This window comes from Bradyrhizobium sp. USDA 4474 (genome assembly GCF_054057515.1).
The window spans coordinates 5,279,493-5,337,163 of sequence record NZ_JBSRZJ010000002.1; the positions used below are offsets into that span (position 1 = coordinate 5,279,493).

General features: G+C 59.6%; 45 protein-coding genes and 1 pseudogene (2 of these 46 cut by a window edge). 29 read left to right on the plus strand and 17 right to left on the minus strand.

The window, feature by feature from the left end; translation table 11 throughout:
• Nucleotides 1-235 carry the 5' end (the start) of an NAD-dependent epimerase/dehydratase family protein gene (locus tag ACVW16_RS26455; protein ID WP_456802499.1) on the minus strand. The gene continues 749 nt to the left of window position 1, outside the view, so only the first 235 of its 984 coding nucleotides appear in the window; it begins with the start codon at nucleotides 233-235; the stop codon falls past the left edge of the window.
• Nucleotides 232-1,449: a glycosyltransferase family 4 protein gene (locus ACVW16_RS26460; RefSeq protein WP_456802500.1), complete on the minus strand. Its 1,218-nt coding sequence runs from the start codon at nucleotides 1,447-1,449 to the stop codon at nucleotides 232-234. The genes ACVW16_RS26455 and ACVW16_RS26460 overlap by 4 nt, the downstream gene beginning before the upstream one ends.
• A 330-nt stretch (nucleotides 1,450-1,779) precedes the next feature.
• On the opposite strand from ACVW16_RS26460, the gene ACVW16_RS26465 reads away from it, so the two are divergent.
• Nucleotides 1,780-2,193, plus strand: coding sequence for a hypothetical protein (locus tag ACVW16_RS26465; protein WP_456802501.1), 414 nt, complete (start codon nucleotides 1,780-1,782; stop codon nucleotides 2,191-2,193).
• A gap of 46 nt (nucleotides 2,194-2,239) precedes the next feature.
• Here ACVW16_RS26465 and ACVW16_RS26470 read toward each other — a convergent pair whose 3' ends face one another.
• Nucleotides 2,240-3,244 (minus strand): glycosyltransferase family 2 protein, encoded by a 1,005-nt coding sequence (locus ACVW16_RS26470; protein ID WP_456802502.1) that lies wholly within the window; start codon nucleotides 3,242-3,244, stop codon nucleotides 2,240-2,242.
• 152 nt (nucleotides 3,245-3,396) lie between these two features.
• Here ACVW16_RS26470 and ACVW16_RS26475 point away from each other — a divergent pair, with 152 nt between their 5' ends.
• The 9 genes from ACVW16_RS26475 to ACVW16_RS26515 all read left to right on the plus strand — a co-directional run bounded on the left by ACVW16_RS26475 (nucleotide 3,397) and on the right by ACVW16_RS26515 (nucleotide 19,790).
• Nucleotides 3,397-4,365 (plus strand): UDP-glucuronic acid decarboxylase family protein, encoded by a 969-nt coding sequence (locus tag ACVW16_RS26475; protein WP_456802503.1) that lies wholly within the window; start codon nucleotides 3,397-3,399, stop codon nucleotides 4,363-4,365.
• Nucleotides 4,362-5,345 carry a UDP-glucose 4-epimerase GalE gene (gene galE, locus ACVW16_RS26480; RefSeq protein WP_456802504.1) on the plus strand — a complete coding sequence of 328 codons (984 nt, stop codon included), beginning with the start codon at nucleotides 4,362-4,364 and terminating at the stop codon, nucleotides 5,343-5,345. Before ACVW16_RS26475 ends, galE begins: the two co-directional genes overlap by 4 nt.
• Nucleotides 5,346-5,357: 12 nt before the next feature.
• Entirely contained in the window at nucleotides 5,358-6,521 is a 1,164-nt protein-coding gene (locus ACVW16_RS26485; RefSeq protein WP_456802505.1) for a glycosyltransferase family 2 protein, read from the plus strand.
• Nucleotides 6,518-9,418 (plus strand): glycosyltransferase, encoded by a 2,901-nt coding sequence (locus tag ACVW16_RS26490; protein WP_456802506.1) that lies wholly within the window; start codon nucleotides 6,518-6,520, stop codon nucleotides 9,416-9,418. Before ACVW16_RS26485 ends, ACVW16_RS26490 begins: the two co-directional genes overlap by 4 nt.
• Nucleotides 9,397-10,401, plus strand: a complete 1,005-nt coding sequence (locus ACVW16_RS26495) for a glycosyltransferase family 2 protein (RefSeq protein WP_456802507.1) — start codon at nucleotides 9,397-9,399, stop codon at nucleotides 10,399-10,401. Before ACVW16_RS26490 ends, ACVW16_RS26495 begins: the two co-directional genes overlap by 22 nt.
• A complete protein-coding gene (locus tag ACVW16_RS26500; protein ID WP_456802508.1) occupies nucleotides 10,401-12,272 on the plus strand; it encodes an ABC transporter ATP-binding protein in 1,872 nt (623 codons plus the stop codon). The genes ACVW16_RS26495 and ACVW16_RS26500 overlap by 1 nt, the downstream gene beginning before the upstream one ends.
• Before the next feature lie 115 nt (nucleotides 12,273-12,387).
• On the plus strand, nucleotides 12,388-13,347 hold the full coding sequence (locus ACVW16_RS26505) for an acyltransferase family protein (protein ID WP_456802509.1): 960 nt from the start codon (nucleotides 12,388-12,390) through the stop codon (nucleotides 13,345-13,347).
• Between the two features lie 247 nt (nucleotides 13,348-13,594).
• Complete coding sequence (locus tag ACVW16_RS26510) at nucleotides 13,595-19,150, plus strand: Ig-like domain-containing protein (protein WP_456802510.1); 5,556 nt, start codon at nucleotides 13,595-13,597, stop codon at nucleotides 19,148-19,150.
• A 397-nt stretch (nucleotides 19,151-19,547) separates the two neighbouring features.
• Entirely contained in the window at nucleotides 19,548-19,790 is a 243-nt protein-coding gene (locus ACVW16_RS26515) for a hypothetical protein (RefSeq protein WP_456802511.1), read from the plus strand.
• Between the two features lie 374 nt (nucleotides 19,791-20,164).
• Here ACVW16_RS26515 and ACVW16_RS26520 read toward each other — a convergent pair whose 3' ends face one another.
• Nucleotides 20,165-21,274, minus strand: a complete 1,110-nt coding sequence (locus tag ACVW16_RS26520; protein ID WP_456802512.1) for a hypothetical protein — start codon at nucleotides 21,272-21,274, stop codon at nucleotides 20,165-20,167.
• A gap of 124 nt (nucleotides 21,275-21,398) precedes the next feature.
• Here ACVW16_RS26520 and ACVW16_RS26525 point away from each other — a divergent pair, with 124 nt between their 5' ends.
• From ACVW16_RS26525 to ACVW16_RS26535, 3 genes are all read left to right on the plus strand, one after another.
• Nucleotides 21,399-21,659 (plus strand): hypothetical protein, encoded by a 261-nt coding sequence (locus ACVW16_RS26525; RefSeq protein WP_456802513.1) that lies wholly within the window; start codon nucleotides 21,399-21,401, stop codon nucleotides 21,657-21,659.
• 1,838 nt (nucleotides 21,660-23,497) lie between these two features.
• Nucleotides 23,498-23,914, plus strand: coding sequence for a hypothetical protein (locus tag ACVW16_RS26530; RefSeq protein WP_456802514.1), 417 nt, complete (start codon nucleotides 23,498-23,500; stop codon nucleotides 23,912-23,914).
• A 161-nt stretch (nucleotides 23,915-24,075) separates the two neighbouring features.
• Nucleotides 24,076-25,488, plus strand: coding sequence for a mannose-1-phosphate guanylyltransferase/mannose-6-phosphate isomerase (locus ACVW16_RS26535; RefSeq protein ID WP_456802515.1), 1,413 nt, complete (start codon nucleotides 24,076-24,078; stop codon nucleotides 25,486-25,488).
• Nucleotides 25,489-26,036: 548 nt separating this feature from the next.
• On the opposite strand, the gene ACVW16_RS26540 is transcribed toward ACVW16_RS26535, so the two are convergent.
• On the minus strand, nucleotides 26,037-27,287 hold the full coding sequence (locus ACVW16_RS26540; protein ID WP_456802516.1) for an NAD(P)-binding domain-containing protein: 1,251 nt from the start codon (nucleotides 27,285-27,287) through the stop codon (nucleotides 26,037-26,039).
• Nucleotides 27,284-28,600 (minus strand): ATP-grasp domain-containing protein, encoded by a 1,317-nt coding sequence (locus tag ACVW16_RS26545; protein WP_456802517.1) that lies wholly within the window; start codon nucleotides 28,598-28,600, stop codon nucleotides 27,284-27,286. Before ACVW16_RS26545 ends, ACVW16_RS26540 begins: the two co-directional genes overlap by 4 nt.
• Before the next feature lie 252 nt (nucleotides 28,601-28,852).
• Between ACVW16_RS26545 and ACVW16_RS26550 the strand changes: the two are divergent.
• Nucleotides 28,853-29,207, plus strand: a pseudogene (locus ACVW16_RS26550) (UDP binding domain-containing protein); the annotation flags it as partial.
• Between the two features lie 281 nt (nucleotides 29,208-29,488).
• On the opposite strand, the gene ACVW16_RS26555 reads toward ACVW16_RS26550, so the two are convergent.
• The 4 genes from ACVW16_RS26555 to ACVW16_RS26570 form a co-directional block, all read right to left on the minus strand.
• Nucleotides 29,489-30,001 carry a hypothetical protein gene (locus ACVW16_RS26555; protein WP_456802518.1) on the minus strand — a complete coding sequence of 171 codons (513 nt, stop codon included), beginning with the start codon at nucleotides 29,999-30,001 and terminating at the stop codon, nucleotides 29,489-29,491.
• Complete coding sequence (locus ACVW16_RS26560; protein WP_456802519.1) at nucleotides 29,988-30,854, minus strand: helix-turn-helix transcriptional regulator; 867 nt, start codon at nucleotides 30,852-30,854, stop codon at nucleotides 29,988-29,990. The genes ACVW16_RS26555 and ACVW16_RS26560 overlap by 14 nt, the downstream gene beginning before the upstream one ends.
• Entirely contained in the window at nucleotides 30,767-31,600 is an 834-nt protein-coding gene (locus ACVW16_RS26565) for a DUF968 domain-containing protein (protein ID WP_456802520.1), read from the minus strand. Before ACVW16_RS26565 ends, ACVW16_RS26560 begins: the two co-directional genes overlap by 88 nt.
• A gap of 95 nt (nucleotides 31,601-31,695) precedes the next feature.
• Complete coding sequence (locus ACVW16_RS26570; protein WP_456802521.1) at nucleotides 31,696-32,406, minus strand: YqaJ viral recombinase family protein; 711 nt, start codon at nucleotides 32,404-32,406, stop codon at nucleotides 31,696-31,698.
• A 1,389-nt stretch (nucleotides 32,407-33,795) separates the two neighbouring features.
• Here ACVW16_RS26570 and ACVW16_RS26575 point away from each other — a divergent pair.
• From ACVW16_RS26575 to ACVW16_RS26585, 3 genes are all read left to right on the plus strand, one after another.
• Entirely contained in the window at nucleotides 33,796-34,668 is an 873-nt protein-coding gene (locus tag ACVW16_RS26575; protein WP_456802522.1) for a hypothetical protein, read from the plus strand.
• Complete coding sequence (locus ACVW16_RS26580; protein WP_456802523.1) at nucleotides 34,658-35,074, plus strand: hypothetical protein; 417 nt, start codon at nucleotides 34,658-34,660, stop codon at nucleotides 35,072-35,074. Before ACVW16_RS26575 ends, ACVW16_RS26580 begins: the two co-directional genes overlap by 11 nt.
• Nucleotides 35,075-35,202: 128 nt before the next feature.
• Complete coding sequence (locus ACVW16_RS26585; protein WP_456737805.1) at nucleotides 35,203-36,087, plus strand: aldose 1-epimerase family protein; 885 nt, start codon at nucleotides 35,203-35,205, stop codon at nucleotides 36,085-36,087.
• 69 nt (nucleotides 36,088-36,156) lie between these two features.
• Here ACVW16_RS26585 and ACVW16_RS26590 read toward each other — a convergent pair whose 3' ends face one another.
• Both ACVW16_RS26590 and ACVW16_RS26595 read right to left on the minus strand, forming a co-directional pair.
• Nucleotides 36,157-37,311 carry an acyltransferase family protein gene (locus ACVW16_RS26590; RefSeq protein ID WP_456701973.1) on the minus strand — a complete coding sequence of 385 codons (1,155 nt, stop codon included), beginning with the start codon at nucleotides 37,309-37,311 and terminating at the stop codon, nucleotides 36,157-36,159.
• A gap of 355 nt (nucleotides 37,312-37,666) precedes the next feature.
• The gene (locus ACVW16_RS26595; protein ID WP_456738453.1) at nucleotides 37,667-38,386 is read right to left on the minus strand and encodes a transglycosylase SLT domain-containing protein; all 720 of its coding nucleotides are present in this window, start codon (nucleotides 38,384-38,386) and stop codon (nucleotides 37,667-37,669) included.
• Between the two features lie 354 nt (nucleotides 38,387-38,740).
• Here ACVW16_RS26595 and pgm point away from each other — a divergent pair, with 354 nt between their 5' ends.
• The 4 genes from pgm (at nucleotide 38,741) to ACVW16_RS26615 (ending at nucleotide 43,384) form a co-directional block, all read left to right on the plus strand.
• Nucleotides 38,741-40,387 carry a phosphoglucomutase (alpha-D-glucose-1,6-bisphosphate-dependent) gene (pgm, locus tag ACVW16_RS26600; RefSeq protein WP_456737807.1) on the plus strand — a complete coding sequence of 549 codons (1,647 nt, stop codon included), beginning with the start codon at nucleotides 38,741-38,743 and terminating at the stop codon, nucleotides 40,385-40,387.
• Nucleotides 40,388-40,596: 209 nt separating this feature from the next.
• On the plus strand, nucleotides 40,597-41,646 hold the full coding sequence (locus ACVW16_RS26605; protein WP_456802524.1) for an aromatic ring-hydroxylating dioxygenase subunit alpha: 1,050 nt from the start codon (nucleotides 40,597-40,599) through the stop codon (nucleotides 41,644-41,646).
• A 3-nt stretch (nucleotides 41,647-41,649) separates the two neighbouring features.
• Nucleotides 41,650-42,396 (plus strand): GntR family transcriptional regulator, encoded by a 747-nt coding sequence (locus ACVW16_RS26610; RefSeq protein ID WP_456701976.1) that lies wholly within the window; start codon nucleotides 41,650-41,652, stop codon nucleotides 42,394-42,396.
• A gap of 7 nt (nucleotides 42,397-42,403) precedes the next feature.
• A complete protein-coding gene (locus tag ACVW16_RS26615) occupies nucleotides 42,404-43,384 on the plus strand; it encodes a PDR/VanB family oxidoreductase (RefSeq protein WP_456701977.1) in 981 nt (326 codons plus the stop codon).
• A gap of 160 nt (nucleotides 43,385-43,544) precedes the next feature.
• On the opposite strand, the gene ACVW16_RS26620 is transcribed toward ACVW16_RS26615, so the two are convergent.
• The gene (locus ACVW16_RS26620) at nucleotides 43,545-45,506 is read right to left on the minus strand and encodes a putative bifunctional diguanylate cyclase/phosphodiesterase (RefSeq protein ID WP_456737809.1); all 1,962 of its coding nucleotides are present in this window, start codon (nucleotides 45,504-45,506) and stop codon (nucleotides 43,545-43,547) included.
• Between the two features lie 314 nt (nucleotides 45,507-45,820).
• Complete coding sequence (locus ACVW16_RS26625; protein WP_456701979.1) at nucleotides 45,821-46,186, minus strand: YybH family protein; 366 nt, start codon at nucleotides 46,184-46,186, stop codon at nucleotides 45,821-45,823.
• A 201-nt stretch (nucleotides 46,187-46,387) separates the two neighbouring features.
• On the opposite strand from ACVW16_RS26625, the gene ACVW16_RS26630 reads away from it, so the two are divergent.
• Genes ACVW16_RS26630 through hemC form a run of 3 tightly spaced genes read left to right on the plus strand, consistent with a single transcriptional unit; the run spans nucleotide 46,388 to nucleotide 49,663 of the window.
• Nucleotides 46,388-46,978: a TetR/AcrR family transcriptional regulator gene (locus ACVW16_RS26630; RefSeq protein ID WP_456737810.1), complete on the plus strand. Its 591-nt coding sequence runs from the start codon at nucleotides 46,388-46,390 to the stop codon at nucleotides 46,976-46,978.
• Nucleotides 46,979-47,031: 53 nt separating this feature from the next.
• A complete protein-coding gene (locus ACVW16_RS26635) occupies nucleotides 47,032-48,657 on the plus strand; it encodes a GMC family oxidoreductase (RefSeq protein WP_456737811.1) in 1,626 nt (541 codons plus the stop codon).
• Nucleotides 48,658-48,682: 25 nt separating this feature from the next.
• On the plus strand, nucleotides 48,683-49,663 hold the full coding sequence (gene hemC / locus ACVW16_RS26640) for a hydroxymethylbilane synthase (protein WP_456737812.1): 981 nt from the start codon (nucleotides 48,683-48,685) through the stop codon (nucleotides 49,661-49,663).
• A 167-nt stretch (nucleotides 49,664-49,830) separates the two neighbouring features.
• Here the strand turns inward: hemC and hemE are convergent, their stop codons facing one another.
• The gene (gene hemE / locus ACVW16_RS26645) at nucleotides 49,831-50,865 is read right to left on the minus strand and encodes a uroporphyrinogen decarboxylase (RefSeq protein ID WP_456738454.1); all 1,035 of its coding nucleotides are present in this window, start codon (nucleotides 50,863-50,865) and stop codon (nucleotides 49,831-49,833) included.
• A gap of 112 nt (nucleotides 50,866-50,977) precedes the next feature.
• Between hemE and ACVW16_RS26650 the strand changes: the two genes are divergently transcribed.
• Complete coding sequence (locus ACVW16_RS26650; RefSeq protein ID WP_456701984.1) at nucleotides 50,978-51,193, plus strand: hypothetical protein; 216 nt, start codon at nucleotides 50,978-50,980, stop codon at nucleotides 51,191-51,193.
• Nucleotides 51,194-51,358: 165 nt separating this feature from the next.
• Entirely contained in the window at nucleotides 51,359-53,263 is a 1,905-nt protein-coding gene (locus ACVW16_RS26655) for a diguanylate cyclase (protein ID WP_456701985.1), read from the plus strand.
• A gap of 24 nt (nucleotides 53,264-53,287) precedes the next feature.
• Here the strand turns inward: ACVW16_RS26655 and ACVW16_RS26660 are convergent, their stop codons facing one another.
• The gene (locus ACVW16_RS26660) at nucleotides 53,288-53,506 is read right to left on the minus strand and encodes a SlyX family protein (protein ID WP_456701986.1); all 219 of its coding nucleotides are present in this window, start codon (nucleotides 53,504-53,506) and stop codon (nucleotides 53,288-53,290) included.
• Nucleotides 53,496-54,263, minus strand: a complete 768-nt coding sequence (gene trhO / locus ACVW16_RS26665) for an oxygen-dependent tRNA uridine(34) hydroxylase TrhO (protein WP_456737814.1) — start codon at nucleotides 54,261-54,263, stop codon at nucleotides 53,496-53,498. The genes ACVW16_RS26660 and trhO overlap by 11 nt, the downstream gene beginning before the upstream one ends.
• 184 nt (nucleotides 54,264-54,447) lie before the next feature.
• Between trhO and ggt the strand changes: the two genes are divergently transcribed.
• The 3 genes from ggt to ACVW16_RS26680 all read left to right on the plus strand — a co-directional run.
• Entirely contained in the window at nucleotides 54,448-56,034 is a 1,587-nt protein-coding gene (ggt, locus tag ACVW16_RS26670; RefSeq protein ID WP_456701988.1) for a gamma-glutamyltransferase, read from the plus strand.
• A gap of 216 nt (nucleotides 56,035-56,250) precedes the next feature.
• Nucleotides 56,251-56,814, plus strand: a complete 564-nt coding sequence (locus ACVW16_RS26675) for a (2Fe-2S)-binding protein (RefSeq protein WP_456701989.1) — start codon at nucleotides 56,251-56,253, stop codon at nucleotides 56,812-56,814.
• Between the two features lie 3 nt (nucleotides 56,815-56,817).
• Nucleotides 56,818-57,671, plus strand: partial view of an FAD binding domain-containing protein gene (locus tag ACVW16_RS26680; RefSeq protein WP_456737815.1) — the 5' portion only. Its footprint extends 163 nt past the window's final position; 854 of the gene's 1,017 nt are visible here — the first part of the coding sequence; the start codon lies at nucleotides 56,818-56,820; its stop codon lies off the right edge, out of view.

Genomic DNA, 57,671 nt, shown 5'->3' on the forward strand with positions numbered 1-57,671 from the left:
CACCGCCCATATCCGCGGCGAGCTGATACACCTCGTCGAAGCGCCGATCTGCAATTTGGCGACAGAAATATTGATCGCGGAGATCGCCAACGGCGAAATCATCGGCTTCGGTTTCGGCAAAGGGCGGAAATTTCAGGTCGACGCCGCGGACCCAAAAACCTTCCCGCTTTAGCCGTTTCACAAGGTGTCCGCCGATAAACCCACCGGCACCGCACACCAGGGCAGTCTTAGTCATGAAGTTCCCTTTCTCGCATCTCTCGCGTCGATAGCATATTGAAACACGGTCTCAAAACGATCGGTCACCCGCTTTATGTCGTAATTGTTCAACGCAAAATTCCGACCACTTTCGGCCGCTGAGGTGCGCAAGGCATCGTCCTTCATCAATTGAATTGCGGAACGCAAGAAACCTCCCTTGTCCGTCGGATCGACGACAAGGCCCGCTCCGTTCTTGCGGACCACTTGGGAAGCAAGATTTTCAGCTGGTGCCGCCAGCAATACCGGGCGTTGAGCGCAGAAATATGACTGCACCTTGGAGGGAACAGAAAACATGCCGGCATCCGGTTCGATCGTGGCAACCGTCACGTCGGACGTTGCAAGAACTTTGGGCAGATCAGCGAACGGTTGCAGCGGCAATAGGATCAGATTATCGATCGATTGCTCGTTCTTTGCCCGCTCGAGCTCGGAGACGCCCACGCCTTGGCTGACGACAACAACATTTGCCCGCCCCTTTACCTGCTTGGCAAGTTCGACCAGCAACTGCGGATTATGTTTCAGAGCGAGCGTACCTGAATAGAGGAAGTTGAATGTGCCGGCGAGCCCGTGACGTTGTGCCCAGTCATTGTCCTTTGGGAGGGGGGAAATCTCGTTCAGCGCGCCCCAGTTCTCGATGGTGAAGACGTTGTCTTTGGCGCTGCCCCATTTCTTTGCAATGTCGGCGAAGGAGTCGGTGATCACCACGATGGCGTCCGAATTGGCAAACTGCCCGCGCTCGAGAAACGAATAATACCCGCCGATCGCGGCGCCGACGGCGCCCATCTTTTTTCGCAGCAACTTTGACGCGGCGATGCTGTAGAAATCCTGAACCCAGAACACGAAGGATGCGCCGCTTTTGCGGGATGTCTTCACAATCGTCGATTGAGCTTCGGTGGGCGTATTTCCCGAGATGACGAGGTCAGGCCGGAGCGACAGAATAAGTTCTGCAACGGCCTTGCCGTAGGCGACGTCGTCAAATCGCCGTTTAACGAAGGAAGCCTTGTCGTATGGACGCGGCAGGCTCACTCCCTTGAAGGACAGGCCGACGGGGTCAGAGGGGGAACGATGAAGACGCCCCTTGGGGCCATGATCGCCGTGGAAATAAGCGTGAGTAACCTGGTGTCCTCGCGAGGCAAGCTCGCGGCTCAGATCGACCTGGAAGGGGTGGCCGGCATAGTCATGGACTAGAATCTTCAATGGACACCTACCGGACATGCGAATTCGTTGTTTGCCAATTGGAGGTACATGGCCCGTCACCCTTTGATTGTCTACGGGAGACTCGCTTAACCGTTAATAGCGGCAGAAATTTTGCATCCCCACGTACTTTATTGGTTCCGACCCCCCAGCGGAGCGATCGATCCCAGGGTGGCAAAACCATTTCGTGAGTTGTTTCAGTGCATTTGATCCTTGCTCTTTTGTCTTGCCCGCGACTACCGTCACTTGTTCGCGATCAACGTCGCCCAATTCCTCACCTGAAACGGGATACTGGCCAGCATCTCTGACCGGGATTCCTCTTTAGAGGCCATCATGCTTTTCAGAGTCTTGCTTGGTGCATTCGCAGCATGGATCTACGCGTACGGTGACGCGTTAGCCGAACCCATGACCCTTGATTTTTCTTGGGAGGGCGCGAGGGGCTGCATCACACTTTTTCCGAATCCTGAGATCCGCTTCAAAAACGTGCCTCCAGATGCCAAATTGCTTCTGCTTACGCTGTCGCAAGGGACCAGGGAAATGGGCGGCCAGGAAATCGCTATGCCGGCAGACGGCATTCTGCCGTCTGGGAGCATTCGAACATTCGCTCCTTGCAGGACGGGCGTGTATCAATGGACTGCGGTGGTAAAATCCTCGAAGGGCGAGGTCTTGGGCGAAGCTCGCCGAGCTCGCGTCTATCCAACCGATGAGCTCGCGTCCGAAAAAACATTACGAAGTGATAGCAAATGATTGTGAGGCAGCAGCCATCGGTCTACCCCGATGTGCGAGATGCCCTCTAGTTGTTAGATCGGCTGAATTGTTTTTGGTGGTTAGCATGCCGAGGTGCCGGAAGGAATTTGCTAGATGGAGTTAGAGCACCCGTTTGAACCCACCTTAACGCACGTCGGGTGATGCCGGCAAATAGCCAAACCAGGGACGCCGTGCCCGTCTGAAGGCTGCTGCGCGACAGCTTTGTGATTAGCTCTAGTGCATCACCAAAGTGTCCTTGTTCGATTGCTCGCAGGGCTAGAGAGCAGGCAAGTATCGCCTCGCCACGCGCAAACTGGCCCGCAAGCTCCGGATGCGTTTGGCTAAACTCCATCTCTACCATCCGACGCGACCTCATCATCTGTCGAAAATCATCTGACATTGAGCCAGCGGAGATGCGGTAACCGATCAAATATTCCGGTACCACAGCTATCTCGTATCGCTCTGCAATCTGGAGATATAGCTTCCAGTCTTCGCACCCTTGGCCTCCGCGGGAGCGCAGCGACTCGTCGAAGCCACCCGCGCCAGCCAATGCCTCTCGCTTTATCAGCGCATTGCTTCCGCTGATGACGACGTTGCCCAGACACATTTCCGCAAAGATACTGCCTTCCTGACGTATTGGCGGAGCAGAACCGGTAACGTTGCCGTCATCATCGATCCAACAGCACCACGCGTACACGAGCGCGGTTTCCGGACCGCTTGCCTCAAATCGCTCGATTTGCCGTTCAAGCTTTGTGGGGTACCAGAGATCATCGGCATCAAGCGTGGCTATAAAGTCTCCCTGTGCATCCGCAATGCCGCGATTGCGCGCGGACGCCACTCCGCCGTTCTGTTTGTAGATATACCGGACTCTCGAATCAAAACGCATAAGAGCGGCCGCAACCGCCCTCGTCGAATCCGATGAGCCGTCATCCACTATGATAATTTCTATATTCGCGTAGGTTTGATTCAGCGCGCTGACTACGGTCTCATGGATCGTGTCCGCAGCATTGAAGGCTGGCACGACGATCGACACAAGCTTGTTGGTCAGCACGCTTTGAGAACACGCCATACTGGTTTAATGCTTAATCGCAATTGAACTGTACTATTGAAAGCAACCCAATAAGACTTTATCGGGAAGCCGTTTAAATAGCGACGATTGTACGACATTAGAGTAAATCACGAATAATTACAAAGGGTTGTTCCGTGCCGAGTCAAAAGAAGCGTGTATTGGTAACCGGTGGTGCGGGATTCCTGGGGTCGCACCTGTGCGAAAAGTTAGTTAGCGCTAAACACGAAGTTCTTTGTGTCGACAACTTCTACACTGGCTCCAAAGAGAACGTGAGCGGCCTGCTGAAATGTCCTCATTTTGAGCTCATGAGACATGACATCACGTTTCCCCTGTATGTCGAAGTAGACGAGATCTATAACTTAGCCTGCCCGGCCAGCCCGGTTCACTATCAATACGATCCCGTACAGACGACGAAGACCAGTGTGCATGGGTCAATCAACATGCTGGGTTTAGCGAAGCGCGTTAAAGCGAAAATCCTGCAGGCCTCAACCTCGGAAGTCTACGGTGATCCCGAGGTGCACCCGCAGAACGAGGTCTATTGGGGCAGGGTAAATCCAATAGGTCCGCGCTCCTGCTATGACGAAGGCAAGCGTTGCGCCGAGACGCTATTTTTCGATTACAGGCGGCAGCACAATCTCTCGATCAAGGTCGCGCGCATCTTCAACACTTATGGTCCGCGGATGCAACTCAATGACGGGCGGGTCGTGTCAAACTTCATCGTGCAGGCTCTCACCGGCCGGCCGATTACGATTTACGGCGACGGCAAGCAGACCCGTTCTTTCTGTTACGTCGACGATCTGATCGATGGTCTCGTGCGGCTAATGGGCACGGGCGACGAGATGACCGGACCGATCAATCTCGGAAATCCTGTTGAGTTTACGATGATGGGACTTGCCGAGACTGTCATCGAACTCACTGCGTCGAAGTCCTCGATCGAGTTCAAGTCACTTCCAGCCGACGATCCAAGACAGCGACAGCCCGACATCGGCCGAGCGCGCGATACGCTTGGCTGGTCGCCATCGGTCCAGCTGCGCGACGGTCTTGGCAAGACGATCACGTATTTCGACAACTTGCTGCGTGCACAACGCGATGGTGCCGCATGAGAAGAACCGTTCTCGTTACGGGCGGTGCCGGTTATGTCGGGTCGCATTGCTGCAAGGTGTTTGCCAATGCCGGATGGACGGTAATCACTCTCGACAACCTTTCACGTGGATGGCGAGAGGCCGTACGGTGGGGGCCGCTGATCGAATGCGACATCCGGGATGAAGCGCGGGTACGCGGCGCGCTGGAGATCTACAAGCCGGATCTCGTTGCCCACTTTGCGGCTCTCGCCTATGTGGGTGAATCTGTGGCCGATCCTGCAATGTACTACGCCAACAATACCGCCGGTACGCTGGCTTTGCTCGATGCAATGCGCGCAACGGGATGTCTGCGTCTGCTGTTTTCCAGCACGTGCGCAAGTTACGGAATTCCGGACCGGTCGCCAATCGACGAGACGCATCCGCAGAGGCCGATCAATCCTTACGGCTGGTCCAAGATGATTATCGAGCGCATGCTTGAGGACTATGGCAAAGCCTATGGTCTTGCATCAGTCTCCTTGCGATACTTCAATGCTGCGGGAGGCGACCCGGACGGCGAGATCGGCGAACACCACGAGCCCGAGACACATGCCATTCCGCTGGTGATCGAAGCCGCGCGCAACCCGCACCGGCCCTTTACGGTGTTCGGAACAGATTTTCCGACGCCCGACGGCAGTGCAATTAGGGACTACGTTCATGTCGTCGATCTGGCGCATGCGCACCTGCTCGCCGGTGAGATGCTTCTTTCCCGGGCGGGGACTCATGTCTTCAATCTGGGGGCTGGGGTTGGAACGAGTGTGTTAGAACTAATCGAGGCGGTGAGGCGCGCGGCAGGACACGATCCTGTCGTTCGACTTGGTGGCCGGCGGGCGGGAGATCCGCCAATGCTCGTAGCGTCCTACGCCAAGGCCGCGCGGGAGCTTGGTTGGCGGCCGCAACGCTCGCAAATCGATTTCATCGTTGAGACCGCGCTCAGATGGCGGGATCGCCGTTCTCCCTGCTGACGAGGTGTCAAGATGGAATACTCTGACGCCGTTGAAGGCCTACCGCTAGGACCAGGTGTCAAGCACGTCGCCGTGAGATCGCCAGCCGATATTGCCGGGTCGAAGCCTGAAGAGGGGATGACCGTCTTCTGGTATGGCGATCGACCAATTGGTCACGTCATAGTGTACAATGGTGAACGGACCAATTCGAATATCGATCATATAGACTTCGGCTTCCTCTCCGCCATCGAAGCTGAAGCCCAAAAAAAGCACGTGCGTGCTCTCTCGGCGAGCGTCGTAGTCTGCACACGTGACCGGCCTGCAGAACTTCAGACTTGCCTGTCAACTCTACCAATGCAGAGCTGTCCTCCCCGAGAAGTCATCGTGGTGGACAATGCATCCAGAGATCAGCGAACTCGAGACGTCGCTCTGGCAGCAGGGGTGATCTACATCAGGGAGGATCGGCCGGGGCTTGACATCGCGAGAAACACAGGAGCCAAGCGCGCGACAAGCGAGATCGTTGCGTACACCGACGATGACGTAATTCACCATCCGCGTTGGCTCGAGCAATTGGTTGGCGCCTTTGATACGCCTGAGGTCGCCGCGGTTACGGGACTGGTCTTGCCTGCAGAGTTGGCCACTGAAGCCCAGCGTCATTTTGAGACTTACTGGAGCTTCATCAAAGGGTATCAAAACAAGGATTTTGATCGTCAGCTCTTTGTTACCTATAGACGTCGGGTTTTTCCGTCCTGGGATGTCGGAGCGGGGGCGAGCATGGCCTTCCGAAGGGATATCTTTGACAGCGTGGGTCTGTTCGATGAGAGGCTAGACGTAGGCCAAGCAGGTTGCTCCGGAGATTCAGAGTATTGGTATCGACTGCTGGCGAATGGCTACACCTGTCGGTATGCCCCGGCATCAATTGCATTTCATTTCCATAGAAGGACGATCGAAGGTCTGGCGAGTCAAATCTACCATTATATGCGTGGTCATTCCGCTGCTCTCATGGTGCAGTACGAATACACTGGGAACAGAACGAACCGTTTACAGGCCTACTACTACACGCCCCGGTGGTATGCCGCTCGCTTGCTTAGCAAGCTTCTCCGGCCAAACAAACCCGGCAATCGGTTTCTCAAGGAGGAATTGCTCGGATATTTGGCTGGCCTTCGCTTTTACAATGAGCGGCGACGTCGTAAATGACTTCCAATCGACTCGTTTCGATAATCATTCCCGCGCACAACGCGGAATTGACGTTGGGCAGAGCGCTTGAAAGCCTGATTGCACAGAGCGACGGGAACTGGGAAGCGTTGCTTATTGACGATTGTTCGACCGACCGAACGCCTGTCATTATCGCTGAATTCGCTGCGAAGGATCCTCGCTTTGTTGCTTCAAAGGTAAACGTCAGGAGTGCTTCTGCCGCCCGCAATGTAGGTGTATCCAATTCCCGCGGCGAAAGGATCCTGTTTCTGGACAGTGACGATTGGATCGAGAGAAGCTTTCTCGCAACTCTGAATGCTGCGCTCGATGCGAATACGGACGCGGTGGCGGTCTATTGCAATTATTGTCGCGTGTTTCCGGATGGAAGCGAATCCCCTGTCCGCGGCGATGCCAGGATCCAAGAGGATCCGATTGCCGAATTCAACCGAACGTGCGCAACCGTTATTCATAGTGTGTTGGTCAGAAAGCGTGCTGTCCTGGGCGTGCAAGGGTTCAATACGGGCCTGCAAACCTGCGAGGACTGGGACTTGTGGCAAAGAATAGCCCATGCAGGTGGAAGGTGGATTCATGTCGACAAGAAGCTGAGTTACTATTGGGCAAGTGATAGTTCGCTGACGCAGGACATTGATCAAATGCTTGCGGATGCTCGTACCGTAATCGAGCGTGGATATTCGAGCTCGGGGGCGCGCGATCCGTTTTCATCGAATGATTCACGTGTAGCCTATGCGTATTTCGCCTTGTGGTGTGCTGGATTTGATTGTGGTCGTGGCGGCGGGAGCCGCGCTGTTGAGAAGATGCTTGGCGCATGGCCGCAATCGGGCGCTTCGAGCGATGCGGTAGTCAATATCCTGCTTGACTCGGTAATGGTGGGGACCCGGCTCGTTCCCGCCAAGCTGGCTTGCCATTGGAATCGATATGGAGCTGCCATAACAGACTTGATCGAGGCGATGGGAGTGGCGTGCTGCAATCCCGTATGGACGCGCAAGATCCAGTATGATTTCGAACGCAAGATCTTGGACTATGACAATCTCGAATCGCCGCGCGGGTTGTCGCTGACCCTCGGGGTCAGAGTTGACCTTCGCTGGCTGCCTCGAGTCGAGCCAAATGGATCGATCGATCGGCTATATATCTATCTTTGCGACGGTCGGCACATCGTTCGGTTATTGGATGTTGGCGTACTCGGGGCCGTCGGGGCGGAGTACTGGACGAGGCTGATTACTGGCTACTTGCGCTCTCGCTCTATACAGCACGACGCCAGCAAGGCTGCCCGGTTGAAGCTTGGACTGTATGAGCGCGTGTGGCGTCGATTGTCTCTCGAAGCTGACGCCAGGAGCCACGTTCGACAGCTTGGTGAGTTATTCGGGAAGATTGCGGGCGAGATCGGTCCTTTGCCGAAGACGGATGTCCCTTTAGTGGTTGACCGCCCTCAACGAGGAAAAGAAACTGGTCGGGATGTTCCGCGCGAGCGCTTCTGGGAGCAGCTGTTTGAAGAGGAAGACCCCTGGAACTACCATTCAGAGTATGAGGAAGAGAAATATCGAAAACAGCTGGAGTTGTTGCCGAACCCGCTTCCGGAGAAAGCGCTTGAGCTGGCGTGCGCAGAGGGACACTTTACCGACCTTCTGGCCCCCAGAGTGAAGCACCTCATTGCGTCGGATATCTCCAGCAAGGCTCTTGCGAGAGCGCATAGCCGGTGCGTTCGTCATTCCAATATTGATTTTATCAGGCTTGATCTTTCCAGCGAGAGCCTGCCCTCCGATATGGATCTGATTGTTTGCTCAGAGGTGCTCTATTACTTGGCTGACGAGAGCGAGCTCAAGTCAGTCATTGAAAAGCTTGCAAAGAGTCTGTGCCCAGGCGGCTACCTCATAACGGCTCACGCCTTCGTGCTTAAGGACAATATGACACGAACTGGGTTCGATTGGGAGAACCCATTCGGCGCGGAAAAAATCGCGAGCGTTGCTGGAGCAGTTGCGGAGCTGACGCTAGACGCATCAATTCAAACAGAACTCTATCGAGTTGACAGGTACAAGCGACTTAGCGCCCCTGAGTCCGCGCCCGCTGCACATATAGCCACAGCGGAGATAACGGCTGCCATAGAGCCAGAAGTTGCCCGATTCATATTGTGGGACGGCGCCGCGGCGCGCAGATCGGTCGTTCTCCAGACAGAGACGCGACAACGCCTTCCGATCCTAATGTATCATCGGATTTCCGACGATGGTCCGACGGAGCTTTCGCGTTTCCGCGTTCGTCCGGATGTGTTTCGGGAGCAGATCCTATGGCTTCGGCGCAATGGGTATCACGCGATAACTTCCGAGCAGTTGGCGTGGTTCGTGAATAACAAGCACCCGTTTGTGGGACGCCCGGTCCTCATTACCTTCGACGACGGCTATCGGGATTTCGCTGAGCGCGCGTGGCCGGTGTTGCGCGCGAGCGATTTCACAGCCGAGGTGTTTGTCGTGACCGAGAAGGTCGGAAGGACTGCAGATTGGGATCGCGAGTTCGGGCCAGGCGCGTCTTTGCTAAGCGAAGTCGATATAGTCGAGCTCGCGGCCGAAGGTGTCGGGTTCGGAAGTCATCTTGCAACGCATCCAAGAAATGATGGACTCTCGACTCGTGAATTGGCGGATGAGTTGCTTCGCTCTCGCCTGCAGTTGGAAAGATGGCTATCGCGACCAGTGACCTCTCTCGCACCTCCGTTTGGTTTGATGGATGATCGCTTGAGAGTGTTGGCGGCCGAGTGCGGTTACAAGACGATTTTCAATACCTCGAACCAGGTTGCAAGCCTCTCCGATGATCTGCTGGATTTGCCGCGATTAGAGGTGAGGGGCGACCTCACGGCGGAGGAGTTTGGCGCTTGGATGAAAGGCTTCCAATGACGAGGGCGGAATACCTCGTGAGTGTTGTCGTACCGGCGTACAACGCTGAAGCGACGATTGACGAGACGCTGCGGAGCGTTAGGTCTCAATCGCACAACAATCTGGAGATCATCGTCGTTGACGACGGATCTGTCGACAAGACGGTCGTCGTAACCGAGAGCCATGCAGCGCAGGATCCTCGGATAAGAATTGTTAAGCAGGACAATCAAGGCGTGGCGGCCGCCCGGAACCGAGGATGGCGTGAGGCACGCTCGGATTTCGTTGCATTCGTCGACGCTGACGATCTTTGGGCTCCGAGGAAGATTGAGCGACAGCTCAATGCACTGATCTCCGGGGGAGAAGATGTTGGCCTCGTCTACAGTTGGTACGTACTGATTGACGACAAGAGCGCAGTCATCATGAACGGCGCGCCAGCTCGATGCACAGGGGATGTGCTTCCCGACATCTTCATGGGGAACTTTATCGGAAACGGAAGTGCAGCTTTGGTGCGCCGGAATGCTCTGCTCGCCGCGAATGGATTTGAGAGCGGGCTTCGTGCCGCCGGTGCACAGGGATGCGAGGATTTTCTGTTTTATTGTCGCGTGGCCGAAATGTACCACTTCGCTGTCGTTCCGGAGTATCTCATTGGTTACCGATACCTGCCCAACAATATGTCAAGCAATCTGCCCCGCATGTTGCGCTCCTGGATGCTTGTTGCGGACGAAATGCTGACAAGGCATCCGAGCCGTTCGGACCTGTTGAATAAGGGGATTCGAAATTACGGAAGTTGGGTGCTGCTTCGCGCGGTGACGTGTGGGAATGTGGCGCACTTTTCCGAGGCGCTGCAGTTGCTCGCCCGAAAAAACGGAAAGCTTGCGCTCAAAGTTCTTTGCTGTGACTTGCCCCGCGACGCTCTTGCCCTCGTGCTACGAAAGTTGCGGGAGTTCTGGAGCGGTAAAGCTCGACAGTTGAATTTGCAGTTTACCATCGGTAATCCAGGCTGATGGCAGAGCTCAACAACGACGTGAAAACATTTGCAGCTCGACGTGCGACGGTTGCGCTACTGCTTCGGTTGCTGCGGCTGGCGAGTCTCCCTCGTTGGGTGACAGCAATGCTAGTTGCACTCGGGCTCGTATCTTCCCTGGCTGAGACGGTTGGCATTACACTTGTGCTGCTATTCTTCTATCTGGCGATGGGACAAGTCGAGCTTGCCACGTCGACCGGTGGCCTGTTGGGGCAAACATTGGGGCATGCCGCCCATTGGCTGAGCAGCCCGAGGTTGACCGCTGCCGTCATATTCTGTCTCATCGTTATTCGGGCCTCCCTTGCTTTCCTTCACTCTCTGATCAGCGCTCAAGTCGGAGAAAAGATAAACGAGTTTGCACGGAATGCTGTACATCGTCGATATCTCTCAACGTCATACCGTTTCTTTCAGAAGCACGACGAAGCTCAATTGATGGAGGTGCTTGGGACGGAGACCTGGCTGATCTCTGGCGCCTACGCCAGTTTCACAAAGATCGTTGTCAGCATATGCTCGATTGCACTGTTTACCTCTTTCCTGCTTGGTCTTTCAGTAAGCATTACGATTGCGGCGGTTCTGGCATCCTTGGTTGTCTCGACTGGATTGCGCAGCTTGGCAGGTCCGGTACGTGTGCTCGGTGCGGAGGTGAGGCGAATCCATCAGCAGCTCGGTGAACGTATGCTCATGACGCTGCAGGCGATGCGCACTATACGGGCTTACGGCCAGGAGCGGATTCACCAGAGACGGTTTGAAAGTGCATCGAGCGAAGCCCACCGAGCCAGCCTTGGACTCGCGAAATTCGCTGCATTGGTGTCGCCACTCACAGAGACGGGATACCTGCTGGTGCTTTGTCTTATTATCGCCCTTGCAAACGCGCTGAGCATTGGTTTTGCGACCACTCTTACAGCTGTTGCGTTGCTCTATAGATTGCAGCCGCATATACGGGAGCTGGAAGGCAACTTGTTGTATCTGGCGCAGATTGAACCTCAATTGCGGTCCATCTACAGCATGTTGACCGCGGATGACGATGAACCGCCGCGCTTGGGGCATATTGGGGTCGGGTCGTTCTCGCACGAGATCTCCTTTGAGGAGGTTAGCTTTCGCTACCGACCGGATGGCGCGATGGCTCTGGATCGTGTCAGTTTTCGGATCCCTGCCGGCAAGACCACGGCACTTATCGGTGCCAGCGGCTCCGGCAAAACAACGATCGTCAACCTGCTTCTCCGTCTCTATTCAGCGGATGCAGGCGCAATTCTCATCGACGGCTCTCCTTTAGAAGAGTTGCGTCGAAGGGACTGGCTGAGCATTTTGTCGGTGGCCGGGCAAGACATCGACCTCATTGAGGGGACGGTTATTGACAATGTTCGCATGGCGAATGAGTCTGCGTCGCACGCGCAGATCCTCGAGGCGCTTGCCGTGGCAAGCATCTCGGACTTCATCGAGAGTTTGCCGGAGAAGTACGATACCTGGGTCGGGCAGCAGGGCCTGAGATTTTCCGGCGGACAGCGCCAGCGCATTGGGCTCGCGCGAGCTGTGCTTCGGAATCCGCAATTCCTGATCCTTGATGAAGCGCTGAGCGCGCTGGATAGAGATCTAGAGGAAAGCGTGAGGCGAGCGATTGATGCCAGATTCTCGGATCGAACTATACTCCTGATCACTCATCGGCTCGAAACAGTCGTTGACGCGGACCACGTGATCTGTGTCGATGCTGGAAGGGTGAGCGCTGAAGGATCTCCGTCGGACCTCCTTAGAGATTCTGATAGTCCGCTTTTCAAGGCGCTCATGGGTCGGCGAGCGCTAATCGAGCCAGCCGGTTGGCCGTCGAACGTTGGAAGGCAAGGCAACCGCACGTGAATCCTTGCCTTTCGACCATCCCTCGACAGTCCCACTTGGCCGTATTGAGTTGCCCACGATCCGAGCGGTTTGAGGGGCGGGGATGATCGGGACTAGGTGAGATTGCCTGCTGAATTTGTTTGCTTTCGACAGAAAGTTTTCAGAAGCGATGGACTATCGGCCACAGCTCGAGTCCCTGCGGGCGCTTGCGGTGCTTGCCGTATTGTTCAGCCATTTCTGGGTGCCATGGAGTGAGGCTGGCAAGTTGGGAGTGCGGCTCTTTTTCGTACTCAGCGGATTCCTCATCACCAAGCTGCTATTGGAACGGCCCAATATCCTGACTTTCTACGGCCGGCGCGCCTGTCGTCTGCTCCCTGCCTTTTACCTAGCGCTTGCCATTGCGGTTGTCATGAACCTTCCCGAAATGCGAGCGACCTGGAAGTGGCATTTCGCAGGCCTAACGAACATCCGAATCTACCTGCGACAACGAATGGGAGAAGCGTGGGCCGCCGACCACCTGTGGAGCTTAGATGTCGAATGGCAATTCTACCTTGTTTGGCCACTTGTAGTGTTGCTGACGCCGCGTCGGCTTCTGCCATATGTTCTCGGCGGCGTCTTCGCAATCGGGCCGCTTTACCGATTTTTCGCTACTGAAGACGTAATGGGAACGTTACCCTATACGTCGATGGACGCGCTCGCCGCCGGCTCGCTGCTCGCCGTTTATAGGGCGCAGGCCGGGCCCGTGTATATGGTTGGTCTGGTTGGGGCTCCGTTCGTCGTCTGGGGTCTCTTTGACAGCAACGATGCGACCACATTCGGTAGCACTTTTGCCTTCGCAGCCGTGGTGCTGGCCGGTTGGCATGGTGTGCTGAAGATCCTGGAGGGGCGACTACTGGTCCAGCTTGGAGGAATCAGTTACGGAGTCTATCTATATCATTTGTTTATTTGGGCGCTGCTGTATCCGATCGGTGGGCTTGATCCTGGACCGAGGGCGTTCTTTGTCCTCTCAGCACTTACCATTGCTGTCGCTTGGATCTCCCACACATATTTTGAGACGCCGGTGAGAACGTGGGGAAAGCGCCAGTTCAAGGCCTGATGGAACCCTTGTTGTCGTTGAGCGACAGCGACGTGGAGTCGAGCTAGTTTGATCCTTGTGCGAGCTTCAGGTTGAAGTCATTGCGTTCATCACACGCCCACTCGACCCCGTAAAAGTACGAGGGTCTCGTCGAAGGTGAATCGTCCGTCCGCGGCTTTTTTAGCCGTCCTTAAGCGATCCACAGAGGGATCGTCCCATATCTCAAATTGTCCACATACGGCTAAGTCGCCATTGACGCCTGTCTTCGATGGTCGTCGTGCAACAAGAGCACGCGACCATCATGACCTATGCCTTAACGATTAACGGAACTTCCGGCGCCGACATCCTGTTTGGCGGCACCGGAAACGACCTGTTAACCGGCGGCGCCGGCAGCGACCTCTTCGTTATTTCGAAGGGGTATGGCTCCGACACCATCAGCGACTTTCAGGGCGGCACCGGTGGGGACGTGCTGCGCGTGCAGAACTACGGTTTTGCTACGTTTGCAAGCTTCATGTCCGCTGCAAAGCAGACCGGCGCGGACGTTGTCGTCACGCTCTCGTCGAGCGAGACGCTCACGTTGCAGAACGTTGCGCTCTCGTCCCTCTCGGCGGCAAACGTCATCCTCGACAGTCCGCTGCCGGTCAGCGCATCGCCGAATACGGCGTGGACCACGGTCGGAGCTGGGGGGATGCTTACGGGCGGCGCGACGAACGACTCGCTGCAGGCGATGGGGGATGGCGTTACGCTGATCGGCGGCGCCGGCGACGACTCGTACTTCATGTACAATCACGAAACGAAGGTGGTCGAACTCGCCGGTCAGGGTACCGACACCATCTACGATGGCATGATCGACGGTTACAGTCTGGTCAATGCACCCAACGTAGAGAATTTGACGCTTGGCGCAAGCTACAATGCGCCCGCGACCGGCAATGACCTCGACAACATCATCGTCGGTAGCGCCGGCAACAACATGATCGATGGCGGCAAGGGCAATGATGTCCTTACCGGCGGAGCCGGCAGCGACACTTTTGTCGTTCGCGCCGGGAATGGCAACGACATCATCACCGATTTCCAAACCGGCGCTGGTGGTGACATTCTCCAGATCAACGGCACAGGCTTCAAAGCGATCACCGACGTCACGTCCGCCATGCAGCAGGTCGGCACCGATGTTGTTCTTTCGCTTGGCAATGGCGAAAAGATCACCCTCGAAAATACATCAATCCAGAAATTCACTGCGGCAAATATCAATATTGTCACTGTACCATCAGGCCTGGTTCAGACATTCGGCGACGACTTCAATTCGCTTTCTGCTGGCCAGGACCCGCATCTGACCTGGAAAACCAATTACGCCTGGAGCGGGGCGGCAAGTTATTCGCTGTCTGGCGAGCAGGAGGTCTATGTCGATCCGAGCTTCACCGGTCTACCTGGAACCCAGGCCTCGAGCCCCCTCGGTCTCAACCCATTATCCTTGCAAAACGGGCACCTGATCATCACGGCGGCGCCGATCCCCTCGAGCGATGCGAGCTATGTCGGCAATCATCAGTTCTCCTCCGGCGTGATCACCACGGAGAACAGCTTCGTTCAGACCTACGGCTATTTCGAGATGAAAGCCTCGCTCCCCGATACAAAGGGCGCGTGGCCTGCCTTCTGGATGCTGCCGATCAACACGCACGGCCTTGGCACAGAACTTGATGCCCTGGAGGCGCTAGGTAGGGATCCCGATCAGGCCCATTGGGGCTTCGTGTCTTCATCCACCTCAAGTCAGGGCTACTGGGCCAACACCAGCGATCTCACGGCCGGTGATCACACCTTCGGCGTAGAGTGGACACCGTACACACTGACTTATTTTGTCGATGGAGGGGAAGTCGGCCAAGTCGCAACGCCGTCCGACATGAACACCGCGATGTATATGATTGCCAATCTGGCGATGGGCGGAAGCTGGGCGGGCAACGCCGACCCCAGCGCAACGGCGCAGATGAGCATCGACTACATCAAGGCGTATGAGTTGCCAGAGTACACGCTTGCAGGCTACACGCTTCTGACCAGCGGAGCTCCAACGACGACCTTCGCAGGCACTGCAAATGCAGACGCTTTGAGCGGGACCTCCGGCAACGACTTGCTTGGCGGCGCGGGTGGACCGGATACCATGACCGGCGGTCTCGGGGACGATACCTACGTTGTCACAGACCCTAGCGCCAAGGTCGTCGAAGGCTACGGCGGCGGGATCGATACGGTCTTATCATCCGTGTCGTACACGCTCTCGGATTACGTCGAGAATCTCACGTTGACTGGATCGGCCGCGATCAACGGAACTGGCAATTCCGAGGCAAATATCATCGTTGGCAACGATGCCGCCAATATTATCACCGGCGGACTCGGTAACGATATCCTGACCGGCGGTGGAGGTGCGGACACGTTCGTTATTAATGCGGGAGATGGCTCGGATATCATCACGGACTTCGCTCCCGGATCAGCCACAGGACACGATGTCGTTCAACTGAACGGCTTTGCGTTCGCCTCCTTTGACGACATCAAGGCGGCAATGACCCAAGTCGGTAACGACGTGTATCTTGCCTTGACCAGTCAGGACACACTGGTCTTTCGCAATACCACACTTAGTGCCTTCACCCGTGATGACTTCCAGCTGCCTGGAACGCCGCCCGGGGGAGGGGCCATCACGTCCTGGATCAGCGGAACAGGCAGCAGCTACACTGTTTATGGCACCGCTGCGAACGACAAAATAACGCCGGTGCACTCCAATGATACGTTGGTGGGCTGGACCGGTGATGACACCTACGTCATCAGCAGTCAGAATCAACAGATCGTTGAGAATCCGGGCGGCGGTATTGATAGCGTCGAAGCGTGGACGTCTTACACCCTTCCAGCAAATGTCGAAAACATGACGCTGATGGTGGGTGGGCTTACCGGCGTCGGCAATGACCTGGCGAACCGGATGGTCGGCTCGAGCGGCAATGACGTCCTCATCGGGGGCGGCGGCGATGATTGGCTTTATGGAGGGGCTGGCAATGACACGTTTGTTTATGCTGCAGGGAGCGGGCACGACACGATTGCGGATTTCCACGTATTCACGAGCTCGATAGCAGAGCACGACAAGCTGATCCTGAAGGGATACGACGCGGGCGCTTACCTGACCAATGTTGGCGATGGGTGGACGGTCCACTACGCTGGGGGCGCGGATAATTTCCGTATCGCGGGGACTACGCAGCTCGCCTCATCGGACTACTCGTTCGTATCATCCACCGGCGCGTCCATGACGATGGTCGGACTGACCACACCAACGATCTCGCTCGCTCCTTCGAGCACCGTGAGCGCCAGCGGGCTGACTAATGCCAATCACTTGAACTTGACGGGATCTGCACAGGCAGGCGTTACAGTCAAGCTGTTTGATCAGACAACCCAGATTGGTGTGGCGACCGCTGACAACAACGGGAGTTGGAGCGTCACCACTGGCGCGTTGGCGGATGGCTACCATTCATTTACGGCCGTCGCCGTCGGAGGGGGTAACGTCAGTGGGGCGTCAACCGGCGTGAATTTGGTCGTTGATGCAACGGCGCCAACTGCGCCAAGCATCACTTCCTTTTCGCCCGATAGCAACATCGTGGGGGATGGTATCACAAACCACAGTCAGCTGACGCTGGCAGGCACTGCGGAGCCAGGAAGTAAGGTCTTGATCTTCGACGGATCGACGCAGGTCGGAATTGCGGGCGTCGATGCCAGCGGCAGTTGGTCCGTTGTGAGTGGCACGCTTGCCGAGGGTACCCATGTCTTTACGAGTGAGGCAGTGGACTCCGCCGGTAATGTGAGCGCTGGATCAGCAGCATTGAATGTGATGGTCGATACCGTTGCGCCCAGGGTTCCTGTTATTGTCTCGGACGCGGTCGCCTCGTCGAATGCGGTGGTTATCTCAGGCACCGCGGAGGTAGGCAGTACAATCGAGTTGTACGAAGGAGTCACGGTTCTCGGCACCGCTGTTACAGCGGCCAGCGGCGTGTGGAGCGTCACGACCGGATCGCTCGCGCAAGGCACCCATGTCTTCACCGCCACTTCAACGGATGTCGCCGGCAATACCAGCGGCGCTTCAACCGCGTTTGATCCCCTCGTAGGGACACTCATTGAGTCGGCGGGAACAACCTCTCTCATCGCCGTCGGGAACACCTATTATCTTTCAACCGGCGGCACCAATGTTCTGCTGAAATATGGCGGACTTGCTTATATAGCCGGACAGGTCAGCGGTTGGGCGCCGATTGGCGCCGAGGTGATCGTCGGCGGTTATGAGGTAGCTTGGAAAAATGCCTCAACAGGGATGTATACGTTATGGAAGGCTGACATTAACGGAAATTTCTTATCCAATCTGCTGAGTAATGTAGCTGGAACAAATATTTCGCTACAATCAGTTGAAGCCGTTTTCCATCAGGATCTTAATGGCGACGCCGCCATCGGGATCATGCCCGCGCCCAAAGTCATTGAGTCCGCAGGAGCGACTGGCGTCGTTCAAGCGGGCGATGATTTCTATCTACTCGATAATGCTACTGGCGTTGGACCCCAGCTAAAATATGGAGGTTTGCCAGTGCTGGCGAGCCAGCGTTTATCAACGCCGATACTGGGTGCTGAGCAAACTGCAACTGGGTATACTGTGGTATGGAAATTATCTGCGACTGATTATTCCGTCTGGTACACGGATAAGAACGGTAATGAGACCTCATACCTGCACTTATCTGGAACTAGCTCGACCTTCGAATCCTTGGAGACGACCTTTCACCAAGATCTGAACGGGGACGGCGTTATCGGCATTGCGCAAACGGCCGCTGCGACCACGCCTGCATCCAACGTCATCGAGTCACAGGGAGCGACCAGCCTTGTTCAGGTACTCGACAACTTTTATCTCAACAGCAATTCTACCGGTTCTGGTCCTGAGCTGAAGTATGGAGGTCTGCCGGTCTTGGCAAGCCAGCGACTGTCTACGCCGGCGCTGGGTGCGGAGCAAACGGCAACTGGATACACCGTGGTATGGAAGCTCTCGGCGACCGACTATTCGATTTGGGCCACAGACAAGAGCGGTAATGAAACTTCCTATGCGCATGTGTCGGCAAGCGATAACCTTTTGAAGGGCCTAGAAACCAGCTTTTTGCAGGACCTGAACGGGGATGGGGTGATCAACACGTCGTCGACAGTGCTCGATATTTCGGGAAAGGTTGTGCTGACCTTGCCAAATATGAGCCAAACCGCAGCCGTCGAGGCAGGAGCAACGCTTGAACTCACTGCCGCAGCTTCCGGATCGGTCACCTTCAAGGGCGGCACAGGTACTCTGATTCTTGATCATTCGACACAATTCACTGGCGCGGTTTATGGCTTGTCCGGCAACGGCGATTCGTCAGCTTCGGACATCCTCGATTTGAAGGACATTTCGTTCGCGGCGGGGACGAAGACCTCCTACTCGGGCGATGCCACGGGAGGAGTGCTAACCGTCTCTGACGCGCAGAACCATATCTCACATATTATCCTCGTCGGTGATTACACGCACTCGACATTCAACTTATCGGCCGATGGCAGCGGCGGCACACTCGTGATCGACCCTCCGGCGAGTAACTTTGACTTCTCGCGTGCTGTGGCACCGCAGACGGTTGAGACACTTCGGCTGGGCGGATCAGCGCCACTTGAGGACCGGTTTGCATTCAACCTTTCGGAAACGGCCGCCAGCTTGCACGAGACCAACGCCGAGCTCCCCGAAACCAGTGCGGAACATGTACTTAGCCTTCAGCACTTCGTTCCACATTACGGTGATGGTTTCCTGTTTCACGCATGATCGCGCACGGTTACAACATAGGTCCGGTCGGTTTTTGCGGGCGCTCCCGATTTTGCGATTCATCGAGCGATGGTTCCGAAGTTAGTCGCTTAGCCGCGTCTCCGCCACCCACGTCGGCGATCGCGGCCAACAGCGTGAGACGGTGACGAGCGCGTGCGAGATCGGAGTAGTGTTAGTAAGTGAGGATTCATTGGGATCTATGGCGTCAGACTAGCTTGGTTTTCAAGAGCGTTGTCTAGACGTGCAGGACGTTTCGGGGCCAGAGCCTATGCGAAATCTGATAATCGTTGGGGTGTTTGTTCAAATTCTTGCGTGCTCTCCGTCGCCAGTGTTAGCCGGGGGCACATGCATCCTGCATCCGCAACCCTTCAAGCTGCGATCGGACACCATCCAGTGGTTGATCAAAATCAAGCCCGGCGCTGAATGTATTCAGGGGCTGCGTTGGTCGACGATCATGATTGACGCGATCACGGTTGTGGACCCGCCGAAATCAGGCCGCGTCGTCTTGCAAGGTCCTTCCTTCCGCTATTTTTCGGACCCGGCCGCACGGGGAGCCGACCATTTCACGATTGCGATCACGGGAACCTCGCTGCATATCGGCGGAACCTCGTCGATCGAAGTAGACGTCTTGTTACAGTAAAATTGGGATCATCCGCTGGGACACGGGCTGGTTCAGAATCCTATCGAGGCGCAAAGGTGCGATTACTGTTGAGGGCGGGATTGGCCGAAGCAGCTGGGGGCGCCCCTTGCGCGATGGGGTTCTGGAATGGATTGTTGCTAGGTTGGGTCGCGACGGGGGAGCGCGAACCCCGCGCGTAATTTTGGGATGTATAACTCTGCTGTCGGCCATTCGCACTCCGCTGCGTGCCTTGAGCAAACGCTGGAGCAGTCAGAAGCGAAATCAGAGCAGAGCTTAGCAACAGTTTAACGATACTCATAAGAGCCTCCGCGACGGGGCCATATCAATCTAACCCCAGCACTGGAAGTAGGTTGCATCCATTTCTTGGCAAGAGGTCATGGTGTTTTGCACGCTGAATAAAACGTGCCGTTGGTGGCGATGACCCGCTCGATGCACTGCCGAGGATCCACAATAGCGCCTTCGACGCTGAAATAATAAGACTGGTCCTTCAGGATCAGCGCATACTGGCCGGGCGGAAGCTGCAGTGTCGGGTCCTCGCTGTGGAGTCTGTACATCTCTGGATTATCCGGCACGGGAGATGCCCGGTATGGATAAGAGAAATTTCTGATGACCCAGGAGTCGTTGTCGTCGAGCCGCTTGCCTGCCGATTCAGTCGAGAACTCGCGAGTAATCCTGGCAATTACCCGCACCTCAGCATGCTCCAATATGTTGGTAGCGCTTTCTCGGCGAAAGACTATAAACTCGGGATGTCCGTTTGGCAGGCTCACTTTGCCGGGTAATCTAAATGCAGCAGAGATGGCGACCCTTGCATCTGGCGGCCGGCCGGGCAGCAGCCGGAGTTCGGTCAAGGCGTCGTCTTCGAGCGCATAGACGCCGTAGTCGGTCGGCCGGTGGAACGAAGGAGGCGGTGGGGACCGGTTCGAGGACGTATTGGCTGCTGCGGAGGCGGCCGTCTCGACCACTTTCTCGGGGGCCCTCTGGCCCTGGAGGGGCCATGCCAGCGTCATCGGGCGATGGCGTTGCTGCACGGCAAGAAAGATGATTCCAAGGCCCAGCAGGCCCGCAACGGTCATGACAGCCCACAAGGGAAGGCGATGGGCCGCATTTGCTCGATGAATCAGCCCTATGCTCGATCCGGATGGAGAAGGACCAGCTTCTGCACGCGGCTGGTTGCGCGGCAAAGCCGAGCTCAGCTGCCGTAGCGAAGATGGTGCAGACAGGCTGCCTTGCTGCCGCGAGAATTCCTCTACACTGTGGATTGCAGCCTCGAGCGCGCGTTCGGCGCACTTGGCATCTGTAGGATTTGAATCAACCAGTTGTTCCTGCAGCTTGTGGCGCGCCAAATCATAGACCGCCTGGCGCATAAGCTCAGGATCGGCCTTCAGCGTTTCTATGATCCGAGCGATCACCAGCGCGAATTGAACCTCGCTAGAGGTCTGATTCGGGCTGTCTTGCTCCCGCTCCCGCAACTCTCGCGAACTCATGCCGATCTCGGCGCTCCTGTAACGGCTGGCCGCAACCTTATTTCAGTGTTCAAAGTACTCCAAAAGAAACTAGAGTGGTCGTAGGCGGCTTGAAAAGAGCGGCTGTCTGTTCGGCGAGGAGAACATGGTGACCTTCATATCAAGGCGCGAAATCTTAGTGCTGGGCTTGGCTTACCTTGTCCTTGCTACAACCGAACTTCCAGCATTGGCCGTCACCGCCGAGGTAGCCCGAAAGTGCAGCGGACTCGTGGCCAAGCAGTTTCCGCCCCGCGAATCCGGCAACCCAGCTGCTGGAAGCACAAAGGGAAGCGGCCGCGATCAGCAAGCCTTTTTCAACAAGTGCGTTGCCAATGGGGGCAAGGTCGACGACAGCAACTCGAAGTAGGATCTCTCAGGGCCGTTCATTGCGCTGCGCAACCGCGGCGTTCAACCTTTCGGCGGGGGAGGCTCCTCGACGTTCCCATCCTTGGCCATACATTCCCTGAAGTATGCTTGACGATCACCGCTTCCACGTACTGATCCCGGCCGCTTGTAAGGATAGACAAGATAGGAATAGCGCATGCACTTCCTAGCAGTCTCGGCACTTGGGCTCGCAAAGGCGTATTTACCCGGCAAGTCGAGAGTGACGGCGAGGCATATCGCAGCTAGGAGCCAAATCAGTTTCACGGGATTCATGTTGCCATTGAGGAGGTATAGGTCAATTGAGGACAGCGTACGAGTGTGAGGACATTTCCGGTCAAGTGGGTGTAAGGTGATATCAGATTGAACCATCCAATGGACCCTACGCGATAGCGCTCGCAAAGACCGCGAACCCCGGCGACATCAAGTGATTAAGTCAGCAATGTCATCGCGGGATAACGAAGGTAGTCCAACTCGGCCAAGGTTGTCCACGCGCCAAGCGCTGGCGCAATACAAACATTCTTGTTCTGCAGCAATTCGATAGCCGGTCCAGACATCGACGACTGAGATTTCAAGAAATTCTTGCGCATGGAAATGCCAAGGCGCTCCGCGCCTCGTTATCTATATCGCCACCATACTGAGCCCTCAATGTGGTGAGCAAGTTTCCAAGTTTAGGTGGTCGCTCCCTTTAGCACGGTACGGTCCAAAGGATTTGTGCGTAACGGCAGGCTCCCAACCGGACAACTTCGCGCGATCGCCTGAAACATCAATCTGGATCAACGAACGCAAAAACCAGCAAGACGGCCGCGCCGCCGGCAACAGACCTGTACGACGAGCCTTTGCAATCTGCGGAAGCTGGCGCGACTAACACGCCCCGGAGTATGTCAGGCGTAGCGCCAAGCTACCTAACCTTAGCGCGAACCGGTCGAGCATGCATCTGGAAGACATTGCATGTCGCTCTTAAACAGCGCTAGAATATCGATCCGCTCAACCGGAAGGTTACGCACGCTTCGACAATGTTCAACCCCAAAATCTAGACTAACCTGCTTATTTTTTATCCAAGCAAAGCCATGCGACAATCCGCGACTGGCCGGCAGCCTCAGCCTAGCACATTGTTTGCGGCTTGGGTGGCGCACTCGCTGACAGGGAATTGGACGGCCTCAATGCGAGGCCCTTTTGTGGAGGCTGATCACCAGCCCCTTTTGACGAGCGGTCATCGGAATTGTCTGAGGTCGCTGAGGCAGATGGAAGGCCGCTGCGGATAAGAAAATCTGGCGGCCGGCTCATTTGCGGAGCGCCGAGATAGGGCTCATACTTGAGGTACTCAGAGTACCGCTTTCGCGAGACTGCTGCTCTCGTGGCATAGCCCGCTCCGAAAAATAATGCGGCCAGCGCAAACAGTATCAAGAGACCGAGCACAGCGCACTCCAATCGGATGTTGGCTATCCGTCATATTCACCGACAGCAAGGTTCGTGCCGACGATCGGAAAAAGTTCAAGTGACGCTGCTTCAATGTCACCCTGTCACCCGGCTGTTATTTGCCTTGTATGTCAAAGCTACAAACCGATTGAAGCGGCGCTGCGGAGGTTCCAAGCTGCGTGCGAAATACGGCGAATTAGCGCCTGGCCCCGGTGCCTCCCTAGAAGGCTAATGCTGCAAGTCTAAGATCGTAGCTTGTGGTAGAGCTAAATTCCGGCGCATCCGGAAGGTTAATCCGCCATCCCTTAATGCGAGATTCACCAAGGGGCAAGCCGACCCTTGCTCCCTTACTTATCATTTAGCGGCATCGTCCATAGTGGCGCCTCACATATGAGGGCCGAACCAATGTCACGAATTTCGTTTGGCGCATCTATCGCTGCGATGCTGATGTTGCTCGCGTCAGTATCTGAAACCAAAGCCACGCCCAATTGCCTGCGCGATAATAAGCCATACAAGCTTGCGGGTGACACTATGGAATGGTCGATGACAATCGCCGCCGGGGCGGATTGCATTCAGGGCCTGCGCTGGTCTACGATGCAAATTTACAGTGTCTCGGTTGTAGAAAAGCCCAAGAGTGGCGAGATTGTTATGGTCGGGCCGGGGTTTCGCTATTTCGCCAAGCCTGATTTCTCCGGGACCGACAAATTCACCCTGGTTGTTGTCGGAAAGAACCGCCACGACGAGGGCGCATCCACCATTCAAATTACCGTTTCGCGACCAAATGTCTCGCGGGTGGTGAGCGCCGTTAGCCATACAGATTGAGCAAGTGGCGACCTGCCTAAGGCTCTCACTTGATTGGTGCGAAAATGAGCAGCCATCAAGATAAAAGTATGGTTACTCTAGCTTTTTGATGAAAAGCCTTCGACTTTGGAGAGCCACCTGTTACAGCAGCATGCTTTGCAATTTTGACTGTCGAGTTGACTATGGAAATGCCCACTATTCCCTTGATCATGTGCGGCGGCGCGGGGACGCGATTGTGGCCTGCTTCGCGCGAGGTGCGGCCGAAGCAGTTCCTGCCGTTGTTAGGCGCGCGCTCGACCTTCCAGGACACGTTGTTGCGCGTCTCGGATAGGGCGCTGTTCGAACGTCCGATCGTTATCACCAACGCGTCCTACCGTTTCATGGTATTGGAGCAGCTCGCCGAGATCGGCATCGAGGCTGATGTGTTGCTGGAGCCCATACGACGTGATTCCGGGCCAGCGATTGCAGCCGGCGCAGCTTTTGCGCAGAGCCGTGACAGCAAGGCGATCGTGCTTGCGCTAGCCGCCGATCACGTCGTGCGGGACAATGCCGCCTTCGTCGCGGCCTGCCGCGAAGGCCTCGCGACCGCGTGCAAGGGACGCATCGTCACCTTCGGCGTCAAGCCGGAGCGGCCGGCGACCGAATACGGCTATATCAGCCCGGGCGAGGTGATATCAGGCGACGTTCACGCCGTGGCGCGCTTCGTCGAAAAACCGGATGCGGTGAAGGCCGCGGACTACGTCAATTCGGGCTATCTCTGGAACAGCGGCAACTTCATGTTCCCGGCTGCCCTGCTGCTCGACGAATATCGTAAGGTTGACGCAGCGAGTGTACAGGCGGTCTCCGAGGCCGTTGCAAAGGCCGGCCACGATCTCGGCTTTGTCACGCTGGAGACGAAGGCGTTCGCTTCGGCCAAGGCGATCTCGATCGACTACGCGGTCATGGAAAAGACTTCGCACGCGGCTGTCGTGCCGGTGTCCTGCGGCTGGTCCGATGTCGGCTCCTGGCGCGCGGTGTGGGAATTGTCCGACAAGGACGCGCAAGGCAATGCGGCGCGCGGCGCCGCCGTGTTCGAGAATTCGCGCAACTGCAACGTCACGACCGATCACGCGCTGGTCGCGCTCGAAGGCGTCGACGATCTCGTCGTGGTCGCGACCGCGGATGCGGTTCTGGTCTCGCGCCAGCAGGATGCCGACGGCCTGAAGCGTCTCGTGACCAAGCTGAAGGCGGTCGCGCCCAAGGTCACCGAGGAGCATCTGAAGGTGCATCGCCCCTGGGGCAGCTACCAGTCGGTCGACAATGGCGAGCGCCACCAGGTCAAGCGCATCGTGGTGAAACCCGGCGGGCGATTGTCGCTGCAGAAGCACCACCACCGTGCCGAGCACTGGATCGTGGTCCGAGGTGCTGCGCGTGTCACCGTGAACGAGATCGTGAAGACCGTGCACGAGAACGAATCCATCTACATCCCGATGGGCGCGGTGCACCGGATGGAAAACCCTGGCAAGATCATGCTGGAACTGATCGAGGTCCAGACCGGAAGCTATCTCGGGGAAGACGATATCATCCGGATTGAAGACGACTACCTTCGCTCTTGAGGGCTGCTCGCAGGCCAATTTGGGGCGGATAGATCGTATGGGGACTGCATCGTTGAAGCAGCAAGGTCAAATTGGCTTCACTGCGGAATTTCCAGGATGACGAACTTGATAGTCGGAGGTGCCGCCCCTTGTTAGTCGATGGCAGCGCAAGCGAAATGGCCAGCGCAAGCGAAGTTTGACATTTTGCGCGGTCCAACCAACGTCTGGCAGACAACAAGCCAAGGGCAAATAAGAGCAGCGTTTTCTTTCGCCTCCTGCAAATCAGTTTCGATCGAATGTAATTGATCGCGCAACCCCGCTGGCCGCGATCTCGGTGAGAAATAGTGAAATAACTATTTCTCACATTGCGATCAAAGTTGACGGAACTGGGGAGCAATGAGCGGAAACAAGTGATTCTTCGGGGCCATTTATGCCGCAGGTGAACTTCGCTGCGGTTATGCCCAATCATCTGAAATCACGTCGAAATTGTTTGATCAAGGCTGCCGCTTTGATGGCAGCATGAGCAGATCCACCCACCCACATCACCCATCCGATGCGGCTGTTGGAGATCAATCGGAGTGGGTTGCGCGCGCCGAGCGCCAGTAACCCCATTGTTGTCCTGCTGGTAGGCCAGCCGGCGGCGACAGCCGGCGTGAAACAACTCGCGCGGTGTACTCGGCCCCTATCACGAAGCGAAAGAGGGGCCCAAAGCTCATCGCGGACGAGGGGCCAACAAAGTGAAGTCCCGGTACCGACGCTTCGAAGCCGGAGTTCAGTTGTGGCGCCCGCCCAATCCGTTCGATCGCACCTCGCAGACTCCGAGAAATGAACGTCAGACGTCCGACGTCGATGTCGTAGCCGCTACCGGCGATGACATGGTCAACCATCAGCCGACGGTCACCTGCATCACTTGCAAAGCGCAGCTCCAGCGCCAAACGCCCGGACACTTCGTTCGCATTCACGACAGTTACGCCAAGGTGGATCGGCAACCGGGTTTCAACACGGTGGCGGAGCCACCACGCCCCTTCCGCTGGCAGGTGGCTCTTAACGAAGCGCGTTCGCCATTCGGCGGGAACCCGATGCATCGCGCCCGGAAATTGGGTAAGCGCCTTGGCCTTTAGCCCGCGGCCCAGTCCTGAGATGGGCCAGCGAAGGCTTTCCCAGCGGCTAGGTTCGAGTGAGGCGCGATCATGCCACCGAACCGAGCTTTCCCGTACGAGAAGTTGCGGCCGAGCGCCAGCTTCGCACAACAAGGCAGCCGCTTCGAGAGCCGATTGACCTGCTCCAATCACCGCGACATCGCGCCCTGCGAACGCCGCGAAGCTGGTGACCCCAGAGGTATGGAGTGCAAGATCCGTTGGCAGATTTGCCAGTATGGGCGGGACATAGGCGAAGCCTGACAACCCCGTTGCAATGACGACCCGATCTGCGACGAAACGTTCTCCATCTGCGAGAAAGATAGCAAATCCGTCATCCTGCCGATCAACATGCTTTACCTCGACGGGCTCGACCCACGGCACATTGTGTTCCTGGAACCATCGGCCGTACTCAGTGAAATTCGCCATCGAGCACGGCTCGAAAGTCTCCAGACCGCGGGGTTCGTTGTAATCAGCGAACGAATAGCCCGGCCTCGGAGTGGATAGATTGGTTCCAAAACAGAAGGATTTCAGGTAGCGCTCGCCGCCGGCGTTGGCGATATCTGACCAAAATCGCATCGGCTGTCCGAAAATGCGATTTTCTATCTTACGCTCCGAAAGATGGGCGGCGAGCGAAAGTCCATATGGACCGGCTCCGATGATCGCGACGGCGACCCGGCTCATGGGGATTCCTGCATGACTGCCTGTTGCGTCCAAGCGGAGTCTGCCCTCGACAAGCCTATGAAACGCGGCAAAGCTTTGAAACCCAGATGAATCTGCGAGAGCGAATGGATTATGGCAGGAATCGGATCGCTGCCGTCTGCGGCGCAATCAACGCTATCGGCTGCGTTCATCCTGAGCCAGGCACGCCAATACGCGCGATCCTCACGCGACATTCGGCTTGTAATAGCTTGAGCAAAAAGGAAGGCGCGCAGGGCAAATCGATCGCAAAAGACAACTCGCTCATCGTCCCCAAACTGCGCTTTTACGACTGCTTCGCGCAAGGATGTGGTATCGCCAACGGCGTCGAGACACGCAAGCAACGGAAGGGGCATACCTCGGCGTATGTCCATCCCGATTTGATTAAACAGGCGCGGGTTAAAGTCGATAATCGCCCAACGGTTATCGAACAAAACAAACTCGACCTCGAAAATTCCAAAGTATTCCAACTCGCGACAAAGGCGGCGAACTGCATCTGAGAGCGCCGGGACCGGTGCCAGCGATTCAAAGCAAAGTCCAATTCCCATGGGCTGAGATCGCTGCAACACTTTGGTTGCGCAACGGGTAACAAACAGCTCTCCTGTCTTATCGATGAACCCTGTCACCGAATGCACGCCTTCACGACCTACTCGGATAAATTGCTGCAGAATGGGCAAGTGAGCATCAGGCAAAGACGGGCTGCCCGCCGCCCTGACCCGCTCGCGATCAACAAACAGTTGATATTTGCTCAACAACTCGCTGCTCGAGTAGGCCACTATTCCCTTATCGCTCCTTAGGCGGTGAACATGAGTGCGCGGCTTGATGAGGATAGGATAGGGTAAGTTTGGTGCTAACTTCGCGACATCATCGAAGTTTCGCGGATCCCAACTCGGCAGCACCGTGAGGCCGGCGTTGATTGCAGCTTCCGCAAGAAGCGTCTTTTCAAGAATCCGCCGCAGGGTCGCGATCGAGGGCTGATGCAGATGAAAATTCCGAGCCAGAAGCACAGCGTTTTCAGTATATATCCAGGCAGTTTCGTCCGACGTTGGTAACAATATCTGACCTGGATCGGCCGCACCAATCGCAACAAGCCGTTCAAGAAACGACTGGCCCTTACTTTCAGGTGGTGCGGAATAGACCCGTGCCGTGTGACGCGACCATGCCGCTGCGTCGAGGCGCCGGCTTGATAGGACTCTGACGTCGATATTGTTTTTCATGAGATGACGGACAGCAGCGATCGTTCCGCCAAACGAAGCAGACGCGAGAAGAACAGAACGTTTTTGGTTCAAAATGCGCAAAATTTTTACTTGAACTAGATTGGGCCACCATGACGCGTCTAAAAAAGTCCAGGGGCTCGAGGCGAGGCAATGCTACGATTGCGCTCCTGTCAGCGTCTATTCGAGTTCGAAATTAACGTAAACGTTCAACGTAATGGGAGGCAATAGGCCCAATGCGGAGTCCAGTGGGCAATCAATTGTCGATCATCCGCCACCTTTGTAGTTTCTTGCGCCGCCCGACGTGAGGTCAATAGAGATATTGTTGTTCGGCTACGAAAAGACGATGACGCCGCTGCAAAGATGTTGCGCGGCAAGACCATTGCGGTGCTCGGCCTCACTTTCAAGCCGCACGACATGCGCGACGCGCCGTCGATCCCGCTCGTCACCGGCCTTCTCGGTAAAGGCGTTCGATCCCGTCATGATGGAACAGCCCAAGGGTGAACTCCCGAACACATTGCGATGCACTGGTCGTGGTTACTGCATGGGCTCAGCTCCGCGCGCTTGATCTCGACCGGTTGAAGAGCACCATACGTTGTGGTCGCCGACCTCCGCGATATTATCGTCCCGAAGAGATGACTGCTTCCGGCTCACTTACGAGAGCATCGGGCGAGCGTCCCAGGCTCGATGATGCCGCACTGGCTCATGCCAATGAGCGCGGCGCCGTTGCAGCAGAGCGCCCAGCAACTACGAGAAGGCCCTGCTCGCGACCGGGCTGAGCATTCCAGATCAGGTACACATGGAGCAATCTTGCATAGTCCTGAGAGAAGTCGACGGTCCTGTTAAGGTATACCGGTTCAGGTTATTTCTGCTAGGGTTTGTCATGGCTCAACCGGCTCGGCATCCGGCAGAGCCAAAAAATGTCGAGCGGTGCGCGAGTGCGGATGTTTCGTTCGAGCATCTTTCTAAATTCTATAGCCGCACTGTTGGCTTGCCTCGCTTCCGTTTCCGCTTTTCCGGTCCTGCGCTCGCCCTCTCGATGAGCTTGATCCCTTCTTCGATAGCAAGCGTCGAATATTTTCCGCCGAAATGCTCACGTTCCTTCAGCACTTGATGCGCTGCTCGGCGAAGTGCTCCATTAACGACTTTTTCCAGGCCAAGCTCGTACTCAAACTGTCGGTACTTCGCCTCCCATTCTTCCTGCTGAACCTGTACTTCTGGAAGACTGAGCACTTGCTTCTCGTCCTCTAGTGCAAGGAAAGATCCACTCAAAGACTCGAGCTTCCTCTGCGCGTTGAGCAACCTGAAAACGATTGGCATGATGGGTGCGGCCGATCCACTTCCAGCTATCGTCCTCAACACTGCTGCAGCAAGATCGGCCAAGTGACTCATCGCTTGCTGTTTTGTACGAAGAATTTCGATGACGCTATCGGCATTTTCGCTCACGAGGCTGAGTGTGGTCGGCTTTTTTTCATCGTTTGTCATGAAGCGTTCCCTGCTGAATTCTCATAAGATTTGTGTTTAGCGATTTTCGCTGGCTGGCACTATCGTTCATGGCTGTCCATCTATTCGAAGGAGGCTCGTTTTCCTCTAACTGAGATGGCGTTGGGAGAGGGTATTTCGCGAGTTCGAATCCCAAAATTTCGCAAACCCATGCGATCCTCACGTCGTTGATCATGTCGAGGTATGGCGAATGAAGGTGGTATAAGTCGATCGTCGAGGCTCGCCGGATGTGTCTCCACCAAGTTGTGCCATCCACGAGATGCACTACGAAATTTTCGCGGTTGCCTTGTTGGGCTAGAAGTTCCTTGGACAAGGCGAGTTGCGCGTCTTTTCGGAAGACCAAATACCAACCACGCATTTTGCCGATATTGATGACAAGCGCGACACAGCCTTGAGGGAGATGCGCTCCGCCAGCGACACACCGGTCAGTTTCTCTAAACTGGACTTCGTCGTTGGCCGCGATCTCGCCCACTACCGGGATGGCCCTAGTCGCCCAAGCGTAGGCATCGGACGCGTAGCTGAAGCCTATTAGTTCGTAGGGTACGCTAAGGATACGACCAATTTTCCTGGCGCGATCGGCGTCGAGCCATGTGTCGCATTGCTCCAACTTACGAATGGTTTCTCCTGACACTCCGAGTTTATGTCCCAGTTCTGCTCTTGTTAGGCCAGCCCGATTGCGAAAGTATCGGATTGAGTTTCGAGGCGGTGTATTTAGGAGCCGGCTTCGCTCCTTCCGTAAAACACGATTCATTTTCTTTGAGCCTTCACACTGGAGGCCGTTTCGGGGAAGGACGACGTTTCTCCTGCGTCCGAATAGGCTGGGCTTGTAGCCCATAGCTCTTTTGCAATCTGCAAGGGTTCTAGTTGCAGGTTGGTCCACCATGCCCGCTCGTTCCCGTGGCGATGTAGAGCCTGATGGTGAGATCGACAGAGTGGAACGGTGAATTCATCGCTGACTTTCTTTCCCAACGTGCTTGGCTGGGCAAACTTCAAGTGATGGGCATCAACTGGCGATCTTTGACAAACAAGACAGCCCTGTCCGCGGATGAAGGCGAGATGAGCCTTGCTTCTCTTTCGCGGGGTCTCTTTGGGAAAGGCAAGAACTGGATCGTCGTCGCAAGCGCGGTTTGGATCGTGGGGCTTCTCGCTGGTAGCCCCCTCCTCAAGAGTGGCGTTCTGAGGCTTTGTCGGATCGAGAAAACGCGGCGACTCTGCGCTCACGTCCGACAGACTTGTCGCGTCATCCTCGACGAAGAAGGCGACCAAGGTGAGGAGCGCGTAGTGACGAGCACCAGTGAGTATCGATGCTAACTGGTGCGACGTCTTCACATCCACGATGACGGGTAGGTCAGAGGAGATCCATTCTCCAGAAACGTGTGCGAGCAGGGTCCTGAGGTACATTTGGCCCGTCACTTGCTCGGTCCGGGTCGCCTGAATGACGGCAATCTCCTGCCGAGCGAGTGTTCTCCGCACGATGTCAAAGCCGGCGGACAGTGACGGCTGTGCCAGGTTCAACAGTTCAGCCTGAGCGCGGGCGATGGCGGCCGCGATGGTATCGATGTGTTCACTGGACTGATGCATGATGGTCTTGCTTTGGCTGAGTTTGAAGTTGGGCTTCCGCGATGGGGAATGTGTGAGTCTGGCGCGCTGACATCCCACCCGATTTCCCGGTGCAATCATCTTCGTGCCCGCTGTGAGTTCTGCAGCTCGCTGGGTGCATCGCGGGCCTTGAGATGTGAGGCGGGAAAGTTCGTCGAGTGTCCGGAGACGGACATGTCTATGACCTTGATCGAGCTTGGCCTTGGCCGAGGGGCTTCAATTCCGAAAAGAGCGGGCGGCTCGCCTGTCTGAACGCAGCGGACGAATTTCTTCTCAGCAGTCAGGAGAAGATGCTGGTAGAGCGGATCGGCAGGTACGGTCATTTCGATCCATTTTCCGTCGCCGGTGATTATCGACAGAAGGGCCGACCGTGCAGCCATGACCCACAGGGAATGTTGCAGCTGCGCCATGTGTAGGTTCGCAACTTCCGGCTCGGAGAAGTGCCCGGATGGCAAAAAGCACGCGGCGAAGACAGCCCCCGTATCCCGGACGAGGCCATGAAGGTCCGCTCTCATCCACTTGTGGATCGGATGTAGGACCGGCCGTCGGAGATCTTGGACTTTGTGGCCGCTCGCACGCTCATACAGCCTGCGATTGAGATGCTCAGTGATCCTGCCGAGTTGGACAATCAAATCATTGCTGAGGTCCAGCGGGAGGGCCTCTCCGCGCTTTTCACGCCAGAGTCTGATTAGCTTGTCTTGATCGTCTCCCATAATCACCAGAGCGTCGGATCCGCTAATGAAGGTGCGGCTATCAGCGTGCAACTTTTTGCGGACTCGCGTATCCATCTCGATCTCCACATCAGGAGCCGCCGCTAAAAACATATCACATGGTGTAAAATAACCCATATGGAAAATAACGTCAAGGGTTCTCGGCGACCACTTATTGCTGCCCAAATTCGCGCAGCTCGCGCTCTTCTGAGGTGGAGCGCAGAAGAATTGGCACGGGCTTCTGCGCTAGGGGCAAATACCGTTCGAAGAGCAGAGGTGATGGAGGGGGCAACGGCCCTGACGGCTGCCAACGATCGCGCTATAAGGAAGGCGCTCGAGGAGGGTGGCGTAGAGTTTATCGACGAAAATGGTGGTGGCGCCGGAGTCCGATTGCGGAAGCCGGCTCTCTAGAGCGTCGCTTGTATTCTGGCTATCAATGCTCGTCGCCATCGCCGGTCTTAGCCCTAGTGCTGCAGACCACAGTCCCAAATACTGAATCTAGATCAGGATCAGTTTCTGTCTTCGTGTTTTTGAGGGCGGTGGCCCTGATGACGAGCTTGATTCAGTCTTCAATCGCTAGCGTCGAATACTTTCCGCCGAAATGCTCGCGTTCTTTGAGCACGCGGTGCGCGGCTCGGCGAAGTGCTCCATCTTCCATGCCTGCCTCATACTCGAATTGTCGGTACTGCCAATCCTCTTCGGCTCGACGTCGCTCTAATTCGGGAAGACGGAGCGCTCGCTTCTCATCGTCAGGTGTAAGGAAAGGTCTGTTCAATGACTCGAGCTTCCGCTGCGTGTTGAGCAACCTGAAAACGATGGCATGATAGGTGCAGCCGATCCCCTTCCAGCTATCGTTTGCAGCACCGCTGCAGCAAGATCAGCCAAGTGGCTCATTGCTTGCTGTCTCGCATGAAGGGCTCCCAGCGTTAAACCGTGCCCCGGAGGAAGTGCTCAGTTCGAGGGAAGAACTCGCGAAGGTCGCTTGTGGGGAGTGGTGATTTTGAGACGCCGACGGGGCACACGCAATGCGCGGCATGCCTTTGTTCCTTCCTGGGTGAGGAGGGAAGCACGGGTAGCATATGCTGGATGTTCGAGATTTTCGCCGACAATGCCGATCGGTGATTGGAAATTCGGCGGGTGGTTTGAACCAGCGCGCCCGACAGGACATAGTGAGCTTGGCTTGGTGTGGTTGTCGCACCAGATGCCTAGAGAAACGAAGCATCCTGGATCAGCGAGGGTGTCGAATGCATTGACCTCGTCCATAGTATTGACTCAATGCAGCGCACTGCAGTCACTCGTTGAAATAGCAGAACACGCAGCGGCCAAACGGAGGATCTGTGTTTCAAACCATTGGCTGAATCGTTTGTTAATCGAAATTAGCGCGGAAATTTAAATTAGCGCACCACCGCTTCGGATATACGCGAATCATTGTATCGTTTGATTCGAGGGCTGCGTGTTGGAGTAGCAATGAGAGTACCAGTCGAAGCGCAGAATAAGGCTGCGCACGTTTTGGCCGCCAAGATCCCAGATCAATTTATTGGACTGTTCCTCGAGCCAGATCTGCTCGAGGGCGAAGATCCCAAGCTTTATTGGAACATGGTGTCCGCGGTAATCGATGAGCACCGGCCTCAGGGTTTCTTAGATTGGAGTGAGCTCATCGACCTTGTCACAACACTCTGGGGAGAGCGTGTTTTGCGGCGCGCTACCAACGCCATTATTCGAGGAGGCAAGCGGCTTGCAGTAGAGCAGTTCTTGACCGACATCCGTGTGGGTGAAGATGGATTGCCGTCGACGGCAAACAGGCCCGATCGCAGGGCGAACAAATATTTCAGCGCGAACAAGAAAGAGAGAGATGAAGTCCGATCGCAGCTTGCGAAGTATGGGGTCGGGGAAGCAGAGGTGCTCGCCCGGTCAGCGCAGAATAACGGCGATGTCATCTGTATGTTTGAAAGGATGATTTCATCACGCGAACGCAGCCGTCGAAAACTGCAAAAGGAAATGAGGCGGCGCCGGTCTTACCAAGAGGTGCAGTCGGAACCATATGCCGGTGCAAATGCGCACCGTCAGCGGCCGCGAGGGTCTTGCCAAGAGGTGGCAGTACCAGAGAACGTGGGTCTTGAAGCTCGTGATCGCGGTCAAGTCGTGGCATCCAGAGAGCTCACAGCGACGACGAGCGAGGAAGTCCATCTTTATCACATGAGCAAGTCCCGGTCTTGCCAAGAGGTGAAAACGGAAGCGGATCGGGATGAACACCAGCACAATCTGGAGCGGTTGGGGTCTTGCCAAGAGGTGAAAGCAAAAATGGGAGGTGAGGCACGAGCCCGTCATCATGGCAACTGAAAAGCAGATCAAGGCGAACCGGGAGAATGCAAAGCGGAGCACGGGTCCGAAGACCTTGGTCGGACGTCTGAAGTCGAGCCGCAATGCCTTGCGCCATGGTCTCGCTATCCCTGTAACTGCGGATACCTTGTCGCCTCCGTCTAGGATAGTCGAGCTTCTGGCGCCCGAAGGCGCCAGCCAGCTACAGAAGCTGGCGGTAGTCGAACTAGCGCAAGCCCACATCCTGTTGAAGCGCGTGGCAGCTGTTCGCAAAGGGTTACTGATCGAGCTAGAGTTTCAATCTCCCTCTCATAAACAGATGCGGCGCTTGGCAGCATTGGAGCGCTACGAGCGTCGAGCCCACCGGCAACGCCGTCGAGCGGCCGATCTACTTCAGCGCGCGGAAACAGTGGGATTATGCAGGTGAAGAACCGAGCGAAAAGTTGGCAGAACGAACCCAATTCGACCAAGCCTATAGGCCGTTCTGCCACTGGTGGGTTGCTTGATCCAATCGGTTGTCGGATATGAGTTCGAAAGGTCTGGAGATCTGTCACCATGACCGATGATACGCACACCATCCGCAGTGGCGGCCTCTGCGCCACCATCAAGGCGCAAGGCGCCGAGATGTGCTCGCTGAGGCACGATGACGGCACTGAATTCGTCTGGCAGGCAGGTCCGGCCTGGCCGCGTCACGCGCCCCTGCTGTTTCCGATCGTCGGGCGTCTCGCCAATGACGAGTTGCGGCACCGGGGCAAGACGTACCGGCTCACCCAGCACGGTTTTGCGCGCGACAACCGTTTCGTCTGGGCGGAGCGCGGCGACAGCCGCTGCGTGCTGGTGCTCGAGGACAGCGAGGCGACGCGCGCGCTCTATCCGTTCGCATTCCGCCTGACGGCAACCTATGCGCTCGACGACACGGGTCTCGATCTCACGCTCACGGTCACCAATACAGGCAAGGAGACATTGCCGGCATCGGTCGGTGGTCATCCCGCGTTCAACTGGCCGCTTCAGGCAGGCGTGACGAAGGAGAGTTATGCGCTCACCTTCGCTCAGGCGGAGCCGTCGCCTATCCGTCGTGTCGAGGGTGGGTTGATGCGCGTAGCCGCGGAGCCGAGCCCTGTCCAAGGCACGGTGTTGCCCTTGTCCGAATCTCTGTTCGTCGATGATGCCGTGATTTTCGATCAGATCAACAGCACTGCGGTCCGCTACGCTTCCGGGGATGGCGGCGGGCCCTGGCTCACAATGTCCTGGCGCGGTTTTCGCGAGCTCGGCGTTTGGTCAAAAACGTCAGGCGCGCCGTTCCTCTGCATTGAGCCCTGGCGCGGTTATGCGAGCCCCATCGGCTTCGAGGGCGAATTCGTCGACAAGCCCGGCCTGATGCACATCGTACCAGGGGCCGAAGAGCAGTTGTTGTTCCGGATCGAGGTCGGAGTGGCCTGAGCATCACATCGTTGAGGTCGCCGATGTGATCGAAATGGCGCGCGGCAAGCCGCACCGGGCCGTAAGCGCTCAGCGCATGCCTGCCGCGGGACCCGCGATGATCGGTTGAAGGGTGGAGCGGCTCGATCCCGCGGACGTCAGGCGGCGCGCGAGATCCTGCGCGCGCCGTTCGATCAGATGCCAGGTGGCGCGCGCGACGAGATAGCTCGAAGCGGTGGTGGTGACATAGACGAGCAGCAGCGATGCCAATCCATCGGCGAACGGCCAGACCCGATGCAGGCCGTAGATCACCGCGAAATGCGACAGGTACATCGAATAGGAGTTGCGGCCGAGCGCCTCGAGCGGCGCGAAACGGAGTGCAAGACGAATGCACCAGAACACGAGCGCGCCGATCACGAGGTTGATCAGGAGATAGTTGAACTCGTGTGCCCCGCTTGCGCGGTTGGCGACAAAGGAAAGCGCGATGGAGCCGGCGAGGATCGCGGCGTCCGAATTGGTGAAGCCGTCGCGCAGCGCGAAGAACAGCGCACAGCCGACCAGGAAGACCGGCAGCTGGTTCAGGAAGCTGATGTGCAGCGTGGTCCAGACGAAGGATTCCTGGCCGGGCCCGTAATAGGCCAGGAACTGCTCGAACGCCCATGTCTTGAACAAACCGACATTGACCAGGTGCAGCACGATCGCGAGCAGGAGATAGAGGTTGCGACGCGATCCGAATGCCGTGATCACGAGCGGGAAGACGAGATAGAAGGTCATTTCGGCGGCAATCGACCAGTCGCCCGGCACGACGCTGTTGACGCTGTCCGGCCAGAAGCCGTGCAGGAATGTCGCGGTCAGGATCACCTGGAGCGGTCCGATGCCATCAGGCGCGTTGTAGCTCGGCCCGGTGCCGTTGATGAAAAGATAGACCGGGATCGCGAGCCAGAACAGCGGCGCAATGCGCAGGAAGCGGCGGATATAGAATTTGCGCGTCGCATCTGCCTCGGTGCGTTGTGTCCACATCAGGCACATCGTGATGGCGCTGACGAAGTAGAATATGTTGACGCCGGTCCAACCGTACAGGAGGGCGTCGTCGAGCGCGTGGATATGCGACGGAAAGGATTGCGAAACGTGGATCGCGATCACCGCGGCGATGGCGATGCCGCGCAGGACGTCGAGCGTGTGCGAACGGCCGAACGACGCCGCGCCTGTATCGGTTCGACCGGCCAACCAGGCCTGCCCCTGCATCACGCTTGCTCCGTGGTCTTGCGCGTCTGTCGCGCTTGCGAGCTGAAAGCATAGAGGCGGTGCCGGCCGAACCGAAGCGGAAGCCTCTTCTTGCGTTAACCATCGGTTGAATCCGGATTCGGACGAGCGGGATTGGTAGTGCCGGCGAGCCGCCGAAGCTGATCTCGCCAACGGTCGATGCGCCCAGTGAGAAGAGTGAGACAATTCATAGTTAACACTGCATGACCGTGGTCTACACTGCTTGGGCGACACAACACGGCAGGGCAGCGCATCACGCGGCGACTCGAATTATCGAGCCCGGCCGCAGGCACACAGGACAACCCCGCCGGTGCCGCGGCTCCGCAGTGAACGACTGTCAACGCGAGGCCGCCTGTTTCCACCTTGCTTCGATGCGGGCCTTGATGCGGCTGATCCTGATCTCATGCGCGGCCCAGTATGCGCGGCTCGCGGCCGCCGTGCCTCGGCGGAAGTGGGCATAGACGTCCTCGGGCCTCGCCATCTCGGGCTGCGTCTGCGGTCTTTCAGTTCGTGCTGGTTTCCTCGCATGCACCGCCACCGCTGTTTCCGGCGTGGTCGCCGATGCCGGCGTTGCTGCAACCTGGCTGACCTCGGCCGCCGACCTCGTGGCGTGAAGCCGGTTGAGGGCGCGATTGCAATAGACCTGGGACGAAGGGGTCATCTCCTCGTCGTCGTGGCCCGAGCGATATTTCACCAACGCGCGACAGAGGTCGCCGCCGGCCAGACGCCATGCGCGGCTGAGATAAAGCACGCCGTAATGAATGTTGAGGTCGGGTTCTGCGAGCTCGCCGGCATTTCCCTTGAACCCGAACCTCGCGGCGGTCTCGAGCCGCAGCTGCATCAGGCCGAGCTCGCCGGCGCTGCCGACCACGGCCGAGTTGTAGCCGCTTTCGACGAAGACGACGGCCTCGGCAACGTCGGCCGGCAGATTGGTCCGCGCCGTCTCGCGTTCGATGATCTTTCGGATCTCGATTCTCGATGTCGTTGTTTCGGCCGCGCCCAGGTCGGCATCCCCGGCCTGGGCACAGGTTGATGCCGACAGCAGCACGGCCGTCACGACGTGCTTCCACGTCGCGTTGAGACCTGCTTGTTTCGGACCCCGCCGCATGGAGCCCGTCGTACGGCATTGGCGTTAACATCCGATGTGCCGCCGGGGCCGTCCGCCGGTCCGGACGCCGTCATAGAACCGGCGCGCCGGATCGGGGCCGAAATAGGAATCATTGCTGGACTAGACGCACAGCGCCAAGGGATAGCGGCTGGTCCCCGCGGGGCGAGCCAGAGACGCCTCCAGTCCTGCGGCCCGGCCTCCGGCATCGGGAACGGCCACCGATCATACCTGTTGTGGTTTGGCGCCAGCCCGGCCGATGCTATGGTGGACCGCAATCTCCGATGACAGGACGAGGATATTTCAGTGGCTGATGTTCATCCCGCGGCGGGCAAGCCGGCTTCGCCGAACGCGCTCGCCAACATTCCGCGGCTCGTGACGGCCTATTTCGCCGGCAATCCGGACGCGGCAGACCCGGCGCAGCGGGTGGCGTTCGGCACTTCGGGCCATCGCGGCACCTCGCTCAAGAACAGTTTCAACGAGGGGCACATCCTCGCGACGACGCAGGCGATCTGCGACTACCGGCAGGAAAAGGGGCTGACCGGTCCGCTCTTCATCGGCATCGACACCCATGCGCTGGCCGAACCGGCGCTCGTGAGTGCCGTGGAGGTGTTCGCGGCGAACGGCGTCGAGCTGATGATCGACAGGGATCACGGCTACACGCCGACGCCTGTCATCTCGCACGCGATCCTGACCTACAACAAGGGTCGCGCCAGCGGTCTCGCCGACGGCGTCGTCGTCACGCCCTCGCACAATCCGCCTGAGGATGGCGGCTACAAATACAATCCGCCGCATGGCGGCCCGGCCGACACCGATGTCACAGGTGTCGTCGAGAAGCGCGCCAACGCCTATCTCGCCGATGGGTTGAAAGGCGTGAAGCGCATGGACTATGCCAAGGCCCTGAAATCCTCGACCGTCCATGCCTACGACTACATGACCCCCTACGTCGCCGATCTCGGCAACGTCGTCGACCTCGAGCTCGTCAAATCTGCCGGCATCGCTGTCGGCATCGATCCGCTCGGCGGCGCGGCCGTGCATTACTGGCATCCGATCATCGAGCGCTATGGCCTCAAGGCCACCGTGGTCAACGAGGCGATCGACGCGACCTTCCGCTTCATGACGGTCGACTGGGACGGCAAGATCCGCATGGACTGCTCCTCGCCTTACGCGATGGCGAGCCTGATCGCGATGCGCGACCGTTTCGACGTCGCCTTTGCCAACGATACCGACGCCGACCGTCACGGCATCGTCACCCGCACCGGCGGGTTGATGAACCCGAACCATTATCTGGCGACCGCGATCTCCTATCTGTTCGCGCACCGGCCGAACTGGCGCAAGGACGCGGCAATCGGCAAGACCGTGGTATCGAGCTCGATCATCGACCGCGTCGCCAAGAAGCTCGGCCGCAAGCTGGTCGAGACGCCGGTCGGCTTCAAATGGTTCGTCGACGGCCTCGTCACGGGGAGCTTCGGCTTCGGCGGCGAGGAGAGTGCAGGGGCCTCGTTCCTGCGCCGCGACGGCACGGTGTGGACCACCGACAAGGATGGCATCATCCTCGGCCTGCTGGCGGCCGAGATCATGGCGAAGACCGGCCGCGATCCGAGCCAGCTCTTTAATGATCTCACCGCCGAGTTCGGCGTCCCGCATTACGCGCGCATCGATGTTGCCGCGACCGGCCCACAGAAGAATATCCTGAAATCCGTCACGCCCGAGCAACTCGGCCTGAAGGATCTCGCCGGCGACCCCGTTCGCGCAACGCTGAGCAAGGCGCCGGGCAACGGCCAGCCGTTCGGCGGCATCAAGGTCGAGACCGATTTCGGCTGGTTCGCGGCGCGGCCGTCGGGCACCGAGGATGTGTACAAGATCTACGCCGAGAGTTTCCGCAGCACCGAGCATCTGAAGCGGATTCAGGAAGAAGCCCAGGCCGGGCTCGCGAAGGTGTTCGGGGGGTAACTGCCGGGGCGGAGCCCAAGACGCCCCTTCGAGAGAGCATTTGCCGCTTCTCCGCTGTCATCACCCGCTTTCGCGGGGAACGACAGCGATCCCTATTCTGTATACAACTTGCTATGATTAGGTATTATGGTAGGCAAAATAAGCCTTGAACGAATTTCTTCCTCCGCTATTGTATACACAACGCATACAACAGCCTTGGGAGATCGCCCATGACGAAACCCTTCCCCATGAACGCCTGGTACGCCGCCGCGTGGGATGCCGAGGTGAAGCCGGCGCTGTTGCCCCGGACGATCTGCGGCAAGCATGTCGTGATGTATCGGAAGGCCGATGGCTCGGTGACTGCGCTGGAGGATGCCTGCTGGCATCGCCTGGTGCCGTTGTCGAAGGGCCGGCTCGAAGGCGACACCGTCGTCTGCGGCTATCACGGCCTGAAATACAATGCGCAGGGGCGCTGCACCTTCATGCCCTCGCAGGAGACCATCAACCCGTCGGCCTGCGTCCGCGCCTATCCCGTGGTCGAGCGTCACCGCCACATCTGGCTCTGGATGGGCGATCCTGCGTTGGCTGATCCCGCGCTGGTGCCCGACATGCACTGGAATCACGATCCAGCCTGGGCCGGCGACGGCAAGACCAACCGCGTGAACTGCGACTACCGTCTCGTGCTCGACAATCTCATGGACCTCACCCACGAGACCTTCGTGCACGGCTCCTCGATTGGAAACGACGCCGTGGCCGAAGCGCCGTTCGACGTCACCCATGGCGAGAAGACGGTCACCGTGACGCGCTGGATGCGCGGCATCGAGGCGCCGCCGTTCTGGGCCAAGCAGCTCGGCAAGCCTGGTCTGGTCGACCGCTGGCAGATCATCCGTTTCGAGGCGCCCTGTACCATCGCCATCGACGTCGGCGTCGCGCCGGCAGGTACCGGCGCGCCCGAGGGCGACCGCTCGCAGGGCGTCAACGGCTTCGTGCTGAACACCATCACGCCCGAGACAGAGAAGACCTGCCATTATTTCTGGGCCTTCGTCCGCAATTACCGGCTCGGCGAACAACGCCTCACCACCGAGCTCCGCGAAGGCGTCTCCAGCATCTTCCGCGAGGACGAGCTGATCCTCGAGGCGCAGCAGCGCGCCATGGACGAGAACCCGGATCGCATCTTCTACAATCTCAACATCGATGCCGGCGCGATGTGGATGCGCAAGCTGATCGACAAGATGGTGGCGAAGGAAAACGGACCGCAGCATCTGCAGGCCGCGGAGTAGGGCATGGCCGAGGTCGACCGCTCCGTCTCGCAGACCGTGAAGGCGCAGCTCGCGCTGCGCGACCAGATATTGTCCGGATCGTTGCGGCCGGGCGAGCGCATCTCCGAGCTCCAGGCGGTGGAGACCACGGGTGCCTCGCGCACCCCGGTGCGCATGGCGTTGGTGCGGCTGGAGGAGGAGGGGCTGCTGGAGGCGATCCCCTCCGGCGGCTTCATGGTGAAGGCGTTCTCCGAACGCGACATCTCCGATTCCATCGAGCTCCGCGGCACGCTGGAGGGCCTCGCCGCACGCTTCGCCGCCGAGCGCGGCGTCACCGCGCGCGAGCTGGAGCCCTTGAAGGAATGCCATCTCGCAATCGATGATCTCCTGCGTCAGGTCCCGATCTCGATCGAGGCCTTCTCGGCCTATGTCACGCTGAACGCGCGCTTCCACGCGCTGCTGACCGAGCTCTCGCGCAGTCCGCCGCTGATCCGGCAGATCGACCGCGCCTCCGCGCTGCCGTTTGCCTCGCCCTCCGGCTTCGTGATGGCCCAGTCGGCGCTGCCGGAGGCGCAGCAGATCTTGATCATCGGGCAGGAACACCACCGCGTCGTGATCGATGCGATCGAGAACCGTGAGGGTGCGCGGGCCGAAGCGATCATGCGCGAGCACGCCCGGCTTGCGGTGCGCAATCTCCGCCTCGCACTGCGCAATCGCACCCATCTCGACCTCTTGCCGGCGCTCGCACTGATCAAGACCACAACCGATTGAGGGCACCATGCGCTTCATCGAAACCTGGATTCCCGCAACGCTGGTCTCGACGCGCGATCTGTCGCCCGGCATCCGCGAATTCCTGATCAGGCCCGACCAGTTTGATGGCGCCGCCTATCCGGTCGGCAGCCACATCAATGTCAGCGTCACCATCCACGGCCAGCCGGAGACGCGGTCCTATTCACTGGTCGGTGAAGCGAGCCCGCAAGGCTACAGGATCGCGGTGCGCCGCGCCGAGGATTCCCGTGGCGGCTCGCGCTACATGTGGCAGCTGGCGCCGGGCGCGCGGCTCGACATCACGCGGCCGGCGTCGCTCGTCGCGGTCGACTGGGAGCGCGAAAACTATTGCCTGATCGCCGGCGGCATCGGCATCACCCCGATCCTCGGCGCTGCGCAGGCGCTGGCGCGCCGTGGATCGAAGGTCGCGCTGCACTATGCCGTGCGCGGGCGTGCGGATGGCGCCTATCTCGATGACCTCGCAAGCCTGCTGGGTGATCGGCTGGTCGTCCATGCCAGCGACGAAGGCAAGCGGCTCGATCTCGAGGCGCTGTTCGCCTCGCTGCCGAAGGGCACGCTTGCGCTGTTCTGCGGCCCGATGCGCATGCTCGATGCCGCCCGCCACGCCTGGATCGGCGCCGGCCATCCGCTGTCAGATCTGCGCTACGAGACCTTCGGCTCCAGCGGCTCGCTGCCGACCGAGGCCTTTCGCGTGCGCCTGAAGGACACCGATGTGGAGCTCGAGATTCCGCGCGAGCGTTCGATGCTCGACGTGCTCAACGCCAGCGGCTTTGAGGTGATATCCGACTGCAAGCGCGGCGAATGCGGCCTCTGCGCCATCGACGTCGTCGCCGTCGACGGCGAGATCGACCATCGCGACGTCTTCTTCAGCGATCACCAGAAGCAAAGCAACGCGAAGATCTGCGCCTGCGTCTCGCGGGCGAGGGGCACGATCACGGTGGATACGCTGCTGCGGGCCGATGTGGTGTGAGACGGAGCGCGATGTCTTGAAACCAAATGGATTCAGCTAGCAGCGACGCTCTCCTCGGTTCAGACCAGATGGACAACCTCTTGAGAGACCACACCTAGCCCTCCCCCACAAGGGGGGAGGGAACGCACCTTCGTCCGAGATGGACTCGTCCCATCATTACCTACGCCGCGAAAATCGCCCGGAGCTTCCTCGCGGCAAGCAGCGCCTGCACGGCATCGGCCGACACCGGCCGGCCGATCAGATAGCCCTGCACCTCGTCGCAAGCAAACTGCCTGAGATAGTCGAGCTGGTCAGCGGTCTCGACGCCCTCCGCGACCACGCCGATGTTGAGGTCGCGCGCCAGCGAGATCACCGACTTGACGATCGCCGCGCAGTCCGGCTGCACCAGCATGTCGCGGATGAAGGACTGGTCGATCTTGATGCGGCTGAACGGCAGCTTGCGCAAATAGGTCAGCGAGGAGAAGCCGGTGCCGAAATCATCCAGCGCCACCGTGGCGCCGAGCTCCAGCAGCGCGTTCAGGACCGAGGCGACCGAGCCGTATTTCGACAGCAGCATCGATTCCGTGATCTCGATCTCGAGCCTGTCAGGCGCGACCCTGGCATCTGCCAGTGCCAGAACGATGGTCTGGAGAATGCCGGTGTTGTGAAACTGCGCCGCCGAGAAGTTGACGGCAACGCGGATGTCTTCCGGCCAGTCTGCAAGCGTCGCGCAGGCGCGCCTGATCACCCATTCGCCGATTTCGTGGATCAGCCCGGTTTCTTCCGCGATCGGGATGAACTCGCTCGGCGGCACCAGGCCGCGCGTGGGATGCTGCCAGCGCAATAGCGCCTCGAAACCGGTGATGCGGTTCTTGCCGAGATCGAGGAACGGCTGGAACACCAGAAACAGCTCGTCGCGCGCGACGGCGCCGGCGAGGTCCGCCTGCAACGCCTTGCGGTCGCGCGAGACCTTGTCGTCGGCCTCCTCGAAGAAGCAGATGGTGCCGGGGCCCGCCTTCTTGGCGCGATAGAGCGCGGCGTCGGCATTCTTCATGATGTCGAGCGGCGTGTTGCCGTCGCGCGGTGCCAGCACGATGCCGACGCTGGTTGCACCTGATATCTCGCAGCCCTCGATCGGGAACGGTTCGTTGAAGGCCGCGACGAAGCGCTCGGCGATCTCGAGCGCATCCTCGGGCCGCGTCATGTTGGCCATCACCAGCGCGAACTCGTCGCCGCCGATCCGCGCGACATGCTCGGCCGCGCGCGTGCAGCGTTGCAGGCGATTTGCGACCTGGACCAGGAATTCGTCGCCGGCGGGATGTCCGAAGCGGTCGTTGACCTCCTTGAAGCGGTCGAGGTCGAGCAGCAGCACCGCAAATTCCTCGCCTGACAGCGCGAGCCGCTTCAAGGCGGCATCGAGCGTCTCGTTGAAGGCGACGCGGTTGGACAGTTGCGTCAGCGGGTCCTGCCGCACCGTGCGCTCGGCCTCGATCTGCCGCATCACGCGCCGGGCGAAGGTGAACGAATTGACGAAAACGCCGCGCAGCAGCACGCTGCCATAGACCACGACGAGGAAGGCGATCAGCAGGAAGGCGAGGTCGCCGTTTCGGCTGAGGCAAGTGGCGATGCCGACGAAGATGGGCGCGGTGAACGCGATGGCCGCGATCGGGATGGTGGCAAAGGCGAGCGCGCCGCCGGCCAGCATGCCTGCGCACAGGCACGTAATGACGAGCTGGCCGCCGCTGGACGCATCCGCGAAGAAGGCGGCGGGCACCATGCCCCAGGCGATGCCAAGCACCAAGGCGTTGCGCACCAGCCGATGGATGGCGCGGCGGGAGACGAATTGCGGTTTTGTGATCCTGCGGGAAGCATGCGACTGCACGCCGAACGCGACCGCGGCGCCCGCGACGATGACGGCCCAGACCAACACGAAGGTCCGGTCGGGCGACGGCCACAGCGCAATCGCGAGTACGATGGCATTGCAGGCGTTGGCCAGCATGATTCCGCGCGAATAGCCCAGCACCAGCGACATCTGTTCGGCGCGGATATGCCCGGCAACGGTTTCGTCGGTTGCGGGACCGCCGAAGGCTGACAGATCGCCGGCAAACAGCCGCGCCACATAATTGGTGAGGTGAGTCCGCATTCCAGGGCCTGCAGCAAGGGCCGTTTGTCCGGCTCGGTCCCGAGAGTTCTCCGCAAACCTTTGACGAAATGTGAATTATCCCCGCTTGCCACGGGCTCCGTGACCACTTCGGTGTGTTCGGGTCATCGTATCGATAACAAATCGATACAAATGCGGTGCAGGCCACGGGATGGAACTTGCTCTCCGCCTTTTTACAGGAAGTCGTCATGCCCGGGCCTGTCCCGGGCATCCACGGAGTTTGTATCGCGAAGGGAGCGCGTGGACGGCCGGGTCGAGCCTGATGACGCTGGGGAGGTTTCGGTGCTCGGCCTGACTCAGCGCCCCAGCTGCTTCGGATCGTAGAAGAACCGCTCCTCGATCAGCTCATCGCCCCGCCAGGTCTGCCAGGCGATCTCTTCAAGCGTGCGCGTGACGCCTTCGGCATTGGTGAAGCTGAAGATCCAGCGCGAGGCGACATTGTCGCCCTCGATCAGGCTCGGCCCGATGCGGACCGCTTTGACCTGCTTCGACGCCGCCAGCACGCCGCGCTCCTTGGCGACGAGGTTGTCGCGGCCGACCGTCGGCGCGGTGTTGTTCTCGTAGGTGACGGCGTCGGGCGCATAGAATTGCTCGATCGCGCCGACGAAATCCCCGACCTCCAGACGCTGCGCAAAGGCTTCGACGATCTCACGGCTCGGCATGCGGCACCCCTTGATAAAACCGACTGTTGGTCGGTAAATACCGACCAGTGGTCGAAAAGTCAACTGGTGGCGCGGGGCGAATTGGATTAGGGAATCATCAGATCAGATCGACGTGCGACCGCGAAGGAGGTCGGCTCCCTCCCCCGCAAGCGGGAGAGGTTGAGCGAGCCTGCGGCCCGATCTGCGCGAGACAGGAACAGCATGGCAAAGCAGGCGGAACGGCGGGCGGCGACCTCGGAGGCGATCCTGGCGGCGGCGCGAAGGCTGTTCGGGACGCGGGGCTTTGCCTCGACCACGATGGACGAGATTGCGGGAGGCGCCGGCATCGCCAAGGGCGCGGTCTATCATCACTTCAAGACCAAGGAGGCGGTGTTCGAAGCGGTGTTCGACCTCGTCTCGCGTGATCTCGTGATCGAGATCGACAGCGCCGCGCGGGCCGAGAAGGACGTGCTCGCCGCGATGGTCGCCGGCACTCAGCATTATTTTGCCGCGACCGCCAAGGGCCCGACCGGCCAGATCATCCTGCGCGATGGACCCGCCGTGCTCGGCTGGGAGCGTTGGCGCGAGATTGACGCCAAGCACTTCGGCGGCAAGATGCCGCGCGCGTTGTCGGCCGCGATGGAGGCCGGCCTGATCGCAAAGCAGCCGGTCGAGCCGCTGGCACGGCTGCTGCTCGGCGCAGTGACGGAGGCCGCGGTGGCCTGCGCCGGCCACGCCGATATCGCAAGGCCCGGCGCGGAATACGCCCGTGCGTTCAAGTCGCTGGTCGAGGCGCTGCGTGTCGCTGCATGATTGTGCTAGTGATAAGCCGGAAACGCCCACATCAACAAGAAGAACAATAGCGCATGAACGCAAATTCCGCCCTCGCACCATCTGATCCTGAATTCGACTACATCATCGTCGGTGCCGGCTCGGCCGGTTGCGTGCTTGCAAACCGCCTGTCGGCGAACGGCAAGCACAGCGTGCTGCTGCTGGAAGCCGGACCAAGGGATTCCAACATCTGGATCCACGTGCCGCTCGGCTACGGCAAGCTGTTCAAGGAGAAGACCGTCAACTGGATGTACCAGACCGAGCCGGAGCCCGAGCTGAAGGGGCGTCAGGTGTTCCAGCCGCGCGGCAAGACGCTGGGCGGATCGAGCTCGATCAACGGGCTGCTCTATGTGCGCGGCCAGCACGAGGATTACGATCGCTGGCGCCAGCACGGCAATGCCGGCTGGGGCTATGACGACGTGCTGCCCTATTTCAAGAAAGCGGAGAACCAGACGCGCGGCGCCGATCAATATCACGGCACCGGCGGTCCGCTGCCGGTCTCCAACATGATCGTGACCGATCCGCTGTCGAAAGCCTTCATCGACGCCGCGGTCGAAACCGGACTGCCCTACAATCCTGACTTCAATGGCGCCACGCAGGAGGGCGTCGGCCTGTTTCAGACCACCACGCGCAACGGCCGCCGCGCCTCGACGGCGGTGGCCTATCTCGGCCCCGCGAAGACGCGCGGCAATCTCAGGATCGAAACCGAGGCGCTCGGCCAGCGCGTGCTGTTCGAGGGCCGCCGCGCGGTCGGCGTCGAATACCGGCAAGGTGCGAACGTGCGTCGCGCGCGGGCGCGGAAAGAGGTCGTGCTGTCGAGCGGGGCCTACAATTCGCCGCAGCTGTTGCAGCTCTCCGGCGTCGGCCCCGCCGATCTCCTGCGCAAGCATGGCATTGACGTGGTGCTGGATGCGCAGGGCGTCGGCCACGATCTCCAGGACCACATGCAGGTCCGCATCGTGATGCGCTGCTCGCGGAAGATCACGCTCAACGACACCGTCAATCATCCGCTCCGCCGCACTCTCGCCGGCGCGCGCTATGCGCTGTTCCGCAAAGGCTGGCTGACGATCGCAGCCGGAACCGCGGGCGCCTTCTTCAAGACCAATCCGCGGCTGGCCTCGCCCGACATCCAGGTTCACTTCCTGCCGTTCTCGACCGACAAGATGGGCGAGCGGCTGCATGATTTTTCCGGATTCACGGCCTCGGTGTGCCAGCTCCGGCCCGAGAGCCGCGGCTCTTTGCGCATCAAAAGCGCGGACCCGACCGTGCCGCCGGAAATCCGCATCAACTACATGTCGACCGAAACGGACCGCACCACCAATGTCGAAGGCATCAAGATCCTGCGCAAGATCCTGAACGCGCCGGCGCTGAAGCCGTTCGTGGTCAGCGAGTACGATCCCGGGGCGAAGGTATCCACGGACGCGGAGATCCTGGATTATTGCCGCGAGCGTGGCAGCACCATCTACCATCCGACCTCGACCTGTCGTATGGGCAACGATGCGCTCGCGGTGGTGGACCAGCGGCTGAAGGTGAGGGGGCTCGAGGGCCTTCGCGTCGTCGACGGCTCTGTCATGCCGGACCTCGTGTCGGGGAACACCAACGCGCCGATCATCATGATCGCGGAAAAGGCGTCGGACATGATATTGCAGGATGCGCGGTAAAACCCGCGTCTGAAGAGGAATGGACGTGGCTACGCCTTTCAAGATCGGCACCCGCAAGAGCGCGATGGCGCTGGCCCAGACGGAAGAGATCGCGCGGCGCCTGACATCGGCCGTATCAGGTCTCGACGTCGAGATCGTCAAGTTCGACACCACGGGCGATCTGGACCAGACCAGCAAGCTGCTGCCCCATGGCGGCAAGGGCGGCGCCTTCGTGGCGCAGATCCGCGCCGCGGTGCTGTCGGGCGAGCTCCAGGCCGCGATGCATTCGCTGAAGGACATGCCGGGCAATGAAGACACGCCCGGCCTCGTCATCGGCGCCACGTTGTCACGCGATCCGCCCGGCGATGCCCTGGTGCTGCGCGAGGGCGTGACGCTGGACGCGCTACGCCGGTCCGGCGGCAAGGGTTTCAAGATCGGCACCAACGCCGTGCGCCGTGCGGCGTACGCGCGGCGGTTGTTTCCCGAGGTCGAAGTGATCCACTTCCGCGGCGCAGCCGATACGCGCGTGCGAAAGCTCGATAACAGCGAGCTGCAGAAGCTGCCGGACGGCGGTGCGGTCGGGCCAGCGGATGCGTTGATCATGGCGCGCTCCGGCCTCGATCGCGTCGGCCTATCCAGCCGCATCGCCTATGAGTTCACCGCCGCGGAGATGTTGCCGGCGGCCGGGCAGGGCATCGTCGCCGTCGAATGTGCCGCGCGGGACTGGGAGACGCGGCAAATCCTGTCATCGATCGACGATCCCGCTGCGCACGCCTGCGCCGATGCGGAGCGCGAAGTGCTGTGGGTGCTGAACGGTCACTGCAATTCGCCGGTGGCGGGCTTCTCGACCATCGCAGGCGACCAGATGTCGCTGACGGCCTCCGTGCTCGACCTCTCCGGCAACACCATCATCGAAGCCTCGCGCACGGGCCCCGCCAATCGGCCGCGCGAACTCGGTCGCAGCGTCGGACTGGATCTACTGGACAAGGGCGCCGACGAGATCATCGAGCGCAGCCGGCCGCGATAGGGCGTGAAGTCACGTTCGCCGATGATGCCATCGTGCGCCTGTTTTGCCCGACGAGTCAAACGTCGTCTCTGCAGGGCTTATGAGAGCCCGAAGCGAATTCCTCAACGATTTGTACTGTGCATGGGGTTGTTTTCGCGTTCGTGTGCGGACTCAAGGGCGGCACAAAATTATCCGCGCACGCGCCTGATCATCTGCTCGACATGGGCGATCGGCGTCTCCGGCTGGATGCCGTGGCCGAGATTGAAGATGAAGCGCCCTTGCGCAAAGTTTGCCAGCACGTCGTCGACCGCGCGGTCGAGCGCCGCGCCGCCCGTGATCAGCGCCAGCGGATCGAGATTGCCCTGTACGGCGACCTTGCTCTGTACGCGCTCGCGGATGAAGGCGGGCTCGGCCGTCCAGTCGATGCTGACCGCATTGACGCCGGTCGCCTCGACGTAACCAGGCAATTGCGCGCCGGCACCGCGCGGGAAGCCGATGATCTTCGCGTCAGGCACTTTCGCGCGCACGCCTTCGACGATGCGCCGCGTCGGCTCGGTCGACCAGCGCGCGAACTCGGCCGGAGGCAGCATGCCGGCCCAGGTGTCGAAGATCTGCAGCGCGTTGGCGCCGGCCCCGAGCTGTGCCAGCAGGTAGCGGATCGAGTTCTCGACCAGCACGTCGATGATCTTCGCGAACGCCTCCGGATGCCGATAGGCCATCATGCGCGCCGGCGCCTGGTCGGGCGTACCGTGGCCCGCGACCATGTAGGTCGCAACCGTCCACGGCGCGCCGCAGAAGCCGATCAGCGCGATGTTCGGATCAAGCGCGCCGCGCACGATCTGCAGCGCCTCGAACACCGGCGCGAGCTTGCCGAAATCGGCCTGCGCGGCGAGGCTTGCGACCTTGGCGGGTTCATCCAGCGGCTCGAGCCGCGGACCCTCGCCGACCTCGAAGCGCACGGAACGGCCCAGCGCGTACGGGATCACGAGAATGTCGGAGAAGATGATCGCGGCATCGAAGCCGAACCGGCGGATCGGCTGCAGCGTGACTTCGGCAGCGAGCGCCGGATTGAAGCAGAGATCGAGGAAGCCGCCGGCCTTGGCGCGCAACTCGCGATATTCAGGCAGGTAGCGGCCGGCCTGCCGCATCATCCAGAGGGGCGGGACGGCTTGGCGCTGGCCGGAGAGCACGTCGATGAACGGCTTTGTCGCAGACTGGGGCACTGGCAATCCTGATGCAGATTTGGAGTTCCTGATACACCGCCAGAGGCTGGAGCGGAACAGGGGAACCAGCGCAAATGCGCCGCGTTGATCCCGCCAATGGAGGAAGAATTCCATGGCCCAGACATTCAATCCCGCGCCGCACGACAAGCACGCTGACGACTTGCGCGAAGCGCTCGCCGCAGATCGCCACGCCAAGCTCGACACCGGGCTGGAAGATACTTTCCCCGCTTCCGATCCCGTCAGCGCCACCCAGCCGACACCGTCGAAGGCTGATGCCGATGCCGACAATCCCTCGCTCTGGGACAAGGTCAAGTCGATCTTCAGCTAGATCGGCCGGTTTCCGATTGGCTTGCTAACACCTTGTTAGTGATCCGCCGAGGCCCCGGTCCGTAGGAGTACGGAAAAACCCGTAGATCAGTGCGAATCCCGGCGCGCGCTTCAGGGTTCACTAAGACAAGCGGCAGAGTTTCCCTCTGTTGGAGATTCCTGTCGCATGAACGTCGTCTCACAGAGAGCCGGATGGAGCCGTCTGCCGTTGCGGGCGGCCGCGTTCGTCGTGCTCACCTGCGTGGCGATCCTCGGTGTCAGCGGCTGGCGTGAATGGGCCGCGCGGGACGCGGTGCTCAAGGGCGCCGAGACCGAGAGGGCGAACGTCGCCCGCTCCCTGACACAGCATGCCGAAGACAGCCTTGATCTGCTGGACTCCGGCGTCGTCGGCGTCGTCAGCCGTCTTGAGATGGATGGCGCCGATGCCGTCACGATCGGCAAGCTGCGCAACCTGCTCGAGGCCCGCAAGAAGGCGATCGACCGCGTCCACAGCCTCGCCATCATCGATGACCAGGGCAACTGGCTGACCTCGCCCGGGACAATCGCCTCGACGCTCAGCGACGACGCCTTCTTCCGTCACCACCAGCTCTCGCCCAAGCGCGAGGCCTATGTCGGCCACCCCGTGAAGAGCCTCGTCGACGGCGAATGGGTCGTGACCCTGTCGCGCCGCTTCAACAAGCCGGACGGCAGCTTTGGCGGCGTGGTGCTCGCGGCCATCGGCTCGCGCTATCTGTCGCATTTCTACGAGCAGTTCGAGATCGGCCGCAACAGCTCCGTCACGCTGCTGTACGGCGACGGCTCGATCATCGCGCGCAACCCGAACAACGAGAAGTTCGTCGGCCGCAATCTCGGCGATGCGCCGCTGTTCCGCGACGCCAGCCTGCAATGGCCGAGCGGCGCCTATCATTTCACCTCGCCGCTGGATGGCGCGGAGCGCGTCAGCTTCTTCAAGCGCAGCGGCCGTTATCCGCTCGTGCTGCTCGCGACCGTCGACAGAGAGGAGCTGCTCGCGCCGTGGCGGGCTGCTGCGATCTCTCGCATGCTCTACGTGCTCGCGCTGGTGCTGCTGATTGCGATCATCGGCGCTGTACTCGTGCGGCAATTGCAGCGCGGCCAGCGCATGGCGGCGGCACTGGTCGAGAAGGAGGCGCATTTCCGCCTGCTCGCGGAAGGGTCCAGCGATATGGTCACCCGCATCGGGCTCGACGAGCGGCTGCGCTACGTGTCTCCGTCGTCCAACCGCGTTGTCGGCTGGCGTCCCAATCAGCTCATCGGCACCGACGCGCTCGCCGGAATTCATCCGGAGGACAGGCCGCACGTCCAGGCCATCGTCGACGCCATGAAGCGAGGCGACGCAGAAGAAGCGCGCATCACTTATCGCAACGCGCACCGGCAGAAATCCGAGGTCTGGCTGGAATCGACCATGCGCGTCACGCGCAAGGACAACGGCAATGTCGACGGCGTGGTCTCGATCTCGCGCGACATCACCGAGCAGAAGAACCTGGAGACACGACTTGAGACGCTCGCGATCGAGGACAGCCTCACCGGCCTCGCCAACCGGCGCCGCTTCGACGAGCGGCTGAAGGAGGAATGGGCGCGCGCCTATCGCGACCGCACGAGCCTTGGACTCCTGATGATCGATGTCGATCACTTCAAGGCCTACAACGACGAATATGGCCACCCTGCGGGCGACGCCTGCCTACGCGTGGTTGCCAAGATCATCGCGGCCGAGATGCAGCGGGCCGGCGATCTCGCGGCCCGCTATGGCGGCGAGGAGTTCGCCATGCTGCTGCCGAACACCGATGCCGCCGGCGGTGCCCGGATCGGCGAGCGGATCCGAAGCGCCGTCCACGGTGCGGGCCTCGTTCATGCCTCCAATCCGGCGGCGGCTTGCGTCACCGTCTCGGTCGGCGGTGCGGCCTGCCGGCCGGCCTTCGAACGCACCGCGGGCACGGGAGCGCTGGTCGAGGCCGCCGACCGCGCGCTCTACGCCGCCAAGGACGCCGGCCGCAACAGGCTGATGATGTCGGGCGAGGTCATGAACCTGATGGCCAAGGCTTCCGGCGAGTAGAAGGCATCCGGTCGGTAGGCGTGCTCAATAATGTGGCGGGCGCTCGTTGGTCGGGCCCGGCGCATTCGCCTCGGCCTCTTGCAGTCGCTCGCTGAGCTGCGCCAGTTGTCGCGTCAGCCCGTCGATCTGCTTCCATTGCGCGGTGATGGTCTGGTTCAGGGTCTCGATGGTATCGTCCTGATACGCAAGACGCGTCTCCAGCGTGTCGATGCGCTCGGCGAGGGCCTTGATCTCATTTGTCACGTGTCGCGTCCTTGTCCCGTTCGCGCAAACCAGTTTCTCGCAGGCCATGGCCGAGCGACACGCGCTCGTCGAATACGAAGCATTCGCCGCGCCAGCGGCTTTGCGCCTCAGGCACCTGTTCGAGATATTTCAGGATCCCGCCCTTGAGGTGGTAGACCTCGGCAAAGCCGCGAGCCAGCAGATGTGCGCTCGCCTTCTCGCAGCGGATGCCGCCTGTGCAGAACATCGCGATACGCCGGTGTTTTGCCGGATCGAGTTTCTCGGCGGCAAAATCCTTGAATTGGCCGAAGCTCTTGATCTCGGGGTCGACTGCGCCCTCGAATGTCCCCATTGCCACCTCGAAGGCGTTGCGGGTGTCGAGCACCAGCATGTCGGGTGAGGCGATCAGCGCGTTCCACTCCGTCGCCTCGACATAGGTGCCGACCCGCCGGGTCGGATCAGCGGCCGCATCGCCCAGCGTGACGATCTCCCTCTTCAGCCGCACCTTAAGCCGGCCGAACGGCATTGCTTCCGCGGTCGAGCACTTCAATTCGAGATTGTTCAGCCTGCCGCCAAACATCGCCCCTTGCGCAAGCTCCTGGGCGAAGGCGTCAATGGCGTCGCTCGCGCCCGCGATGGTGCCGTTGATGCCCTCCTGGGCCAGGAGCACGCTGCCCTTGAGCGACAGACCGGCACAGAACGCACGCAGCGGCTCGCGCAGCTCGCGGTAATCGGGGAGGGCGGCGAATTGGTAGAAGGCGCAGACCTTGTAAGTCATGACGCCCGTTTATCAGGCGGCCCACGCTCAGAAAACCCGCAATGAGCAGGCCTATTCCCAGCGGATGGCAGCCATCTTCCTGGTATGCCAGCATTGCCCGGACGGGCCGGAATGTGTCATGTAACCCCGGTTTTTCCGGGATGGCGTGCCATCCGCGCCCACGGTCTGAGAGAGCAAGAATTCGATGAGAAATTTCCATTTCCCCGGCAGGTCCACGGTCCACGCCACCAACGCGATGGTGGCGACCTCGCATCCGCAGGCATCCCTTGCGGCGATCGAGGTGCTGCGCGAGGGCGGCACGGCGGTGGACGCGGCCGTCGCGGGCTCGGCGCTGCTCGGCGTGATCGAGCCGCAATCGACCGGCATCGGCGGCGACTGTTTTGCGCTGATCCAGCCGCGCGGCGAGGGCAGGATCATCGCCTATAACGGCTCCGGCCGCGCGCCGCAGGCGGCCAGCGCCGACTGGTATCTCGAGCGCAAGATCAACTCCGTGCCGTTGACGTCGGCGCATGCCGTTTCGATCCCCGGCGTGATCGATGCGTTCGCGACCGTACTGCGTGACCACGGCAAGTTCGGCTTCGACCGGCTGCTCCAGCCCGCGATCAAGGCGGCGGAAGAGGGCTACGTCGTCGCGCCTCGCATCGCATTCGATTGGAAGAACCAGTTCGAGAAGCTGAAGGGTGGCACCAACACCGTGCGTTACCTGCTGCCGGGCGGCAAGCCGCCGGTCGCCGGCGACGTCATTCGTCAGGCCGAGCTCGGCAACACGCTGCGCGCGATCGCGAAGGACGGCCGCGACGCCTTTTACAAGGGACCGATCGCGGAGGACATGGTCGAGACCCTGCGCGGAATTGGCGGCCTGCACACCCTCGACGATTTCGCCGCGCACAGCACCGAGACGACGACGCCGATCGGCACCATGTACAAGGGCTACGACGTCTGGCAGTGCCCGCCGAACGGCCCAGGCCTCACTGCGCTGCTGATGCTCAACATCCTGTCGCGGTTCGACCTGACGAAGTATGCACCGCTCAGTATCGAACGCTTCCATCTCGAGGCGGAAGCCGCGCGCATCGCCTATATGCATCGCGAGCTGCACGTCGCCGATCCCGATCATATGCAGGTCGAAGTATCGAAGATCCTCGCCAGGGAATTCTGCGACGAGCACATCGCGAAGATCCGCATGGACGGCATGCTCGACCTGCCAAACGTCGCGCCCCCGATGAACCCCTCGACCATCTACATCACGGTCGTGGACAAGGACCGTAACGTCTGCTCGTTCATCAATTCAATCGCGCATTCCTTCGGCTCCGCGATCGTCTCGAACAAGACAGGCGTGCTGTTCCAGAATCGTGCCGGCGGCTTCCGCATCCAGCCCGGCCATCCCAATTGCATCGCCGGCGGCAAGCGGCCGCTGCACACGATCATGCCGAGCCTCATGACAAAGGGGGGCCGCTCGGTCATGCCGTTCGCCGTGATGGGTGGTCAGTACCAGCCCGTCGGCCAAACCCACGTCGTGACCAACATTCTCGATTATGGCTGCGACGTGCAGGAGGCGATCGATATGCCGCGGGGCCTGCATTACGAGGGCCAGTATCAGCTCGAGGACAGCGTTCCGGCCGATATCGTCCAGGGCTTGAAGAAGCTCGGCCACAACACCGCCAGCGTGGTCGGCCCGCTCGGCGGGGCCCAGGCGATCTGGATCGACTGGGACAAGGGTACGTTGACTGGCGGTTCCGACCCGCGCAAGGACGGATGCGCGCTCGGCTATTGATCCCGCGCGAGGTTCCTTCGCAAGCAGATCAGGAAAAGTTGACGGAGGGCGACGCGGCATTCGCTGTGCCGCCCTTTTCCGTTCGGAACGGAGCTCATGGCCCCTCGTTGACCGGCGGCGGCGCAGGCGTGCGCTGCTTTGTCTTCGAAGCAGCGGAGGCCGTCCATGTCCGACAATTCAAGTTCCCGGCTATCGGGATTCGACCGGCGCGCGTTCATGGCCGGCGCCGCAGGCAGCGCGCTTGTTCCGATGACCGCGCGAGCGGGCGCGCTGGACGCGCCGGCGCCCGTGGCGCAGGATCCGGCGCTCCACGTTGAGGTCACGCTGCGGGTGAACGGCCAGGACAAGCGCCTGAGCCTCGACCCGCGCACCACCGTGCTGGACGCGCTGCGCGAACATCTCAAGCTCACCGGCAGCAAGAAGGGTTGCGACCACGGGCAGTGCGGCGCGTGCACAGTGCTGATCGGTGAGCGGCGCGTGGTGTCGTGCCTGACGCTCGCACTGGCGGCCGAAGGGCAGGAGATCGCGACAATCGAAGGACTTGCCACCGGCGATCAGCTGCACCCGATGCAGCAGGCTTTCATCGATAACGATGCGTTCCAGTGCGGCTATTGCACGCCCGGCCAGATCATGTCTGCCGTCGCTTGCGTCAAGGAGGGACACGCGAGCAGCGATGCCGACATCCGCGAATATATGAGCGGCAACATCTGCCGCTGCGCCGCTTACCCGAACATCGTCGCCGCCGTGAAGCAGGCCGCGCCCGAGATCATGAAAGGCTAGGCGATGCGACCGTTTTCTTATCAGAGAGCGACGGACCCCGATATGGCCGTGAAGGCGCTCGGCGCCGCTACGGCCGTCGACAATCCGCTGACCCGAGCCATGGTCCAGCCGCTCGCCGGCGGCACCACGCTGATCGACTTGATGAAGCTCGACGTCATGCGGCCTGCCGCAATCGTCGATATCAATCCGCTCGCGCAGGGCTGGTCAGCGATCGATCCGGGCGCTGCGGACCTGCGGCTTGGCGCGCTCGCAAAAATGTCTGACGTCGCCGCGAACGGCGAGATCCAGCGCAACTATCCGGTCATCGCCAACTCATTGAAGCTTGCGGCCAGCGCCCAGCTGCGCAACATGGCGACGCTCGGCGGTAACGTCTTGCAGCGGACGCGTTGCCCTTATTTCCGCGATGTCTCCTACGAGAATTGCAACAAGCGCAATCCCGGCTCCGGCTGTGCCGCGATGCACGGCGTCAACCGCATGCATGCGGTGCTCGGCGTTTCGGATCAGTGCATCGCCACCTATCCCGGCGATTTCGCTCAGGCGCTGATCGCGCTGGATGCCACGGTCGAGATTACCGACAGGTCCGGCACCCGCAGCATGCCCTTTGCAGAGCTGCACAAGGCACCCGGCAACACGCCCGAGATCGAGACCACACTACAATCGGGCGAGCTGATTTCAGCCTTCGTCGTTCCCGGCCGCTGGCCGCGCTCGGTCTACCTCAAGGCGCGCGATCGGCAATCGTACGAGTTCGCGCTCTCGTCAGCCGCGGTCGCACTCGATGTGCAGGACGGCGCGATCAAGGATGCGCGTGTCGCGCTGGGCGGTGTCGCGACGGTGCCGTGGCGGTCGCGCGAGGCGGA

What these genes read in the sequence shown, in the direction of transcription:
- ACVW16_RS26525 (WP_456802513.1), top strand. Translation starts at nt 21,399, where the DNA reads ATGGTGACCTTCATATCAAGGCGCGAAATCTTAGTGCTGGGCTTGGCT.
- ACVW16_RS26570 (WP_456802521.1), bottom strand. Translation starts at nt 32,406, where the DNA reads ATGGATACGCGAGTCCGCAAAAAGTTGCACGCTGATAGCCGCACCTTC.
- ACVW16_RS26500 (WP_456802508.1), top strand. Translation starts at nt 10,401, where the DNA reads ATGGCAGAGCTCAACAACGACGTGAAAACATTTGCAGCTCGACGTGCG.
- ACVW16_RS26675 (WP_456701989.1), top strand. Translation starts at nt 56,251, where the DNA reads ATGGCCGGCGCCGCAGGCAGCGCGCTTGTTCCGATGACCGCGCGAGCG.
- ACVW16_RS26555 (WP_456802518.1), bottom strand. Translation starts at nt 30,001, where the DNA reads ATGACAAACGATGAAAAAAAGCCGACCACACTCAGCCTCGTGAGCGAA.
- ACVW16_RS26655 (WP_456701985.1), top strand. Translation starts at nt 51,359, where the DNA reads ATGAACGTCGTCTCACAGAGAGCCGGATGGAGCCGTCTGCCGTTGCGG.
- ACVW16_RS26575 (WP_456802522.1), top strand. Translation starts at nt 33,796, where the DNA reads ATGAGAGTACCAGTCGAAGCGCAGAATAAGGCTGCGCACGTTTTGGCC.
- ACVW16_RS26605 (WP_456802524.1), top strand. Translation starts at nt 40,597, where the DNA reads ATGACGAAACCCTTCCCCATGAACGCCTGGTACGCCGCCGCGTGGGAT.
- ACVW16_RS26485 (WP_456802505.1), top strand. Translation starts at nt 5,358, where the DNA reads ATGGAATACTCTGACGCCGTTGAAGGCCTACCGCTAGGACCAGGTGTC.
- trhO (WP_456737814.1), bottom strand. Translation starts at nt 54,263, where the DNA reads ATGACTTACAAGGTCTGCGCCTTCTACCAATTCGCCGCCCTCCCCGAT.
- ACVW16_RS26565 (WP_456802520.1), bottom strand. Translation starts at nt 31,600, where the DNA reads ATGCATCAGTCCAGTGAACACATCGATACCATCGCGGCCGCCATCGCC.
- ggt (WP_456701988.1), top strand. Translation starts at nt 54,448, where the DNA reads ATGAGAAATTTCCATTTCCCCGGCAGGTCCACGGTCCACGCCACCAAC.
- ACVW16_RS26465 (WP_456802501.1), top strand. Translation starts at nt 1,780, where the DNA reads ATGCTTTTCAGAGTCTTGCTTGGTGCATTCGCAGCATGGATCTACGCG.
- ACVW16_RS26615 (WP_456701977.1), top strand. Translation starts at nt 42,404, where the DNA reads ATGCGCTTCATCGAAACCTGGATTCCCGCAACGCTGGTCTCGACGCGC.
- ACVW16_RS26580 (WP_456802523.1), top strand. Translation starts at nt 34,658, where the DNA reads ATGGCAACTGAAAAGCAGATCAAGGCGAACCGGGAGAATGCAAAGCGG.
- ACVW16_RS26650 (WP_456701984.1), top strand. Translation starts at nt 50,978, where the DNA reads ATGGCCCAGACATTCAATCCCGCGCCGCACGACAAGCACGCTGACGAC.
- ACVW16_RS26530 (WP_456802514.1), top strand. Translation starts at nt 23,498, where the DNA reads ATGTCACGAATTTCGTTTGGCGCATCTATCGCTGCGATGCTGATGTTG.
- ACVW16_RS26610 (WP_456701976.1), top strand. Translation starts at nt 41,650, where the DNA reads ATGGCCGAGGTCGACCGCTCCGTCTCGCAGACCGTGAAGGCGCAGCTC.
- ACVW16_RS26625 (WP_456701979.1), bottom strand. Translation starts at nt 46,186, where the DNA reads ATGCCGAGCCGTGAGATCGTCGAAGCCTTTGCGCAGCGTCTGGAGGTC.
- ACVW16_RS26585 (WP_456737805.1), top strand. Translation starts at nt 35,203, where the DNA reads ATGACCGATGATACGCACACCATCCGCAGTGGCGGCCTCTGCGCCACC.
- ACVW16_RS26535 (WP_456802515.1), top strand. Translation starts at nt 24,076, where the DNA reads ATGGAAATGCCCACTATTCCCTTGATCATGTGCGGCGGCGCGGGGACG.
- ACVW16_RS26510 (WP_456802510.1), top strand. Translation starts at nt 13,595, where the DNA reads ATGGTCGTCGTGCAACAAGAGCACGCGACCATCATGACCTATGCCTTA.
- ACVW16_RS26560 (WP_456802519.1), bottom strand. Translation starts at nt 30,854, where the DNA reads ATGGGCTACAAGCCCAGCCTATTCGGACGCAGGAGAAACGTCGTCCTT.
- ACVW16_RS26630 (WP_456737810.1), top strand. Translation starts at nt 46,388, where the DNA reads ATGGCAAAGCAGGCGGAACGGCGGGCGGCGACCTCGGAGGCGATCCTG.
- ACVW16_RS26520 (WP_456802512.1), bottom strand. Translation starts at nt 21,274, where the DNA reads ATGAGTTCGCGAGAGTTGCGGGAGCGGGAGCAAGACAGCCCGAATCAG.
- galE (WP_456802504.1), top strand. Translation starts at nt 4,362, where the DNA reads ATGAGAAGAACCGTTCTCGTTACGGGCGGTGCCGGTTATGTCGGGTCG.
- ACVW16_RS26620 (WP_456737809.1), bottom strand. Translation starts at nt 45,506, where the DNA reads ATGCGGACTCACCTCACCAATTATGTGGCGCGGCTGTTTGCCGGCGAT.
- ACVW16_RS26490 (WP_456802506.1), top strand. Translation starts at nt 6,518, where the DNA reads ATGACTTCCAATCGACTCGTTTCGATAATCATTCCCGCGCACAACGCG.
- ACVW16_RS26590 (WP_456701973.1), bottom strand. Translation starts at nt 37,311, where the DNA reads ATGCAGGGGCAGGCCTGGTTGGCCGGTCGAACCGATACAGGCGCGGCG.
- ACVW16_RS26635 (WP_456737811.1), top strand. Translation starts at nt 47,032, where the DNA reads ATGAACGCAAATTCCGCCCTCGCACCATCTGATCCTGAATTCGACTAC.
- ACVW16_RS26540 (WP_456802516.1), bottom strand. Translation starts at nt 27,287, where the DNA reads ATGAGCCGGGTCGCCGTCGCGATCATCGGAGCCGGTCCATATGGACTT.